General features: G+C 72.5%; 59 protein-coding genes and 1 pseudogene (1 of these 60 cut by a window edge). 38 read left to right on the top strand and 22 right to left on the bottom strand.

What is annotated here, in order from left to right:
- The 6 genes from ASG94_RS20855 to ASG94_RS20830 form a co-directional block, all read left to right on the top strand.
- Positions 1-20: the final stretch of an SGNH/GDSL hydrolase family protein gene (locus ASG94_RS20855; RefSeq protein ID WP_056928417.1), read on the top strand. Its footprint begins 769 nt before the window's first position; 20 of the gene's 789 nt are visible here — the last part of the coding sequence; the start codon falls outside the window, past its left edge; its stop codon occupies positions 18-20.
- Between the two features lie 119 nt (positions 21-139).
- Entirely contained in the window at positions 140-616 is a 477-nt protein-coding gene (locus ASG94_RS20850; protein WP_056928416.1) for a GtrA family protein, read from the top strand.
- A gap of 54 nt (positions 617-670) precedes the next feature.
- Positions 671-1660: a Bug family tripartite tricarboxylate transporter substrate binding protein gene (locus tag ASG94_RS20845; protein WP_056928441.1), complete on the top strand. Its 990-nt coding sequence runs from the start codon at positions 671-673 to the stop codon at positions 1658-1660.
- Entirely contained in the window at positions 1660-2172 is a 513-nt protein-coding gene (locus ASG94_RS20840) for a tripartite tricarboxylate transporter TctB family protein (RefSeq protein WP_056928415.1), read from the top strand. Before ASG94_RS20845 ends, ASG94_RS20840 begins: the two co-directional genes overlap by 1 nt.
- A 1-nt stretch (position 2173) precedes the next feature.
- Positions 2174-3691: a tripartite tricarboxylate transporter permease gene (locus ASG94_RS20835; RefSeq protein ID WP_056928414.1), complete on the top strand. Its 1518-nt coding sequence runs from the start codon at positions 2174-2176 to the stop codon at positions 3689-3691.
- Complete coding sequence (locus ASG94_RS20830) at positions 3691-4080, top strand: universal stress protein (protein ID WP_056928413.1); 390 nt, start codon at positions 3691-3693, stop codon at positions 4078-4080. Before ASG94_RS20835 ends, ASG94_RS20830 begins: the two co-directional genes overlap by 1 nt.
- Here ASG94_RS20830 and ASG94_RS20825 read toward each other — a convergent pair.
- A complete protein-coding gene (locus tag ASG94_RS20825) occupies positions 4067-4681 on the bottom strand; it encodes a Maf family protein (protein WP_056928412.1) in 615 nt (204 codons plus the stop codon). The genes ASG94_RS20830 and ASG94_RS20825 overlap by 14 nt on opposite strands.
- 144 nt (positions 4682-4825) lie before the next feature.
- Here ASG94_RS20825 and ASG94_RS20820 point away from each other — a divergent pair, with 144 nt between their 5' ends.
- Both ASG94_RS20820 and ASG94_RS20815 read left to right on the top strand, forming a co-directional pair.
- The gene (locus ASG94_RS20820; protein WP_056928411.1) at positions 4826-5005 is read left to right on the top strand and encodes a hypothetical protein; all 180 of its coding nucleotides are present in this window, start codon (positions 4826-4828) and stop codon (positions 5003-5005) included.
- Positions 5002-5808, top strand: coding sequence for a hypothetical protein (locus tag ASG94_RS20815; RefSeq protein WP_156411742.1), 807 nt, complete (start codon positions 5002-5004; stop codon positions 5806-5808). The genes ASG94_RS20820 and ASG94_RS20815 overlap by 4 nt, the downstream gene beginning before the upstream one ends.
- A 32-nt stretch (positions 5809-5840) precedes the next feature.
- Here ASG94_RS20815 and ASG94_RS20810 read toward each other — a convergent pair whose 3' ends face one another.
- The 3 genes from ASG94_RS20810 to ASG94_RS20800 are packed head-to-tail and all read right to left on the bottom strand — an operon-like array spanning position 5841 to position 9435.
- The gene (locus ASG94_RS20810) at positions 5841-7529 is read right to left on the bottom strand and encodes a DUF885 domain-containing protein (RefSeq protein ID WP_200958223.1); all 1689 of its coding nucleotides are present in this window, start codon (positions 7527-7529) and stop codon (positions 5841-5843) included.
- 26 nt (positions 7530-7555) lie between these two features.
- Complete coding sequence (locus tag ASG94_RS20805) at positions 7556-7792, bottom strand: acyl-CoA carboxylase subunit epsilon (RefSeq protein ID WP_162260850.1); 237 nt, start codon at positions 7790-7792, stop codon at positions 7556-7558.
- A 23-nt stretch (positions 7793-7815) separates the two neighbouring features.
- Positions 7816-9435 carry an acyl-CoA carboxylase subunit beta gene (locus ASG94_RS20800; RefSeq protein WP_082624420.1) on the bottom strand — a complete coding sequence of 540 codons (1620 nt, stop codon included), beginning with the start codon at positions 9433-9435 and terminating at the stop codon, positions 7816-7818.
- Between the two features lie 54 nt (positions 9436-9489).
- Between ASG94_RS20800 and ASG94_RS20795 the strand changes: the two genes are divergently transcribed.
- The 8 genes from ASG94_RS20795 (at position 9490) to ASG94_RS20760 (ending at position 16121) form a co-directional block, all read left to right on the top strand.
- Positions 9490-10287 (top strand): biotin--[acetyl-CoA-carboxylase] ligase, encoded by a 798-nt coding sequence (locus ASG94_RS20795; RefSeq protein ID WP_056928408.1) that lies wholly within the window; start codon positions 9490-9492, stop codon positions 10285-10287.
- Between the two features lie 12 nt (positions 10288-10299).
- Positions 10300-10815, top strand: a complete 516-nt coding sequence (locus ASG94_RS20790) for a PH domain-containing protein (RefSeq protein ID WP_056928407.1) — start codon at positions 10300-10302, stop codon at positions 10813-10815.
- Complete coding sequence (locus tag ASG94_RS20785) at positions 10805-11821, top strand: adenylate/guanylate cyclase domain-containing protein (RefSeq protein ID WP_235537356.1); 1017 nt, start codon at positions 10805-10807, stop codon at positions 11819-11821. Before ASG94_RS20790 ends, ASG94_RS20785 begins: the two co-directional genes overlap by 11 nt.
- A 105-nt stretch (positions 11822-11926) precedes the next feature.
- A complete protein-coding gene (locus ASG94_RS20780; RefSeq protein ID WP_056928405.1) occupies positions 11927-12238 on the top strand; it encodes a winged helix-turn-helix domain-containing protein in 312 nt (103 codons plus the stop codon).
- Between the two features lie 35 nt (positions 12239-12273).
- Positions 12274-13431 (top strand): 5-(carboxyamino)imidazole ribonucleotide synthase, encoded by a 1158-nt coding sequence (locus tag ASG94_RS20775; RefSeq protein ID WP_082624419.1) that lies wholly within the window; start codon positions 12274-12276, stop codon positions 13429-13431.
- Positions 13432-13442: 11 nt separating this feature from the next.
- Positions 13443-13958 (top strand): 5-(carboxyamino)imidazole ribonucleotide mutase, encoded by a 516-nt coding sequence (gene purE, locus ASG94_RS20770; protein ID WP_056928404.1) that lies wholly within the window; start codon positions 13443-13445, stop codon positions 13956-13958.
- Complete coding sequence (locus ASG94_RS20765) at positions 13955-15127, top strand: heparan-alpha-glucosaminide N-acetyltransferase domain-containing protein (protein WP_327152788.1); 1173 nt, start codon at positions 13955-13957, stop codon at positions 15125-15127. Before purE ends, ASG94_RS20765 begins: the two co-directional genes overlap by 4 nt.
- A gap of 10 nt (positions 15128-15137) precedes the next feature.
- Positions 15138-16121, top strand: coding sequence for a Gfo/Idh/MocA family protein (locus ASG94_RS20760; RefSeq protein ID WP_056928437.1), 984 nt, complete (start codon positions 15138-15140; stop codon positions 16119-16121).
- Here the strand turns inward: ASG94_RS20760 and arfB are convergent.
- The 4 genes from arfB to ASG94_RS20740 form a co-directional block, all read right to left on the bottom strand.
- A complete protein-coding gene (gene arfB / locus ASG94_RS20755) occupies positions 16118-16546 on the bottom strand; it encodes an alternative ribosome rescue aminoacyl-tRNA hydrolase ArfB (RefSeq protein ID WP_056928402.1) in 429 nt (142 codons plus the stop codon). The genes ASG94_RS20760 and arfB overlap by 4 nt on opposite strands.
- Positions 16543-16959 (bottom strand): CoA-binding protein, encoded by a 417-nt coding sequence (locus tag ASG94_RS20750; protein ID WP_056928401.1) that lies wholly within the window; start codon positions 16957-16959, stop codon positions 16543-16545. Before ASG94_RS20750 ends, arfB begins: the two co-directional genes overlap by 4 nt.
- A 30-nt stretch (positions 16960-16989) precedes the next feature.
- Positions 16990-17877 (bottom strand): SDR family oxidoreductase, encoded by an 888-nt coding sequence (locus tag ASG94_RS20745; protein WP_082624418.1) that lies wholly within the window; start codon positions 17875-17877, stop codon positions 16990-16992.
- Positions 17878-17977: 100 nt separating this feature from the next.
- The gene (locus ASG94_RS20740) at positions 17978-19363 is read right to left on the bottom strand and encodes a hypothetical protein (RefSeq protein ID WP_056928400.1); all 1386 of its coding nucleotides are present in this window, start codon (positions 19361-19363) and stop codon (positions 17978-17980) included.
- A gap of 143 nt (positions 19364-19506) precedes the next feature.
- Here ASG94_RS20740 and ASG94_RS22580 point away from each other — a divergent pair, with 143 nt between their 5' ends.
- The gene (locus ASG94_RS22580; protein ID WP_156411741.1) at positions 19507-20430 is read left to right on the top strand and encodes a DUF6801 domain-containing protein; all 924 of its coding nucleotides are present in this window, start codon (positions 19507-19509) and stop codon (positions 20428-20430) included.
- Positions 20431-20537: 107 nt separating this feature from the next.
- Positions 20538-21704, top strand: coding sequence for an acyl-CoA dehydrogenase family protein (locus tag ASG94_RS20730; RefSeq protein ID WP_056928398.1), 1167 nt, complete (start codon positions 20538-20540; stop codon positions 21702-21704).
- A gap of 32 nt (positions 21705-21736) precedes the next feature.
- Here the strand turns inward: ASG94_RS20730 and ASG94_RS20725 are convergent, their stop codons facing one another.
- Both ASG94_RS20725 and ASG94_RS20720 read right to left on the bottom strand, forming a co-directional pair.
- On the bottom strand, positions 21737-22792 hold the full coding sequence (locus tag ASG94_RS20725; RefSeq protein ID WP_056928397.1) for an AraC family transcriptional regulator: 1056 nt from the start codon (positions 22790-22792) through the stop codon (positions 21737-21739).
- Between the two features lie 227 nt (positions 22793-23019).
- A complete protein-coding gene (locus tag ASG94_RS20720) occupies positions 23020-23388 on the bottom strand; it encodes a three-helix bundle dimerization domain-containing protein (RefSeq protein ID WP_156411740.1) in 369 nt (122 codons plus the stop codon).
- Between the two features lie 259 nt (positions 23389-23647).
- Between ASG94_RS20720 and ASG94_RS20715 the strand changes: the two genes are divergently transcribed.
- A complete protein-coding gene (locus tag ASG94_RS20715; protein WP_056928395.1) occupies positions 23648-23845 on the top strand; it encodes a hypothetical protein in 198 nt (65 codons plus the stop codon).
- Positions 23846-23867: 22 nt separating this feature from the next.
- Positions 23868-24521, top strand: coding sequence for a hypothetical protein (locus ASG94_RS20710; RefSeq protein ID WP_156411739.1), 654 nt, complete (start codon positions 23868-23870; stop codon positions 24519-24521).
- Positions 24522-24546: 25 nt separating this feature from the next.
- Here the strand turns inward: ASG94_RS20710 and ASG94_RS20705 are convergent, their stop codons facing one another.
- Positions 24547-25365, bottom strand: coding sequence for a sigma-70 family RNA polymerase sigma factor (locus ASG94_RS20705; protein ID WP_156411738.1), 819 nt, complete (start codon positions 25363-25365; stop codon positions 24547-24549).
- 126 nt (positions 25366-25491) lie between these two features.
- On the opposite strand from ASG94_RS20705, the gene ASG94_RS20700 reads away from it, so the two are divergent.
- Together ASG94_RS20700 and ASG94_RS20695 are read left to right on the top strand one after the other, a co-directional pair.
- Positions 25492-26160 carry a helix-turn-helix transcriptional regulator gene (locus ASG94_RS20700; RefSeq protein WP_200958221.1) on the top strand — a complete coding sequence of 223 codons (669 nt, stop codon included), beginning with the start codon at positions 25492-25494 and terminating at the stop codon, positions 26158-26160.
- Positions 26161-26332: 172 nt separating this feature from the next.
- A complete protein-coding gene (locus tag ASG94_RS20695) occupies positions 26333-26839 on the top strand; it encodes a hypothetical protein (RefSeq protein WP_156411737.1) in 507 nt (168 codons plus the stop codon).
- Between the two features lie 6 nt (positions 26840-26845).
- Here the strand turns inward: ASG94_RS20695 and ASG94_RS20690 are convergent, their stop codons facing one another.
- The 6 genes from ASG94_RS20690 to ASG94_RS20665 form a co-directional block, all read right to left on the bottom strand.
- The gene (locus ASG94_RS20690; protein WP_056928390.1) at positions 26846-27532 is read right to left on the bottom strand and encodes a GAF and ANTAR domain-containing protein; all 687 of its coding nucleotides are present in this window, start codon (positions 27530-27532) and stop codon (positions 26846-26848) included.
- Between the two features lie 32 nt (positions 27533-27564).
- On the bottom strand, positions 27565-27975 hold the full coding sequence (locus ASG94_RS20685) for a DUF1707 SHOCT-like domain-containing protein (RefSeq protein ID WP_056928389.1): 411 nt from the start codon (positions 27973-27975) through the stop codon (positions 27565-27567).
- Positions 27975-28628, bottom strand: coding sequence for a PadR family transcriptional regulator (locus ASG94_RS20680; protein WP_082624416.1), 654 nt, complete (start codon positions 28626-28628; stop codon positions 27975-27977). The genes ASG94_RS20685 and ASG94_RS20680 overlap by 1 nt, the downstream gene beginning before the upstream one ends.
- Positions 28629-28754: 126 nt before the next feature.
- On the bottom strand, positions 28755-29717 hold the full coding sequence (locus ASG94_RS20675; RefSeq protein WP_056928388.1) for a TIGR03557 family F420-dependent LLM class oxidoreductase: 963 nt from the start codon (positions 29715-29717) through the stop codon (positions 28755-28757).
- A gap of 80 nt (positions 29718-29797) precedes the next feature.
- Positions 29798-30667 (bottom strand): crotonase/enoyl-CoA hydratase family protein, encoded by an 870-nt coding sequence (locus tag ASG94_RS20670; RefSeq protein WP_056928387.1) that lies wholly within the window; start codon positions 30665-30667, stop codon positions 29798-29800.
- Entirely contained in the window at positions 30664-31899 is a 1236-nt protein-coding gene (locus tag ASG94_RS20665) for an LCP family protein (protein WP_056928386.1), read from the bottom strand. Before ASG94_RS20665 ends, ASG94_RS20670 begins: the two co-directional genes overlap by 4 nt.
- Before the next feature lie 23 nt (positions 31900-31922).
- Here ASG94_RS20665 and ASG94_RS20660 point away from each other — a divergent pair, with 23 nt between their 5' ends.
- From ASG94_RS20660 to ASG94_RS20615, 10 genes are all read left to right on the top strand, one after another.
- Entirely contained in the window at positions 31923-32429 is a 507-nt protein-coding gene (locus ASG94_RS20660) for an acyl-CoA thioesterase (RefSeq protein ID WP_056928385.1), read from the top strand.
- On the top strand, positions 32426-32974 hold the full coding sequence (locus ASG94_RS20655) for a DUF402 domain-containing protein (RefSeq protein WP_056928384.1): 549 nt from the start codon (positions 32426-32428) through the stop codon (positions 32972-32974). Before ASG94_RS20660 ends, ASG94_RS20655 begins: the two co-directional genes overlap by 4 nt.
- Positions 32975-33164: 190 nt before the next feature.
- Complete coding sequence (locus ASG94_RS20650; RefSeq protein WP_082624415.1) at positions 33165-34736, top strand: LCP family protein; 1572 nt, start codon at positions 33165-33167, stop codon at positions 34734-34736.
- Between the two features lie 37 nt (positions 34737-34773).
- Positions 34774-35703: a glycosyltransferase family 2 protein gene (locus ASG94_RS20645; RefSeq protein ID WP_056928433.1), complete on the top strand. Its 930-nt coding sequence runs from the start codon at positions 34774-34776 to the stop codon at positions 35701-35703.
- Entirely contained in the window at positions 35700-36605 is a 906-nt protein-coding gene (locus ASG94_RS20640) for a glycosyltransferase family 2 protein (RefSeq protein ID WP_056928383.1), read from the top strand. The genes ASG94_RS20645 and ASG94_RS20640 overlap by 4 nt, the downstream gene beginning before the upstream one ends.
- Positions 36606-36653: 48 nt before the next feature.
- Positions 36654-37844 (top strand): UDP-galactopyranose mutase, encoded by a 1191-nt coding sequence (gene glf, locus ASG94_RS20635; RefSeq protein WP_056928382.1) that lies wholly within the window; start codon positions 36654-36656, stop codon positions 37842-37844.
- Positions 37841-39922: a glycosyltransferase gene (locus ASG94_RS20630; RefSeq protein WP_056928381.1), complete on the top strand. Its 2082-nt coding sequence runs from the start codon at positions 37841-37843 to the stop codon at positions 39920-39922. Before glf ends, ASG94_RS20630 begins: the two co-directional genes overlap by 4 nt.
- Positions 39919-40839 (top strand): ABC transporter permease, encoded by a 921-nt coding sequence (locus tag ASG94_RS20625; protein ID WP_056928380.1) that lies wholly within the window; start codon positions 39919-39921, stop codon positions 40837-40839. The genes ASG94_RS20630 and ASG94_RS20625 overlap by 4 nt, the downstream gene beginning before the upstream one ends.
- Complete coding sequence (locus ASG94_RS20620) at positions 40839-41618, top strand: ABC transporter ATP-binding protein (protein WP_056928379.1); 780 nt, start codon at positions 40839-40841, stop codon at positions 41616-41618. Before ASG94_RS20625 ends, ASG94_RS20620 begins: the two co-directional genes overlap by 1 nt.
- Positions 41619-42151: 533 nt before the next feature.
- Entirely contained in the window at positions 42152-44881 is a 2730-nt protein-coding gene (locus ASG94_RS20615) for an FG-GAP-like repeat-containing protein (RefSeq protein ID WP_056928378.1), read from the top strand.
- 25 nt (positions 44882-44906) lie between these two features.
- On the opposite strand, the gene ASG94_RS20610 is transcribed toward ASG94_RS20615, so the two are convergent.
- Positions 44907-45638: a TIGR03089 family protein gene (locus ASG94_RS20610; protein WP_056928377.1), complete on the bottom strand. Its 732-nt coding sequence runs from the start codon at positions 45636-45638 to the stop codon at positions 44907-44909.
- A gap of 38 nt (positions 45639-45676) precedes the next feature.
- On the opposite strand from ASG94_RS20610, the gene ASG94_RS20605 reads away from it, so the two are divergent.
- Complete coding sequence (locus ASG94_RS20605) at positions 45677-46777, top strand: mannose-1-phosphate guanylyltransferase (protein ID WP_056928376.1); 1101 nt, start codon at positions 45677-45679, stop codon at positions 46775-46777.
- 14 nt (positions 46778-46791) lie between these two features.
- Here ASG94_RS20605 and ASG94_RS20600 read toward each other — a convergent pair whose 3' ends face one another.
- From ASG94_RS20600 to cofD, 3 genes are all read right to left on the bottom strand, one after another.
- Positions 46792-47529: a DUF3105 domain-containing protein gene (locus tag ASG94_RS20600; protein ID WP_056928375.1), complete on the bottom strand. Its 738-nt coding sequence runs from the start codon at positions 47527-47529 to the stop codon at positions 46792-46794.
- Positions 47530-47611: 82 nt separating this feature from the next.
- Entirely contained in the window at positions 47612-48595 is a 984-nt protein-coding gene (gene cofE, locus ASG94_RS20595; protein ID WP_082624414.1) for a coenzyme F420-0:L-glutamate ligase, read from the bottom strand.
- On the bottom strand, positions 48592-49596 hold the full coding sequence (gene cofD, locus ASG94_RS20590; protein WP_056928374.1) for a 2-phospho-L-lactate transferase: 1005 nt from the start codon (positions 49594-49596) through the stop codon (positions 48592-48594). Before cofD ends, cofE begins: the two co-directional genes overlap by 4 nt.
- A 199-nt stretch (positions 49597-49795) precedes the next feature.
- Here cofD and ASG94_RS20585 point away from each other — a divergent pair, with 199 nt between their 5' ends.
- The 3 genes from ASG94_RS20585 to ASG94_RS20575 all read left to right on the top strand — a co-directional run bounded on the left by ASG94_RS20585 (position 49796) and on the right by ASG94_RS20575 (position 54419).
- A complete protein-coding gene (locus ASG94_RS20585; protein ID WP_056928373.1) occupies positions 49796-50053 on the top strand; it encodes a WhiB family transcriptional regulator in 258 nt (85 codons plus the stop codon).
- A 105-nt stretch (positions 50054-50158) separates the two neighbouring features.
- A complete protein-coding gene (locus tag ASG94_RS20580) occupies positions 50159-53041 on the top strand; it encodes a glycosyltransferase family 2 protein (protein ID WP_056928372.1) in 2883 nt (960 codons plus the stop codon).
- Positions 53034-54419, top strand: a complete 1386-nt coding sequence (locus ASG94_RS20575; protein WP_056928371.1) for a DUF5719 family protein — start codon at positions 53034-53036, stop codon at positions 54417-54419. The genes ASG94_RS20580 and ASG94_RS20575 overlap by 8 nt, the downstream gene beginning before the upstream one ends.
- A gap of 18 nt (positions 54420-54437) precedes the next feature.
- Here the strand turns inward: ASG94_RS20575 and ASG94_RS20570 are convergent, their stop codons facing one another.
- Complete coding sequence (locus ASG94_RS20570) at positions 54438-54887, bottom strand: metallopeptidase family protein (protein ID WP_056928370.1); 450 nt, start codon at positions 54885-54887, stop codon at positions 54438-54440.
- A 49-nt stretch (positions 54888-54936) separates the two neighbouring features.
- On the opposite strand from ASG94_RS20570, the gene ASG94_RS20565 reads away from it, so the two are divergent.
- Complete coding sequence (locus ASG94_RS20565) at positions 54937-55308, top strand: DUF3499 domain-containing protein (RefSeq protein WP_056928369.1); 372 nt, start codon at positions 54937-54939, stop codon at positions 55306-55308.
- 287 nt (positions 55309-55595) lie between these two features.
- Positions 55596-55903 (top strand): annotated as a pseudogene (locus ASG94_RS20560) (hypothetical protein); the annotation flags it as partial.

The following is a 55903-nucleotide window of genomic DNA, read 5'->3' as shown; positions in this document are numbered from 1 at the left end:
ACCCCGCGCGCCTGCGCTGACACCTCGCGGCCAGGGGGCCGAGCACCGGCTCTCCGACGGCCGGTCGAGTGAGCAATGCCTCCCGTCACGGCGCGCCGAGGAGACCGGATCGGCGCGGTGCTCGGGCTAGCCTTTCACCGTGACGCCGAGGGGCCGCCGGCTGGCGGGGGAGATCTGGCGCTACCTGGCCGTCGGGCTGGTGGCGACCACCGTCTCGGTGATCCTGTTCAACCTGCTGGTCCACGGCTTCAACACCGAGGGCATGGCGCCCATGAACGACCAGCCGCAGCTCGGCTACGTCCTGGCCAACCTCGTCGGCACGGTGATCGCCTACCGGGGCACGCGCTCGTGGGCCTTCCGGCACCGCTCGACCCGTCACCTCGACGGCGGACGCACGGCCTTCGTGGCCATCAGCCTCGTCACCATGCTCATCCCGATGGCGTGCCTGTGGATCAGCCGCAACCCGCTCGGGCTCGACGACCCGGTCTCCGACAACCTCTCGGCCAACGTGATCGGGCTGGCCATGGCCAACGCCGCGCGCTTCGTGATGACCCGCCAGCTCGTCTTCGGGATCCGCGACGAGGTAGCCGAGGACGGCGTCGCCACCACGCTCTGAGACCGCCGGGGTCGTCCTCGACACGGCACCCGTCCCGGGTGCACGATGTGGCGCATGCGACGGCTGGGGCGACGTACGACGGCCATCCTGGCGAGCCTCGGGGTCGCGCTCTCGCTCGCCGGGTGCGGCGTCACCCGCGGCGACGACAGCCGCGACCTGCTGATGATCATCCCCAACAGTCCCGGCGGGGGCTACGACCAGACCGGCCGTGCCGCCGTGGGCGTCATGGAGGACGACGACATCACGGGCGGCAGCTTCACCGTGGAGAACGTCATCGGTGCCGGCGGCGCTGCCGCGATGACGCAGCTGATCGGCGAGGCCGGCGACGAGCACACCCTGATGACGGTGGGCCTCGGCGTCGTCGGCTCGACGTACTCGTTCGCCAGCGGCTACGGCCCGCTCGACGCGACGCCGGTCGCGCAGCTGATGAGCGAGCCCGAGGGCATCCTGGTGCCGGCCGACTCGCCGTACGAGACCGTCGACGACTTCGTCGACGCGTGGAAGGCGGACCCTTCCTCGCTGGCCATCGGCGGCGGCTCGTCGCCCGGCGGCCCCGACCACCTCTTCCCGATGCAGCTGGCCGACGAGGTCGGCATCGACCCCCGCGACGTCAACTACGTGTCGTACGACGGTGGCGGGCCGCTCACCAGCGCCCTGCTCGGCAGCAAGATCGACGTCGGGTTCTCGGGGCCCGCCGAGTTCCTCGGCAGCGTCGAGGACGGCGAGCTGCGGATGCTGGCCGTCTCCGGGGAGGAGCGCTCCCCGCAGGAGGCGTTCGCCGACGTGCCCACGCTGACCGAGTCGGGCATCGACCTGGTCTTCCTCAACTGGCGAGGCCTGCTCGCCCCGCCGGACATCTCCGAGGAGCGTCGCGACGAGCTCATCGGCTACCTCGAGGCGATGCACGACACGCCGCAGTGGCAGGACACGCTGACCGAGAACGGCTGGACCGACGACTTCACGACCGGTGACGACTTCGAGGCCTTCCTGCAGGAGCAGGACACGCGGGTCTCCACCACCCTGACGGATCTGGGACTCCTCTGATGGCCGACACCGCAGCACCCCGCACCGAGCCGGTCGAGGTCGACCGCGCGCAGTACGGCCTCGCCGCCGTCCTCGCCCTGGTCGGTCTCTGGACGATCATCGACGCCCGCGGCCTCAACGTCGGCTTCGGCGACCCCATCGGTCCCCGCGTCTTCCCCTACGTCGTCGGCGCGTCGATGATCGTGCTCGCCGTCCTGCTCGCGGTGGCCACCGCCCGCGGCGACGTGGCGCAGGGCGAGGAGGGCGAGGACGTCGACCTCACCAGCCCGGCCGACTGGGTCACCGTCGGCAAGCTGGCCGGGATCCTGGTGCTCAACGTGCTGCTGGTCAACGTGCTCGGCTGGGCCGTGACCGGGGGGCTGCTCTTCGCGGGCTGTGCCTGGGCCCTCGGGTCGCGCACCCTGGTCCGCGACCTCGTCGTGGGCGTCGTGATGGCGGCCGCCACCTGGTACTTCTTCTACGTCGGCCTCGACGTGCCGCTGGCGCCCGGGATCCTGGACGGGGTGCTCTGAGATGGACACCCTCACCCTGCTCCTCGACGGCTTCGCCAGCGCGCTCACGCCGCAGAACCTCGCCTTCTGCGCGGTCGGCGTGCTCCTCGGCACGTTCGTCGGCGTGCTGCCCGGCATCGGCCCGGCCATGGCGGTGGCCCTGCTGCTGCCCCTCACCTTCGGCCTCGAGCCCACCCAATCGTTCATCCTCTTCGCCGGCATCTACTACGGGGGCATGTACGGCGGCTCGACGACCTCGATCCTGCTCAACACCCCCGGCGAGTCGGCTTCGGTGATGACGGCCATCGAGGGCAACAAGATGGCCAAGAAGGGCCGTGCCGCCCAGGCGCTGGCCACCGCGGCGATCGGGTCCTTCATCGCCGGCACCATCGGCACCCTGCTCGTCGCGTTCTTCACCCCGGGCCTGGCGCGGGTCGCGGTCAACATCGGGGCGCCGTCGTTCTTCGCGATCATGCTGTTCTCCCTCGTGCTCGTCACCGCGGTGCTGGGCTCGTCCAAGCTGCGTGGCTTCATCGGGCTGGCGATCGGCCTCACCATCGGGCTCGTCGGCCTCGACCTCTCGACCGGCCAGGCACGGCTGACCGGTGGGGTCCTCCAGCTCGCCGACGGCATCGACATCGTCGTCGTCGCGGTCGGCATCTTCGCCATCGGCGAGGCCATGTGGATCGCCGCGCACCTGCGTCGCGCCCCGCTCGACGTGATCCCGGTCGGGAGGCCGTTCATGAGCCGTGAGGACTGGTCGCGCTCCTGGAGGCCGTGGCTGCGCGGCACCGCCCTCGGCTTCCCGTTCGGTGCGCTGCCCGCCGGTGGCGCGGAGACGCCGACGTTCATGTCCTACGTCCTGGAGCGCAAGCTCTCGCGCAGGTCCGACGAGTTCGGCCACGGGGCCATCGAGGGCGTCGCCGGGCCGGAGGCGGCCAACAACGCCAGCGCCGCCGGGATGTTCGTGCCGCTGCTGGCTCTGGGCCTGCCGGTGACCGCGACGGCGGCCGTGCTGCTCGCGGCCATGCGCACGTACGGCATCGTGCCCGGGCCCACGCTGATGGCCGACCAGCCCGACCTGGTGTGGACGCTGCTCGCCAGCCTGCTCATCGGCAACACCCTGCTGCTGGCGATCAACCTGCCGCTGGCGCCCCTGTGGGCCAAGCTGCTGCGCATCCCGCGACCCCAGCTCTACGCGGGCATCCTGTTCTTCGCCTCGCTGGGTGCCTACGCGGTCAACCAGAGCGCCTTCGACGTCGCCCTGCTGCTGGTCTTCGGCGCCGTCGGGTTCGCCGTACGCCGCTTCGGCATCCCGCTCCTGCCCCTGATCCTCGGCGTCATCATCGGCCCGCTCATGGAGACCAAGATGCGCGAGGCGCTCGACCTGTCCAACGGCGCGATCAGCGGGCTGTTCAACGAGCCGCTGGCGATCTTCGTCTACCTGCTCATCCTGCTGGCCCTCGTCGTGCCCACGGTCCTGTCCCGGGTCCGTGGTCCGGTGCCCCACCCCGTGTCCAACGAGTCGGAGGTCTCCTGATGGCTGTCGTGATCGGCTTCATCCCGGACGAGTACGGCGAGGCCGCGCTCGCCTACGGCCTCGGCGAGGCGCAGCGGCGCCACACCGGCGTCGTCATCGTCAACAGCACCAAGGGCGACGCCCTGGTCGACCGTCGCTACCTCGGCGAGGACGACAAGGTGACCCTCGAGGAGCAGCTGGCCGCCAGTGGGGTCGAGCACGAGCTGCGCCAGACGACCGGCAAGGACATCGCCGACGAGATCCTCGCGGTCGCCAAGGAGGTCATCGCCGACGTGATCGTGATCGGCATCCGGCACCGCACCCCGGTCGGCAAGGTGATCATGGGCAGTGTCGCCCAGCGCGTCATCATCGACGCCACCTGCCCGGTCATCGCGGTCAAGCCGGGCTGACGCCGGCCTCGTCCCACAGCGCGGTCCAGGTGTGGCCGAGCTCGACGACGAGCTCGCGCAGCAGCGGGAGGCTGACCCCCACGACGTTGTGGTGGTCGCCCTCGATCCCGCTGACGAACGCGCCGCCGAGGCCGTCGACGGTGAAGGCGCCGGCCACCTCCAGCGGCTCGCCGGTGGCGACGTACGCCGTGATCTCGTCGTCGCTGACGTCGGCGAAGTGCACCGTCGTGCTCGCCGTCGCCGCGGCCACGCGACCCGAGGAGACCTCGCGCAGGCAGTGACCGGTGTGCAGCACGCCGCTGCGCCCCCGCATCATCTGCCACCGCTGGACCGCCACCTCCGCGGACCCGGGCTTGCCCAGTGCCTCGCCGTCGAGCTCGAGCACCGAGTCGCAGCCCAGCACCAGCGCGCCGGTCGGGACGTCCTCGCGCGTCGCCACCGCAGCGCACTTGAGCTCGGCCAGCCGGAGCGCCAGCTCGGCCGGCGGCAGCCCGTCGAGCTGTGACTCGTCGACCCCGCTGACGATCACGCGGGGTTCGACGCCCGCGGAGCGCAGGGTGGCGAGCCGGGCGGGGGAGGCGGAGGCGAGGACGAGCTGCATGGTCCCGACCCTAGGACGTCGACCCACCCCGCCCGAGCGTGGGCGGTCGCAGTCCTCGGACGACTGCGACCGCCCACGACCGCGTCTCTCCACAGGCCACGACTCCCAGGTGTGGGTTGCACGCGGACGGAGCAGCATCCGCTCGTGCCCCGCCGCCGTGACTGCCTCCTCGACCGTGCGGCGCTGCGCCGGCTGATGGAGCGCCAGTCGGGGGTCGTCTCCCGCCGCCAGGTCCTCGAGGCCGGCGGGGACGACGTCGACATCCGGGGCATGCTGCGGGCCCGCGTGCACGAGGGCGTGTACGTCGACCACACGGCCCGTTGACCCGCTCACAGCGGACCTGGGCCGCCGTGCTCCTGCACTGGCCGGCGGCTGCGCACCGGCAGACGGCACTCGACCTGCACGGAGTCCGCCGCGACCGCCGTCCGCGCGGACCGGACGACCCCGTGTGGGTGATGATCGACGCGGCGAGGCGGTCCCCGGCGCCGGTGCCCGGCGTCCGGGTCGAGCGCGTGCGCGGCGCGTCCTCCTGGCTGACCTCGCACCGGTGGCCCCCGCGGGTCACGGTGGAGCTGGCGTTGCTCAAGGTCGCCTCGCAGCGAGACCTCGCGGGCGCCGTCGCCGTGCTGGCCGATGCCTGCCAGCAGGGTCGGACCGATGTCACGAAGCTGCTCCACGCCCTCGAGCGGCTCGGCACCCTGAAGGGCCGGGCCGCGCTGGTGGACGTGCTGCAGGACGTGGCCGAGGGTGCCCGGTCGGTGCTGGAGCACCGTTACCTGCGCGACGTCGAGCGCGCCCACGGGCTCCCCGCGGGGCGGCGACAGGTCCGCGACGCGCGCCAGGGTCGCGCGGTCGTCCGCGACGTGACGTACGAGGCGGAGGGCCTCGTCGTCGAGCTCGACGGGCGGTTCGGGCACCGGGACTCCGAGGACAGGTGGGCCGACCTCGACCGGGACCTCGACGCCGCGGTCCACGCGCTCGTGACGATCCGGCTCGGGTGGTCGCAGGTGCTGTCCCCGTGCCGTGTCGTCGGCGCGTTGGCGGCCATCCTCGGGGCACGGGGCTGGGCAGGAACCCCTCGCCGATGTCGCCCCGGCTGCCCGGTCGGAGGTCGTGGGCGGTCGTAGTCCTCTGGTGGCTGCGACCGCCCACGCTCACCTCACAGCCGCGCGAGCGCCGCCCGGAGCGGGTCGAGGCCCAGCGAGCCGAGGTCGAGGGCCGCGCGGTGGAAGGCCTTGAGGTCGAAGTCGTCGCCCTGCCGCGCGCGCACGTCGTCTCGGGCCTGGAGCCAGATGCGCTCGCCGACCTTGTACGACGGTGCCTGTCCCGGCCAGCCGAGGTAGCGGTTGATCTCGAAGTCGAGGACCTCCGACTCCATCTGGCAGTGCTGGCCGAGGAACTCGCGGCCCAGCTCGGGGGTCCACGTCTCACCGGGGTGGAAGCCGAACGGGTTGTCCTCGGGGATCTCCAGCTCGAGGTGCATGCCGATGTCGACGATCACCCGCGCGGCCCGGAAGGACTGCCCGTCGAGCATGCCGAGGCGGTCGGCCGGGTCGGCCAGGTGGCCGAGGTCGTCCATCAGCCGCTCGGCGTACAGGGCCCAGCCCTCGCCGTGCCCGCTGACCCAGCACATGAGCCGCTGCCAGCGGTTGAGGCTCTCGCTGCGGTACGCCGTCTGGGCGACCTGGAGGTGGTGGCCGGGGACGCCCTCGTGGAAGACGGTCGTCACCTCGCGCCACGGGTAGAAGTCCTCGATGCCGTCCGGCACCGACCACCACATGCGCCCGGGGCGCTCGAAGTCCTCCGACGGGCCCGTGTAGTAGATGCCGCCGTCGTTGGTCGGGGCGAGCATGCACTCGATGCGGCGGATCGGCTCGGGGATGTCGAAGTGGACGTCGGCCATGTCGGCGAGCGTGCGGTCGGCGAGCTCCTGCATCCAGTCGCGGAAGGCCTCGCGACCGTGCACGACGCGGGCGGGGTCGGCGTCGAGGTGCGCCACCGCCTCGGCGACCGTGGCGCCGGGCAGGATGCGGTCGGCGGTGGCGGCCATGTCGTCGGCCAGCCGCTTGAGCTCCTGCCAGCCCCAGGCGTAGGTCTCCTCCAGGTCGACCGTTGCTCCGAGGAAGTAGCGGCTGGTCAGCGCGTAGTGCTCGCGGCCCACCGCCTCCTTGTCACGGCCCTGCGGCTCGAGCTCGTCGGACAGGAAGAGCCCGAAGTCGGCGAACGCGCGGGTGGCCGCCCGGGCGTGCTCGCGCATCCGCTCGGCGAGGTCGCCGGCGGGGGCACAGCGCTCGACGAGGCCGGCGAAGAAGTCCCCGCTCTCGCCCGTCTCGCCCGTCCAGCCGCGGATCTGCTCGACGACCTTCGCGTACTGCGCCGATGCCGACACCCGCCCGTGCGACGCCTCGTCGGCCAGGGTGACGCGGTAGCCCTGCACCGCGGCGGGGATCGCCGCGAGGCGGGCGTCGATCGCCTCGAGGGCGGCGTCGCCCTCGGTGGGCATGAGGTCGAAGACCTGGCGCATCCCGTGGACGGCGCTGTCGATGACCGACACCATGCACCGCGCGATGCCGGCGTCCTCCATCTCGAGCTCGAGGCGGTGGCGCTCGAGGAAGGAGTCGCGGGCCGCGGCCTCGCGGTCGTCGACGGGCGTCGCGGCCTCCACGGCCGAGACCGCGCGGCGTACGAGGTCGACGCGGGCGTCGTAGCCGGCCGGCGAGTAGTCGGGCAGGCGGTCGTCGTGCCCGGCGACGCCGTAGTACGTCGCGGCGATGGGGTCGAGGGCGCAGAAGTCCTCGACGAACGCCTCGCAGAGGGCGTCGATGGTCCGGGAAGAGGTGTCGGTCACGGAGGCGACCCTACGACCTGCCGCCCCTAGCGGGGTGCCGCGCTCGAGCGCCAGCCGCCGGGACCGCTGGGGTGGGTGCGGCGGACGCCACGGTGCGGCGCCGACCACTCCGGCGTACGTCGCCTCGGCGCCTCGTCGCCCGCGGTCCCGAGGGAGGCGAACACGGCCACCAGGGCCGCGACCTCCTCGGGGGTGGCGTCGGGGTTGACCACGCGTAGCAGCGGCGCGGCAGCCGTCCCGGGCCCGCTGTCGCTGTCGCTCACAGCGCCGGATCGTTCGCTGCCGCTCACAGCGGGATGTTCCCGTGCTTCTTGGGCGGCAGGGTCTCGCGCTTGGAGCGCAGCAGCCGCAGCGAGCGGACGATCTCCGAGCGGGTCTCGTGGGGGGAGATGACGGCGTCGATGTAGCCGCGCTCGGCCGCGATGTAGGGGTTGGCCAGGGTGTCGTCGTACTCCTGGACCAGCTCGGCGCGGCGCTCCTCGACGTTGCCGGCCTTCTCGGCCTCCGCGATCTCCTTGCGGTAGAGGATGTTGACCGCGCCCTGGGCGCCCATCACCGCGATCTGGCCGGTGGGCCACGAGACGTTGATGTCGGCGCCGAGGTGCTTGGAGCCCATCACGTCGTAGGCGCCGCCGTAGGCCTTGCGCGTGATGACCGTGATCAGCGGCACAGTCGCCTCGGCGTAGGCGTAGATCAGCTTGGCGCCGCGGCGGATGATGCCGTTGAACTCCTGGTCGGTCCCGGGCAGGAAGCCGGGCACGTCGACGAACGTCAGCACCGGGATGTTGAAGGCGTCGCACGTGCGCACGAAGCGGGCGGCCTTCTCGGAGGCGTCGATGTCGAGGGTGCCGGCGAACTGCATCGGCTGGTTGGCCACGACGCCGACCGGGCGACCCTCGACGCGGCCGTAGCCGACGATGATGTTGGGCGCGAAGAGCGGCTGGACCTCGAGGAACTCCTGGTCGTCCAGCACGGTCTCGATGACCGTGTGCATGTCGTACGGCTGGTTGGCGCCGTCCGGGATCAGCGTGTCGAGCGCCCGGTCCAGGTCGCCCAGCTCGAGGTCGGCCTGCTCGTCGTAGACGACCGGCTCGTCGAGGTTGTTCTGGGGGAGGTAGGACAGCAGCGCCTTGACGTACTCGATGGCGTCCTCCTCGTCGGAGGCCATGTAGTGGGCGTTGCCCGACTTGGTGTTGTGCGTCCGCGCGCCGCCGAGCTCCTCCATCGTGACGTCCTCGCCGGTGACGGTCTTGATGACGTCGGGCCCGGTGATGAACATCGCGGAGGTCTTGTCGACCATGATCGTGAAGTCGGTGACCGCGGGGGAGTAGACGTGGCCGCCGGCGCAGTTGCCCATGATCATCGAGATCTGCGGGATGACGCCCGAGGCGTGCACGTTGCGGCGGAAGATCTCGCCGTACAGGCCGAGCGAGACGACGCCCTCCTGGATGCGGGCGCCGGCGCCCTCGTTGATGCCGATGATCGGGCAGCCGGTCTTGATGGCGAGGTCCATCACCTTGGTGATCTTCTCGCCGTAGACCTCGCCCAGCGAGCCGCCGAAGACGGTGAAGTCCTGGGAGAACACGCAGACCTGGCGGCCGTCGACGGTGCCGTAGCCAGTGACGACGCCGTCGCCGTACGGACGGCGGTCCTGCAGGCCGAACGCGGTCGAGCGGTGTCGCGCGAGCTCGTCGAGCTCCACGAAGGAGCCCTCGTCGAAGAGGAGCTCGATGCGCTCGCGGGCGGTCTTGCGCCCCTTCGCGTGCTGCTTCTCCACGGCCTTGGCCGAGCCGGCGTGGACCGCCTCGTCGAGGCGCCGCTCGAGATCGGCGAGCTTGCCTGCCGTCGTGTGGATGTCGATGTCGCTGTCCCCAGCAGGGACGTCCGTGCCCTCGCCGGGCTGCACCTGTGCACTCACGTCGTGTGGCCTCCTGTTGTCTGCGTCCGACAATGTAGTGCCATGACCTCCGCCCCGGCACCGCGCCCAGCACTCGACCCCGACCGCATCGCGGCGCCCGACGGCTGGCGCGTCGAGGTCACCGAGGCCACCCCCTCCACCAACGCCGTGGTGGCCGAGCGTGCCCGTGCGGGGGAGGAGGAGGGCCTCGTCGTGGTCACCGAGCACCAGACCGCGGGCCGGGGGCGCCTCGACCGGGTGTGGGAGACCCCGGCGCGCACCTCGCTGACCTTCTCGGTGCTGCTGCGCCCCGACGTGCCCGCCCAGGACTGGACGTGGCTGCCGCTGCTGACGGGGTACGCCGTCCAGGCCGCCGTCGCCGACCGGATCCCCGAGATCGCCCTCAAGTGGCCCAACGACGTGCTGGTCGAGGAGCGCAAGCTGGCCGGCATCCTCGTCGAGCGGATCGAGACACCGACCGGTCCCGCGGCGGTGGTCGGGGTGGGCATCAACGTCTCCCAGACGCTCGACGAGCTCCCCGTCGCGCTGGCCACCTCCATCGAGCTGGAGACCTCGGAGCGGGTCGACCGCACCGGACTGCTCGGCCAGGTGCTGGGCTCCCTGCACGGCCTCCAGGGCCTGCTCGGCGACACCGCCTCGCTCCGCGCGGCCTACACCGACGTCTGCTCCACCCTGGGCCGCGAGGTCGACGTCCACCTCCCGGGCGGCCCGGACGGCGTGGAGGTACGCCGCGGCGAGGCGCTCGCCGTGGACGACCGGGGCGCGCTGGTGGTGAGCACCGGCGAGGGGACCTTCACCGTCGGGGCGGGCGATGTCGTTCACGTGCGCCCGCGCCAGTGACATGATCGGGACGTGGCCTTCCCGACCAAGCTCCTCAACGACGGCGAGCGCGTCGTCGTGTCCACGCGGACGCACCCCAAGGCGCTCGTCCTCCCGGTGGTCGTGCTCGTGCTCCTGGCCGCGGCGGTGACCTGGCTCGGCACCGTCAGCGACTCGACCGGCCTCGGCCTGGCCGCAGGCCTCGTGGCCGCGGCGATCGCCGTGTGGTTCGTGCTGCGGCCCTTCCTGGACTGGCTCACCACGACGTACACCTTCACCAACCGTCGCTTCATCAAGCGCTCCGGCCTGATCGCCAAGGAGGGCCGCACGATCCCGCTCAACCGGATCAGCGGCGTCGACTTCGAGATCGGCGTCGTCGACCGGCTCTTCGGCTGCGGCACCCTCATCGTCTCCGACGCCAGCACCAACGGCCGGGTGCTGCTCTCCGACATCCCGCGCGTCGAGCAGGTCCAGCTGCGGGTGGCCGAGGAGCTGCACACCCTCTCCACGGGCGGCCCGGCCGCCGAGCGCGTCGACGATGGCACCTGAGCGCCGACGCCGCGGGCAGCAGGGGCCGGACGCGACGGCCCCGGCCCCCGAGCGCCTGGACATGGCGATCCTGGGCGAGCAGCCCACGCTGACCGCCCTCGAGGTCGCCTCCGAGACCGGGGTGACGGTGGACCAGACGCGACGCCTGTGGCGCGCGCTCGGCTTCCCCGACCAGCTGGGCGAGCGGGCCTTCACCCGGGCCGACGCCGAGGCGGTCCGCGACGTCGTCGGGATCGTCGACAGCGGCTCGGTCGACTTCGACATGGCGGTCAACATGACCCGTGGCGTCGGCCAGACCATGGCGCGCCTCGCGGACTGGGAGGTCGCGACCCTGTCCAACCGGGTGGAGGAGCTCGAGGCCGGACCGGACGCCCTGGGCTCCCGCGTGGGCTCGGCCCTGCGGCTGATCGAGGACGTCAGCCCCCACTTCGAGAGGACGCTGGTCTACGCGTGGCGCCGCCACCTCGCCGCGGCGGTCGCGCGGATGGAGGCGATGGGCGCCAACGACGAGGACCTGCACACCGTCGACGTGACGGTCGGCTTCGCCGACCTGGTGTCCTTCACGGCGCTGTCCAACGAGATGGACCGCGACAAGATCGGCGACCTCGTGGAGAAGTTCGAGGGCCGCTGCCACGACGTCGTCACCAACCACGGCGGCCGGATCATCAAGAGCCTCGGCGACTCGGTGCTCTTCGTGATCGCCGACGCCGAGTCGGCCATCGAGGTGGCCGAGGGGATCATCAACGTGATCGGGCGCGACCCCAAGCTCCCCGACGTCCGCGTGGGCCTCGCCTCGGGGCCGGTGGTGCCGCGACTGGGCGACGTGTTCGGCCCGCCGGTCAACATGGCCGCGCGGCTGACGGCCGTGGCGCGGCGCAACCGCCTCATCATCGACCAGCGCACGGCCGACCAGCTGCCGGTCGAGGAGTTCGAGAGCCGCCGGCTGCCCGCGCGACCCGTGCACGGCTTCGGGCTCGTGGAGCCGGTCGCCGTACGCCGCCGCTGACCCGCGGCCCCCCTTTCCCACGACACGTCCAACCGGACCAGACCATTCGTCCACGTTTGGGTAAAACCGCCCGCACGGGCACCCGGCACCACGCAACCTTGGCCCGTGCTCAAGGTCCAGGACGTCCGTCTCGACCCGCACGAGCGGAAGGTGTGGAGGGGTGACCGGGAGATCCGGCTGTCCCGCAAGGAGTTCGACCTCCTCCACGCGCTGATGGCTCGGGCGGGTCTGGTGGTGACCCGCGCCGAGCTCATGGAGGACGTGTGGGACACGACCTTCTGGACCTCGTCCAAGACCATCGACGTCCACCTCGGGTGGCTGCGCCGCAAGCTGGACGACGACCCGCGCAAGCCGCGGCTCATCACCACCCTGCGGGGCCACGGGCTGCGCTTCGAGACGAGTGCCGAGACGACCTGAGCGACGCTCAGGACGGCTGCCCTAGGGTTTCCTGCGTGACCGACCGTGCACCCACCCTCGCCGTGATCGGCGGAGGGCAGCTGGCCCGGATGATGGCGCAGCCGGCGATCGCCCTGGGCCTGCCGCTGCGGCTGCTCGCCGAGGCCGAGGGCGTCTCCGCCGCCCAGGTGATCCCCGACCACGAGGTCGGCGACTACACCGACCTCGACACCCTGCGCCGTGTGACCACGGGCTGCCCCGTGGTCACCTTCGACCACGAGCACGTGCCGACCGCGCACCTGCACGCGCTCGAGGAGTCCGGCGTCGCCGTACGTCCCGGACCCGGGGCGCTGGTCCACGCCCAGGACAAGGGCGTCATGCGCGCCCGGCTCGCCGAGCTGGGCATCCCGTGCCCCCGCAACGCGCTGGTCGCCACCCCGGCCGACGTGGAGGCGTTCGGGTTCCCGTGCGTCCTCAAGACCACGCGGGGCGGGTACGACGGCAAGGGGGTGTGGGTGGTCCGCGAGCCGGCCGATGCCGACGCGGCCTTCGCCGCGGCCGCCGCGGCCGGGGTCGAGGTGCTCGCCGAGGAGCTCGTCGACTTCCGTCGCGAGCTCTCCGCCCTGGTGGCCCGCTCGCCCAGCGGCCAGGCCGCGTCCTACCCCGTCGTCGCCTCCACCCAGCTCGACGGCATCTGCTTCGAGGTCGTCGCCCCCGCCCCGGACCTGTCGCCGGCCCTGGCCGGACAGGCGCAGGAGATCGCGCTGCGCGTCGCGGGGGCGCTCGACGTGACGGGCATCCTCGCCGTCGAGCTCTTCGAGACGACCGACGGCCGCATCCTCGTCAACGAGCTGGCGATGCGGCCGCACAACACCGGCCACTGGACGCAGGACGGCGCGGTCACGTCGCAGTTCGAGAACCACCTGCGCGCCGTCATGGACCTCCCGCTCGGCTCACCCGCCCCGCGGGCGCGCTGGACCGTGATGGTCAACATCCTGGGCGGGCCCGCCGACACCGGACGGCTGTACGACGGCTTCCCGCACGCGATGGCCCGTGACCCGCACCTGCGGGTGCACCTCTACGGCAAGGACCTGCGACCCGGCCGCAAGGTCGGCCACGTCAACGCCTACGGCGACGACCTCGACGACTGCTTGGAGCGCGCGCGGCACGCCGCCGCGTGGTTCCGCGGCGACCTCGGCAACCACAGTGAGTGAAGGTGAGTGACATGACGGCACGCGTCGGCATCGTGATGGGGTCGGACTCCGACTGGCCCGTGATGGAGGCGGCGGCCCAGGCCCTCGCCGAGTTCGACGTCGAGGTGGAGGCCGACGTCGTCAGCGCCCACCGGATGCCGGACGAGATGCTGGCCTACGGTCGCGAGGCCGCCGGGCGCGGCATCGAGGTGATCATCGCCGGCGCCGGCGGCGCGGCCCACCTGCCCGGGATGCTCGCCGCGGTGACGCCGCTGCCGGTGATCGGCGTGCCCGTGCCGCTGAAGGCGCTCGACGGCATGGACTCGCTGCTGTCGATCGTGCAGATGCCGGCCGGGGTGCCGGTCGCCACCGTCGCCATCGGCGGGGCCCGCAACGCCGGGCTGCTCGCCGTACGCATCCTGGCCAGCGGCGACGCCGCGCTCCAGCAGCGGATGGTGGACTTCCAGGCCGAGCTGCGACAGGTGGCCACCGACAAGGGCGCCGTCGTCCGCAGCGCCGCGGGCGGCGCCCGGAGGCTCGGCTTCTGACCGACCTGCCGGCGCCGGGACGCCTCGTCGCCATCGACGTGGCGCGCTGCCTGGCGCTGCTCGGGATGGTCGCCACGCACGTCCTCGTCGCCCGCGACCCCGACGGGTCGCTGTCGTTCGGGCAGGCGCTCGCCGGCGGTCGCGCGTCCGCGCTCTTCGCCGTCCTGGCCGGGGTCAGCATCGCCCTGATGACCGGGCGGCGCCTCCCGGTCACCGGCAGCGCCCGGGGCCGCGCGTCGGCGGGACTCGCCGTCCGGGCCGTGCTGGTGGCCGCCGTCGGCCTGGTGCTCGGCGAGGTCGGCTCGGGCATCGCGGTGATCCTCACCTACTACGGCGTGGTCTTCGTGCTGGCCCTGCCCTTCCTCGGGCTGTCGGCGCGCTCGCTGGCCCTGCTCGCGGCCGGGTGGCTGGTGGTCGCCCCGGTCGTCTCCCACCTCGTGCGACCGTCGCTGCCCGAGCGGCAGTACGCCAGCCCGACCTGGGGCCAGCTCGTCGCCGACCCCGGCGGACTGCTGGCCGAGCTGACGTTCACCGGCTACTACCCGGCCGTGCCGTGGCTGGCCTACGTGCTCGCCGGGATGGCGGTCGGTCGCCTCGACCTCACGTCGCGGCGTACGGCGGGACTCCTGGTCGCCGGGGGAGCGGCGGCCGCCCTGCTGGCGACCGCGGCCTCACGGGTCCTGACGGCCGGTACAGAGGTGCAGCGGGCCCTGCTCGTGGAGCCGCCGGCGCAGGACGTCGACGGCGCCGCCCTGCTCGACCGGATCGCGGCCGGGCTGCCCGGCACCACGCCGACCGGGGGTTCGTGGCAGTGGCTCCTGGTGGTGGCGCCGCACACGGCCACCCCGTTCGACCTCCTCCAGACGACCGGCTCGGCCCTCCTGGTCATCGGTGCCGCGCTGCTGGCCCTGTCCGTCGCGGGGGCCGTCACGGGGCGGGCGGTGGCCCTCTTCTTCGGGGCCGGCGCGATGACGCTCACCCTCTACTCGGTGCACGTCGTGGCGCGGTCGCAGGGCTTCCTGCCCGACACCCTGCGCGACAGCTACCTGTTCCACGTGCTGCTCCTGCTGGGCATCGGGTCCGTCTTCGCGGCCACGCGCTCCCGCGGTCCGCTCGAGGGGCTGGTCGGCGCCGCCTCCCGTGCCGCTGCCGGCCGGTCCGGCCCCTAGGCTGAGCGCCATGACGACTCGGTGGGGCATCGCAGGGACCGGCGCCATGGCGGAGGTCTTCCTGCGCGACTTCGAGCACGTGCCGGACGCCGAGGCGGTGGCGATCGGGTCCCGCTCCCGGGAGCGCGCCGCCGGGCTCGCGTCGTCGTACGGCATCGCGGGTGCCCACACCTACGGCGAGCTGGTGGGCGCCGACATCGACGTCCTCTACATCGCGACCCCGCACCCGCAGCACCACGCCCTGGCGCTCGCCGCGATCGAGGCCGGCGTGCCCGTGCTGGTCGAGAAGGCCTTCACCGCCACCCTGGCCGGGGCACGCGAGGTGGTGGCCGCGGCCCGCGAGCGCGGTGTCTTCTGCATGGAGGCGATGTGGACCCGGCTCCAGCCGGCGGTCGTGGAAGCCCGCCGGCTCGTCGAGGCGGGCGAGATCGGTGAGGTGGTGGCCGTCCAGGCCGACCTGGGCGCGCACCGCGACTACGACCCCGCCTCGCGGCTCTTCGATCCCGCCCTCGGCGGCGGCGCCACCCTCGACCTCGGCGTCTACGTCATCTCCTTCGCCCAGGACTTCCTCGGCACCCCGGACCGCGTCGTCGCCTCCGGCACCCGCTACCCCAACGGCACCGACGCGTCGGTGACGATGCACCTGGCGTACGACGACGGGCGCGGCGCGTCGCTGGCCTGCGGGCTCACCACCGAGAGCCCCGGTCGGGCCGTCATCTGGGGGACCGGCGGCTCGATCGAGCTGCCGCCCCGCTTCCACCACCCCACCTCGCTGGTCGTGCGACGCAACGGGCAGGAGGCCGAGACCCGCGAGCTGCCGGCCCGCGGGCGCGGCTACAGCCACGAGATCGACGAGGTGGGCCGGTGCCTGGCCGCCGGACTGACCGAGTCGCCGGTGGTGCCCCTCGACGACACCCTCGGCGTGCAGTGGGTGATGGAGGAGACGCTGTCCCAGCTCGGCATCACCACGACCGAGGCGACCGTCGAGCTCTAGTCGCCGACCCGGCCGCGCAGCGCCTTGGTCTGCCCGCGCTCCTTCTTGGCGCGCAACCGGCGCTCCTTGGACCCGCGGGTGGGCCGGGTGGCCCGCCGGGGCGGGGGCGGCGGGGCGAGGGCCTCGCGCAGCAGGGCGGCCAGCCGCTCCCGGGCCGCGACCCGGTTGCGGTGCTGCGAGCGGTGCTCGGAGGCGGCGATGACGACCTTGCCGTCGGGCCAGCGACGCAGCGCCCGGGAGCGCTGGGAGTCGGTGAGCGTCGAGGCCGAGCGGACGTCGTACTCCAGCTCGACGCGGCTGTCGGAGGTGTTGACCGACTGGCCGCCCGGGCCGGGGGAGCGGGAGAACCGCTCGACGAGGTCGGCGTCCGGCACCACCAGCCCCGACGGGAGGCCGGGGCCGGACGGGACGAGCAGGTCCTTCACGCGCTCCGCTTGCGCCACTCGATGGCGGGACAGGTGTCCATGACCATGGCGACCCCGGCCGCGGTGGTCCGGTCGAACGCCGCCTCGTCGACGACGCCGAGCTGGAACCACACGCCCCGGGCGCCTATGGCCACGGCCTGGTCCGCGAACTCGCCCGCTGCCTCGGAGCGCCGGAACACGTCGACCACGTCGACCGGGAACGGGATGTCCGCGAGCGTGGCGTAGCCCTGCTCGCCCAGGACGGTCGGGGCGTCCGGGTGGACCGGCACGATCCGCTTGCCGCGTTCCTGGAGGAGCCTGGCGATCGAGTACGCCGTGCGCCCGGTGTCGCCGGACAGGCCGACCACGGCCCAGGTCTCGAGGTCGTCGAGCATGCGGTCGACGGTCGCGGGGTCCTGCCACGAGGTGGTCACGGCCCCGACGCTACCCGCCGACGCCCCCGATCAGCCGCCGACGTCGGACTCCGTGTAGCGGGGCCCGGTCGAGCGGCCCAGTCGTCGTACGTCCGTGTCCGTGCGGGCGATGAGTCGTGCTCGGTCCCTCGCGGACATCCGGTCCCCGAGCCGGGAGTTGAGGATCATGCGCAGCCGGGACAGGGACGAGAGCCAGCCGGGCACGAACACCTGACGCTTGCGCGCCTCGATGCCCTCGACGAAGGCCTTGGCGCAGTCCTCGGCAGACGTGACCGCGCGCAGCGGTGCCGGCAGGGCAGCCAGCATCTCGTCGAAGCTGCTCATGTCCTCCCTGGCCTCGCGCAGGAGCGGCGTGTCTATCCACGACATGTGGGCGCTGCCGACGTCCACCCCGAGATGGGCGACCTCCATCCGCAGCGCGTTGGCGAAGTGCTCGACCCCGGCCTTGCTCGCGTCGTACGCCGCCATGCCCGGTGTGGCCGCCAGGGCGGCGAGGGAGGAGACGACCAGCACGTAGCCCCGGCGCTCGATGATCGTCGGCAGTGCCGCACGCACGGTGTGGAAGACACCGAGTACATTGGTGTCGAGGACCCGTCGGAACGCGTCAGGATCGACCGTGAGCACGGTGCCGTAGCTCGCCACGCCCGCGTTGGCGACGACGACGTCGATGCCGCCGAAGGCCTCCACTGCCCGGGCGACCGCCGCCTGCGTCGCACCGAGGTCGCGCACGTCGCACGCGACCGCCTCCACCCGGGTACCCGTTGCGGTCAGCCGGGCCGCCAGGTCGTCGAGCGCGGCCTGGTCGATGTCGGTCAGCAGCAGGTCGGCACCGCGACGCGCCAGCAGCGTGGCGGTCGCCTCTCCGATGCCACGTGCTGCGCCGGTGACCATGACCACTCGTCCGTCGAAGATGTCCACGGTGACTCCCGGTGTGTGCGGCTGGTCCCACCACGCTAGGGCGGCGACGCCGGGTCGCCCAGAGGCCTTCGGCCCGTCCTGGGGCCGTGCCCGGTAGCGCTCAGTCCTCGGTCCCGAGCGTGTTCCGGGCGTTGGCGACGACGGCCTCCATGGCCGTCTTGAGGGTGTAGCTGTCGAGCGTCTCCAGCTCGGGGAACGGCTCGGGCTTCCCGCCCCGGCGCTTCTTCGCCTGCTTCGCCTGGAGCTCGAGGACGTAGCGGTCCCAGATCACGTAGAAGTACATGCCGCCGCCGGTGCTGGCGAGCACGTAGGAGCCGTCGACGTCGAACATCCCGCCGGGGCGCAGCGCCCCCCGGATCGTGCGGACCTCGTCCGGGGTCGGCCGGGGATCGGAGAACGCCAGCTGGGACAGGTAGGAGTCCAGCACCCGCCTCGGCTGGTCGCCCGGCGCGACGTACTGGACCAGCAGCTCGGCGGTGCGCCGGTTCTCGTCGTCCTCGCGCAGGCAGCTGTTCTGGACCGAGCGGCCGGCGAAGGAGTCCAGGGAGAGGTAGGAGTCCGGATCGGCGGGGGTCGAGTCGGAGGTGAGCTCCTCCAGCTCGACCCCCGGGAAGAGGGCGTCCACCGCCTCGCCGTCGAGGAGTGCGCAGGGGTCGAGGAAGGTGGGCCAGTCCTGGGCCTGCGAGAACTGTCCCGTGGAGCCGGCGGCGGGCTCGGCGTCCTCGCCGCGGAGCTCCTCGGCACGGTCGAGGGCGGTGGTCAGCACGCGCTCGGCCAGCTCTGCGTCGCGCTCGGTCAGGTCGTCGGTGAGCCCGTAGTCGCGCCCCCGGGTGAAGCGCACGAGCAGGTTGCCGGTCGTCGCGAGGTAGGCGCTCCCGCCCTGCTGCCACAGGATGCGCTCGTCGATGCCCCGCAGCCGCACGCCGCCGAGGCTCTGCTGGGCGTCCCGGATGATGTCGACCGTGGCCTGCTCGAGGGCGTCGAAGACACCGTTGTTGTCGCGCAGGTCCTTCGGCAGCCTCCCGTCGCCGTACTTCTTGAACTGGCGCCACTCCGCGGCGGCGGCCGCCTCGGTGGGGTACTGCTCCACCTTGAGCTTGGCGAACGTCTTGGCGCGGTCCCCGATCGAGTAGTCGCAGCTGGTGGTGACCACGGCGCCACCGACGGTGTCCTTGCGCTCGGCCAGCTCCTTGGCGGTCGTGGAGGCGGCCCGCCCGCGCTCGGTGACCTCGGCCCCACGGGTGAGGGGGAGCAGCCGCGTGGCCTCGGTCGTGGGCAGGAGGGCGCAGGGCGGCACGTAGACCTGGTCGCCGATCATGACCGCCGGGGCCGCCGCCGGTTCGTCGGTGGCCCCCTCCTCCGTGCTCGTGGCGGAGGACGGCGCCGCCGGGGCGGCGTCCCCCTTCTCCGCCTCCCCGTCCGAGCAGCCGGCCAGGACCGTGAGTACGGCGAGCAGGGCGAGGGCGGTGATCGGCGTACGACGCATGGCCCCGGAGTGCCCGGTGGAGCGGAACCCCAAACCCCGGTGGGGTTACCGATCAGTACGACAAGGGTCTACCAGCACCGTGAATGTGGTGGCGGATGTGGTTGGGTGTGACCGCACACACATCCACGGAGGGACATCCACTCATGCTCCACACCCCAGTCCGGCGCCTCGGCGCCGCAGTTGCCGCGGGCGCCCTGAGCGCCGGCGCTCTCGTCGCCATGACGGCCCCGGCCGCCCAGGCCGCCACCGCGGCCACCACCTACACCTGCACCTTCCCGAGCCTGGGCGTCCGGGACATCCCGGTGGGCATCACCGCCACCCTGCCCGGTGCCGCCAACGCGGGCCTCGACGCCCCGGCCATCCCGGTGCTGCTGAGCGTGACCCTGCCGGCCGACGTCGTCGAGGCCGCGAAGTTCTTCTACAAGGCGACGTCCATCGGCGGCTTCTCCAACGACATGGTCGCCACGCTGGACAACCTGTCCTCCTCGGACACCGCCGACCTCGCGCTGCAGAACGTCCGGTTCCCGCAGACGCCCGTGCCCGCCACGGCGAACCAGCCGCTCACCCTCAACACGCCCAACCCGCTGACCACTCCCGGCGTGGAGCCCGCCACGACCGTCCCGGTCAACCTCCCGGGCGCCGGCACCTACGACGTCGTGGTGCCCTCGGCGTTCACGTTCACCGCTACGCAGCAGGGCGACGTTGCCATGCTCAAGGATGTCCCGTGCGTCTACAAGCCGGGTACGCCCTCGAGCCTCGGGTCGGTCATCCTGGCCGAGAACGAGTCCACGACCAAGGCGAAGCCCGCGAAGAACCCCACCAAGCTCGGCAAGAAGACCAAGCTCAAGGTCACCGTGCAGGCCGACAACGAGGTCCCCACCGGCAAGGTGAAGGTCATGAAGGGCCAGAAGAAGCTCGGCAAGGGTTCGCTCAACGCCCAGGGCAAGGTCACCATCACCCTCAAGAAGGCGCTGCCCAAGGGCAAGACCGTGGTGAAGGTGCTCTACCTCGGCGACGACTTCACCGAGAAGTCGAAGGACAAGAAGGTCGTCATCAAGGTCCGCTGACCCCGGTCCCGTCTCCTCGACCGCCCGGTCGGTGCCCCGCGCACCGGCCGGGCGTTCGTCGTCCGACCGCTGCGCACAGGCTCGTTACCCGCTAGTAGGATTCGTGCATGAGCGACATGTACACCCTCTCCGAGGAGCACCGGGCCATCCGCGAGGCCGTCCGCGACCTGTGCGACGCGAAGGTCGCGCCGTATGCCGCTGCGGTCGACGAGGAGGCGCGCTACCCGCAGGAGGCGGCCGACGCGCTGCTGGCCGCGGACTTCCACGCCCCGCACGTGCCCGAGGAGTACGGCGGCGCAGGTGCGGACGCGCTGGCGACCGTGCTGGTCATCGAGGAGGTCGCACGGGCGTGCGTGTCCTCGAGCCTGATCCCTGCGGTCAACAAGCTCGGCTCGCTGCCGGTGCAGATCGCGGGCTCCGAGGAGCTCAAGCAGAAGTACCTCGGCGCCCTGGCCCGCGGTGAGGGCGGGTTCTCCTACTGCCTCTCCGAGCCCGACGCCGGCTCGGACGCCGGGGGCATGAAGACCCGCGCGGTGCGCGACGGCGACGAGTGGGTCCTCGACGGGGTGAAGCGGTGGATCACCAACGCCGGCGAGTCGGAGTTCTACACCGTCATGGCTGTCACCGACGCCGAGAAGAAGACGCGCGGCGGCATCTCCGCCTTCGTGGTGGAGAAGTCGGACGAGGGCGTCTCCTTCGGCGCCCCCGAGAAGAAGCTCGGCATCAAGGGCAGCCCGACCCGCGAGGTCTACCTCGACAAGGTCCGCATCCCCGCGGACCGGATGATCGGCGCCGAGGGCACCGGCTTCGCCACCGCGATGCAGACCCTCGACCACACCCGCGTCACCATCGCCGCCCAGGCCGTCGGCGTCGCGCAGGGTGCGCTCGACTACGCGCTGGAGTACGCCAAGGAGCGCCGACAGTTCGGGAAGTCGATCTCCGACTTCCAGGGCCTGCAGTTCATGCTCGCCGACATGGGCATGAAGGTCGAGGCGGCCCGACAGATGACGTACGCCGCCGCCGGCCGCTCCGAGCGGGGCGACGCGGACCTGACGTTCTTCGGGGCCGCGGCCAAGTGCTTCGCCTCCGACGTCGCGATGCAGGTGACCGTCGACGCCGTGCAGGTGCTGGGCGGCTACGGCTTCACCCGCGACTACCCGGTCGAGCGGATGATGCGCGACGCGAAGATCACCCAGATCTACGAGGGCACCAACCAGGTCCAGCGGATCGTGATGGCGCGTCAGCTCCTCAACGGGGTGCAGTCCGAGCTCTGATCCGGGTGTCGTGCGGAGCTGCGGCGCGGGGATCAGGCGGTGCTGCCTGTCGCCCTCGCCGGTGCCGCCTCGAGCCGGTCGCGCCACTGTGTGGGCGAGCAGCCGTACCGACGGGTGAACCACCGCGACATGGCGCTCGGGGCGGCGAAGCCCAGCGCCTCGGACACCTGCGTCACGGTGTAGTGGGGGTCACGCAGCCTCTCCTCGGCCAGGGCCGCGCGGACCTCGTCGAGCACCGTGGAGAAAGTCGTCCCTTCGCGCTCCAGCTGGCGGTGAAGGGTGCGCCGGTCCATGCCGAGGTCGCGAGCCACCAGCTCGGCGGAGCACCGACCGGACGGCAACCTGGTCCGGATCAGCGTGTGCACCGCGCCCGTGATGCCGGCGTCCTGCGAGTCCAGGCGCAGGAGGTCGAGGAACCGTCGCGCGTACGCGCGACGCTGGGGGTCGGCCTGCAGCTCCAGGTCAAGGTCGTCGCGGCGGAGGACGACGGCGGCTCGAGCCGCGTCGAACACGATGACGGTGTCGAGGACGCTGTGGTGGGTCCGCACATCGCAGGGGGGGTCGTGGGGGAGCTGAACCTGGAAGGGGCGCCAGCCCGGGGCACACAGCTCCCGGAGGATCCGGAGGTACGCGGCGACCGCCAGCTCCAGCGCCTGACGTGCGGACCCGGGATCGACGTCGTCGCCGAGGGACAGCGTCACCTCGATCGTCGTCAACACGTCCGCGTGGACGGTCGAGAACGAGAGCGCCTGGTTGTAGCTGGCGGCGTTTCGATGAAGCAGTTGCACGGCACTGGCAACGTCGGGCTCCTCGTGCAGGAGGAGGCTCAGCGGCCCCAGCGTGGACAGACGCCGTCTCTTCGACAGCAGGAGGCCGAAGTCGTCGCGACCTGACGAACGCGCGGACGACCCGAGCACCCGTGCCATGGCGTCCACCGGGGACCAGGCATCTGGCTCCAGCGCATCGACGCGCAGGCCCTGCGCGTTCAGGAGGCGCGCAGCGTCGAGGTCGAGCCCGCGGGCCAGCGCGACGTACCCGCGCAGCGCGGCACGCCGACCGAGCAGTGGTGTGGCCCGTGACCGTGGCATGTCCCCAGAGGGTAAGGCACCCGTCCCGGGTGGTGCTGTGTGGAACGTCGCCGGTGCGTACTGTCCTTCGTGAGGTCACGGCGAGTACGAGCGCGCTCACCTGCCGTCGTGCCCCGGGGACGCTCCCCTGTGGCGTCCCACCCCCCCTGGATTCCTCGCCGCGCCCTGTATCCCCCGTGCCGGGGTGCGGCGAGGATGACCACTGGGACCATGTAGGGGAGGCCGGCTCAGGCCTGGTCTGCCTGAGGCGCAGGCATCGACAGGACGGTCAGGCGGTCCCGGGCCAGGCGTTCGACGAGGATCGGTACGAAGGCTCGGACCCGGCTCCCGTCGAACTCGCGACGGACCTCGCTGATCACGCCCTCGACGGTCGTCGCGGGCACCGAGTCGAACCGCTCCCTGAGCCGTGCGCTCACCAGCGCCATGCTCCGGGTCAGGTCGGCCTCACCGGGGCCTGCGGCGATCGGCTCCTCGATCGGCTCTGCGGTCGGTTCCGCCCGGACGGTCCGGTTCAGGTGTACGTCCGTGGTCACCATGCGTTCCGGCCCCCTTCTGGTTCCGCGGTCCTCGGGTGGACACACGACGAGCCCTGACACCTGTGGCCCTACCCCGAGGATCCGTCGAGCCCACTGGCGTCGCATCCCCCTCCCAAAAGGTCACCCGGGTGACCCGAACAGCGGGCGGGCGGAGGGCGATGTCCCGGGGAGCTCCCTGTGCCAGCATGCGGGGCGACGAGCGAGCGTCCGTCCGGGCGGGGCCCGACGGCTGAGGGGGTTCCATGTCCACCACGACGAGACGACGCGTCGGCGTCGCGCGAACCGTCGGCGTCGCAGCGTCCCTCCTGCTGGTGACCTCGTGCAGCGAGGGCTCGGGCGACCGACCGACTCCGACCCCGACCGGCTCGGCATCCGCCCAGCCGTCCCGGACCGCGACGCTGCCGAGCCCGACCCGGACCCCCACCGTCCCGAGCCCGACCCGGACCCCCACCGTCCCGAGCCCGACCCGGACCCCCAGCGCACCGGCGACCCCCAGCGATTCCGCTACCCCGAGTGATTCCGTGACGCCCAGTGAGTCCGTGACGCCCAGTGAGTCCGAGACGCCCAGCGAGTCCGAGACGCCCAGCGAGAGCGAGACGCCCAGCAATTCCGTGACGCCCAGCGCCTCCGAGCCCTCGGCCTCGGAGACCTCCGTCCTGCCCACGCCTTCCGGGAGCGCCACCTCGGAGCCCGCGCCCTCGTCGTCCGCGATGGTCGAGGCCGAGACGACCGACGTCGAGGCCGAGGCGGACGAGGGTGGGGCCGGGTGGTGGTGGCTTCTCGCGGGGCTGGTGCTCGCGCTGGTGGCCGGGGTACTCCTGTGGAGCCGGGCCCGTCGCCGCGGCGCCGGGCGCGCCGAGCTCACCGCCGCGGAGGGCGAGGTGTCGTGGCTCGCTCGCGAGCTGCTGCCGGACCTGCGGGACACCGGCTCACGCGAGCAGGTCGCAGGAGGCTGGGCCGTGTCGTCGGACCGCGTCGTGGCCCTCGAGGACCGACTCACGCGGCTCGAGGCCACCGCCAAGGACGAGCAAGTCCGGGGCCGGGCCAGAGAGCTGCGGGACGCGGTGCGGGTCGCACGGACCGCAATGGCCGACCTGCTCCATCACGGGGCGGGGGACGTGAGGGTCGAGATCGACGACCTGGTGGCGGCGCTCGAGGCGGGGCTCGACCGACCCGTCCGGGCAGCCCCCTGATCGGACGGGTCCGGGAGACCTGCGCTCAGACGGCGGGCGACAGGCCCGAGGAGTCCTCGTCGCCGGCGCCCAGCTCGGCACCCAGCTGTCGGTTGATCCCGGTCATCAGCCGCGACACCTGGGTCTGCGTCACGCCGATCTCCGCGCCGATCTCGCCCTGGGTGGCGCCGTGGAGGTAGCGCAGCTCGACGATGCGCTGCTCGCGGGTGCCGAGGCGTCGTACCAGCGGGGCGACGACCGTGCGGGCCTCCACCTGCGCGAAGCCCGCCTCGTGGAGCACGAGGGAGTCGGCGAGCGGTCGTTCGGAGTCGTCGTGCACGGCGTCCAGGGAGTCGACCGAGTAGCCGGCGTGTGCCGACACGGCCTCCTCCACCCGCGCGGTCGGGACGCCGAGCCGGGCTGCGATGTCGCTGGGTCGAGGGGACCGCCCGAGCTCCTGGGTCAGCTCGGCCCCGACGCTGGCGACCCGGGCCTGCAGCTCCTGGATCGAGCGGGGCGGGCGCACGACCCAGCCGGCGTCGCGGAACCAGCGCCGCAGCTCACCGCGGATGCACGGCACGACGTAGCCGAGGAAGTCGGTGGCCAGGGCGGGGTCGAAGCGGCGCACCGCCTTCACCAGGGCCAGGCAGGCCACCTGTCGCAGGTCGTCGGGATCGATGCCGCGACGCTCGTAGCGTCGGGCCTCCTGGGTGGCCACCACCAGGTTGAGGCGGATGATCTCGTCCTCCAGCTCGAGGCGTACCTCGGCCGGGTCGTCGAGTCGGGCCAGCAGCTCGTCGGTGAGGGCCATCCGGCGGGCGCGGGACACGCCGCGGTGCCCCCGGGGCGGGGAGGTGGGTGACACGTCGTTCCTTCGTGCAGGTCGAACGTGGCACGTTGCTCGACCACGACTCCCGAGCCAACCAGTGCTGTCCGTCCGCCACTACCTCCCTTCGGGCATGCGATCGCACGAGTTGGGTACGGCGCGCTCATGACCGTGATGACACGACGACGCCGCCCTGTGCGCGTCACCCTGGCCCACGAGTGCGAGCTCGTGACCGTCGGTTTCGCCGGCCTCCTGGCGCCGTACGCCCACCGCGTGCAGGTGCTGCCGTCCCCGGGCGGCGTCCCGGCCCGGGACGTCGACCTCACCCTCCACGACACGCTCGCCGGGGTCCGGGACCTGCCGCTGGCCGCGGTCCAGTCGGTCGCGCACGACGGCCGCCTCGTCACCTGGACCTGGAACGCGCGCCCCGAGCTGGTGGAGCTGGCGCTCGGCAACGGGGTGAGCGGGGTGCTGTCGAAGGCCCTGCCGGCGGCGCGCCTCGTCGCGGCGCTCGAGTCGATCCACCACGGACGCCCCGTGGTCGACCTGGGCGCCGACCAGCCCCCGGTCACGTCCCCGCACTCGACCCCGACGTCGCCGCTGGAGACGCTCACCCCTCGCGAGGCGCAGGTGATCGCGATGATCACGGCGGGCTTCGACAACCAGACCATCGCGGACCGAGCCTCGATCAGCATCAACTCGCTCAAGTCCTACATCCGCTCCGCCTACCGCAAGATGGGCGTGGCGTCGCGCTCGCAGGCGGTGCTGTGGGGGGTACGCCACGGCTACCTCGGGTCGATCACCCGTGACGAGGACCCCGGGATGACCGCCTGACCGGTGCTGGACGGGGAGTGGCCGGTCGTCCCGGGGCTGCGTGAGCCCGGACCGACCGGCCACGACCGGCCATCGGCCGGCCAGGGGTACGACGATGCGTCCCCGTCTGGTGGGTCCGTACCCGGTCGGCGCGAACGCATGCCTCGAGGCGTGGCCGGGTACGGCGATGGGCATGAGCGCACCACTCCACGAGCCCGACGCCGTCGTACCGGTCACCACCGGCGAGGAGCTGGCCCACCGGCTGGCGGCCCAGCACGAGGAGCTGCGCGAGGAGTGGTGCCGGGTGCCACGTCTTCATGCCGGAGCCCGGGAGGACGTCTTCCTCCACGCCCGCCGGCGCCTCGCCGTCCACGTGGCGCTCGAGCACGCGGTCCTCGGCCCCCGGCTCGACTCGGTGCGCGAGGCCGAGGCCGAGCTGGACCGCGAGGTGGTCGCCGCCGAGGGCGAGGAGCCGGAGTCGCTCGGCTTCGACGCGGCGTGCGCGCGGGTCGCGGTCTCGTTCCTGCGGCACAGCGCCACCGTGGACGAGCACGTGCTCGCCGGTGTGCTGCCGGACGACGAGCGTCAGGCGGTGGCAGCGGCACTGGCGCTCTGGGACGGCGCGGGCGACGCCTACCTCGGCAACACCTGGTCCGAGATGCGCGAGACTGCCGTCGCGCAGATCACTCGAGCCGGCTGAGGATCCTCACACCTCGGGAAGCACCCGGTTGTCGATGAGCTCCTGGGCCACCAGGTGGAGCTTGCGGTTGTGGTGCTGGGAGTAGCGGCGCAGCACCTCGAAGGCACGGGCGGCGTCGAGGTCGAAGCGCTCCATGAGGATGCCCTGTGCCTGCCCGACGAGGTTGCGCGCGTCGACCGCCTTGCGCAGGTGCTCGTCGCCGCGGGCGTGCTGCACCGCGACGGCGGCGTGCCGGGCCAGCATGTGTGCGACGTCGGCGTCCGCCTCGTCGAAGGCGTCCGGCGCCGGGTCGTAGAGGTTGAGGCTGCCGATCACCTGCTGGGTGGTGTAGAGCCGCGAGCCCAGCATGCTGCGCACCCCGGCCTGCTCGACCGCCTCGCACCAGCGTGGCCAGCGCGTCTCGTGGCGCACGTCGCGGACGAGGACCTCGTGCCGGTCGGCGATGAGCTCGAGGTCGGGCCCCTCGCCGGCCTCGAGCTGGATGGCGTCCAGCCCCTCCACTACCGGATCGGTCGCCGCGACGGTCTCGACCCGGGAGCCGCCGTGCACCAGGATGACGCCGGCGTGGCGGCAGCCGAAGGTGGTGACGGCGAACTCCAGGATCCGGTCGACCGTCTCGTCGAGGCCGTCCACGTCGTGGAGGTCGAGGGCGAGCCGGGCGAAGGCCTCGGCGTCGGGCGCGCGGTCGGGCATCGGGGCTCCAGGGGAGGCTCTCGGGTGACGGCTCAGGGTCGAGCCCTCGTGCCGTGATTGTGGCACCCGTGGCGAGCGTTGTGACCGTGTCCCCAGCCGCGTGACTTGAGCAGCACCACGACGCCGATGAGCCACACCCACCACGGCACGTGGAGCGCGACGGCCAGGAGGAGCGCCGCCACCAGGAACATGGCGAGCGGCGCGCGCCAGGGCGTCGTACGACGCACGGGTGCCGGGGGACGCGGCGGGGCGACCGCCCGGGGCAGGTCCCAGAAGACCACGTCGAGGTCGGCACGGGTGCGGGCCGACCAGATCGCGTCGAGGCGCTCGGCGTGCTCCTTGGTGTCGATGCGCCCGGCCGCGTAGTGGTCGTTGAGGATCGAGGTCGCCGCCTCGCGCTCCCGGTCCCCGATCCGGGACCCGGCCGCGCGCGGGTCGGCCATCACAGGTCCTCGTCGGGCTCGGGCTCCGGCTCCGCGCCGTCCGCCAGGATCCCGTAGAGGGAGCGGCGGGTGTCGACGAGGACGCCGATGGCGGCCTTGCGCTGGGTGTCGGAGCCCTGGGTGACCAGCTGCCACACGGCGCTCATGACCTGCCCGATCTCGGACTTGAGGTCACCCGAGGTGCCGGTCGAGGCACGTTGCTGGGCCCGCTCGAACGGCGCCCAGACCGCGTCGAGCTCGGCGGCGCGCTCGGCGACGTACGTCTCGCCCTGGGCGGTGAGCCGCAGGGTCTTGCGACCCCGTTCGTCGTCGGTCTCCACGAGGCCCTCGTCGGCGAGCTGCTGGATCGTGGGGTAGACGGATCCGGGGCTGGGCCGCCACGAGCCGTTGCTGCGATCGGCGATCTGCTGGATGACCTGGTAGCCGTTGATCGGCTCTCCCCGGCCCGCGGCGTCGGCCAGGGCGGAGAGGATGGCCAGGCGGACGTCGCCGCGACGGGCGCGCGGGCCGCCCGAGGGCGGTTGCGGGCTGCCGGTCTGGCCCCAGCCGAGGAGGCCCTGCACCCACGGCGGGGGGCCGCCGGGGCCACGGGGCGGGCCGCCCCAGCCGTGCTGGTCGAAGCGGAGCTCCCACGGATTCCTGCGGTGTCCCATGTGCGTGTCCTCCCGGTGACGTCGCCGACCGGCTCGACCTGTCGACGTATTGCGATATATCGCGAGCGTACGCCGACGCTCGGGAGCACACAAGGACTTTCGCGAGACCCTCGCGGGCCGGGAGGCTCAGGCGTCGCGCAGGGCCGGCAGCAGCTCGCCGCGGGCCCAGTCGAGGAAGTCCTCCTGGCGCTCGTCGCCGATCTGCACCAGCGCCAGGTCGGTGAAGCCGGCCTCGCGCCACTCGGCCGCGGCCGCCACCACGGCGTCCACGTCGGGGCCGCACGGGATGGACTCGGCCACGTCCTCGGGTCGCACGAACTGGGTCGCCCCGGCGAAGCCGGAGGGCACGGGGAGGTCCGCGTTGACCGCCCAGCCACCGCCGAACCAGCGGAACTGCTCGTGGGCGCGGGCTACCGCCCGGTCCCGGTCGGGGTCCCACGAGATCGGCATCTGGCCGATCCTGCGCTCGCCCCGCGCGCCGGACCCCGCCCACTGCGAGACCAGGTCGGCGGACGGCTCCACCGCGACCATGTGGTCGACCAGCGGCGCCAGGCGCGCGATGCCGGCCGGGCCGGAGACCGCCGCGGCGATGGGGACCCGGGTCTCGGGCAGGTCCCAGACCTTGGCGGAGGACACGGTGAAGTGCTGCCCGTCGTAGTCGACGTAGCCGCCGTCGAAGAGCTGGTTGATGATCTCGAGCGCCTCGACCAGCATGGCCTGGCGCACGTGCACGGTCGGCCAGCCCCGGCCCACGACGTGCTCGTTGAGGTTCTCGCCCGAGCCGACGCCGAGGGTGAAGCGCCCGCCGGAGAGCTGCTGGACGGTCGCGGCCTTCTGGGCCACCACCGCGGGGTGGTAGCGCACGGTCGGACAGGTCACGTAGGTCATCAGCTCGATCCGGTCGGTCACCTGCGTCACCGCGCCCAGCATCGCCCAGGCGTAACCGGCGTGCCCCTGCTCGTCGAGCCACGGGAAGTAGTGGTCGCTCATCACCTCGAAGTCGAAGCCCGCCCGCTCGGCGAGGCCGGCGTGCCGGACCAGGTCGCGGGGGGCGGACTGCTCGGTCATGAGCGTGTAGCCGATCTGCATGGGAGGTCCTCTCGAGGCGACGTACGGACGTCCTCGATGATGCCCACCGTGATCGGACGCGAGTACAGCCCTGAGGGGGGCTAGAAGATCCGCGGCAGCTCCGAGGCGCGCCCGGTGAAGTCCGGGTCGCGCTTCTCCCGGAACGCGGCCACGCCCTCCTTGCCGTCGCCCACCGACGTGTGCCACATCGCGAGCGAGTCGGCGCGGTGCATCTCCAGTGGGGAGGCGGCCGAGGTGCCGGCGTACAGCAGCTGCTTGGCGAGCGCGAGCGCGACGGGGGAGCGGCCCACGACGAAGGAGCGGGCCAGGTCGAGGGCGGCCGGCAGCAGGTCGTCGGGCTCGTGGAGCGAGCGCAGCAGCCGCCCCTCCAGGGCGGCCTCGGCGCTGAGGACCTCGGCCGAGTAGACCCACTCCAGCGCCTGCTGGACCCCGACGATGCGGGGCAGGAAGTACGACGAGCAGGCCTCCGGCACGATGCCGAGGCGGCCGAAGACGAAGCCGATGCGCGCCCGGGTGGAGGCGAGCCGGATGTCCATGGCCAGCGTCATGGTGGCCCCGATGCCCACCGCCGCGCCGTTGATGGCGGCGATCACCGGCTTGGGACAGGCGTGGATCGCCAGCGCCACCTTGCCGCCGGTGTCGCGCACGCCGTCCTGGTACGGCGCCTGCGTGAGGCGGTCGCGCAGGTCGGCGGGGGTGGGGTGGGCGTCCTCGTCGAGGCCGAACACGTTGCCCTGCGCGGACAGGTCCATGCCCGCGCAGAACGCCCGGCCCGCGCCGGTCACCACGACGGCGCGGATCGCGTCGTCGGAGGCGGCGGCGGTGAAGAAGTGCTCGAGCTCGCGCGCCATCGTGACGGTGAACGCGTTGAGGGCGTCGGGGCGGTCGAGGGTGAGTGTGGTGACGCCGTCGGCGTCGGTCTCCACCGACAGGGTCTCGTAGGCGGTCACCGGCCCGGCATCCCGCTGGGGGTGCAGAGATCCGCAGGGATGCTCGACGTGTCGTCGTCGCGGATGAAGGAGAAGAACTGCTCCGAGCGTTCCGCGTCCCACGTGACCGCGAGGTCCTGGATGGGGACGCCGCAGGTGAGGCCCGAGTCGCCGTCGACCCGCGTCATCGCGAAGGCGAAGCGGCCGAGCGAGATGGGGCTGGTGCCCTCGCTCACCGAGAAGGACCCGGCGGATGCCATCGCCAGCCGGTAGTAGCGGACCGGGTTGATGAACGTCCACGGCGACAGCGCCTTGTCGCCGATGGCCGAGACGACCTCGCGCTGCGCCCGGGCCCGGTCGATGTCGCCGAGCTGGGAGTAGGTCTTGCGGGAGCGGGCGTAGCCGAGGGCCGTCTTGCCGTCGGCCTCCTGGCAGCCCTTCGGGATGTCGAGGTTGGCCTGGGGGTCCTTCATCGCGCTCTTGGGGCAGATCTCCACGCCGCCGACCGCGTCGACCATCCCGACGAAGCCGCCGAAGCCGATCTGGATGTAGTCGTCGATGCGGATGCCGGTCTCGTTCTCCAGGGTGCGGATGAGCAGCTGGGGCCCGCCGTACGCGAACGCCGCGTTGACCTTGGTCGTGCCGTGTCCGGGGATGTCGACGATCGAGTCGCGCGGGATGGACATGAGCAGGTTGGGGCCGTCGCCGGTGTGGAGCAGCATGATCGTGTCGGTGCGCTGGCCCACCGGGCCACCGGTGCCGAGCTCCTTGCGCTCCTCCTCGGTGAGGTCGTCGCGCGAGTCCGAGCCCACGATGAGATAGGTGTTGCCCCCCTGCTCGGCCGGTCGGCCCTTGTCGCTGGGCATCGCCTCGATCTTGTCCACCTTGCTCCAGGCCCAGAAGGGCACGGCGAGCATGAAGACCAGCCACAGCAGGACGAGGAGCTTGACGACGCCGAAGCGCAGGCGCGGTCGACGGCGGGGGCTCTTCGGCCGCGGCGCGGGAGCGACGGGCGCGGTGCCGGTGGGCCCTCCGGGCGGCCGGTTCCCGCCGGACGACGTCCGCGGCTGGGCGGGCATGACCCGGGTCTCGTCGGGACGCGGCCGCTCGCCGGACCGGCCCCGGGTGGGGACCATCCGGGTGGCGTCGTCGGAGCCCGCCGACGGGGAGCCCTTGCCGCCCTTGCCGTAGAGCCAGTCGTACTCGGGGGTCCCTTCCTCGGGACCGCCCTTCCCGGGGGGACGTTCAGCCATGGCCGAGACGCTACCGTGCGCCCATGAGTGATGCGCCCACCCCGCGACCGGTGTCCTACTCCCGGGTCTCGCTCGCCATGGCCGCCACCTCGGTGCACGCCAACATCCTCGGCAACGTGCACGGCGGGGAGATCATGAAGCTGGCCGACTCGACCGCGGGCGCGGTGGCCTTCCGGCACAGCGACGGCCCGGCGGTCACGGCCGCGATGGACGAGATGACCTTCCTGCGACCCGTCCACGTGGGGGACATCGTCAAGACCTACTCCCAGGTCAACTGGGCGGGGCGGTCCTCCATGGAGATCGGCGTGCGGGTCGAGACGCAGCCGTGGGGGAACGCCGCGGACGAGCCCGTGCACGTCGCGAGCGCCTACTTCGTCTTCGTCGCGATCGACGAGGACGGCGCCCCCCGCGCCGTGCCCGGCCTGGTCACCGAGACGCCGAGCGAGGTACGCCGCGAGCGCGAGGCCCAGATCCGCCGGGCCCACCGGCTGGCCCGCAAGCAGGAGATCAACCAGGGGCGCGAGGAGTGACGACGCCCTGGGTGCCCGGGGAGGTCGTCACCCGCCGGGAGGTCCTCCACGGACGGCTCTGGCTCGAGCACCCGGTGACGGTGGTCGAGGACGACGGCACCACGTTCGCGGTCCTGCTGGAGCCGGGGTCGCCGTTCACCTTCCACGGGCACCCCATCGGCCCGCACCCGTGGGGCGCGCACCTCGCGTGGGGCGGCACCACGGTGCTCCAGGTCCACCGCACGGGCGAGCGCTACAGCGTCTGGAAGTTCTTCGTCGGGGACGTCTTCCAGCACTGGTACGTCAACTTCGAGAGTCCCGTGGTGCGCGACGACGACGGGTTCGACACCGACGACCACGGCCTGGACCTCCTCGTGCACCCCGACGGGCGCCGGGAGTGGAAGGACGTGGAGCACCTCCACGAGCAGCGCGCGCAGGGTCGCATCGACCTGGCCACCGTCGGCGCCGTGCTCGAGGCGGCCGACGAGGTGGTGCGCCTGCTCGACGCCGACGACCGGTGGTGGGCGGAGTACGACGACTGGGTGCCGGAGCCCGCGCCGCGCTGAACTTCCACGCAGGTGAGCGGAGGTACGGGGTCCGGAGGGCGTCCGGGGCTGCACTTCCACGCAGGTGGGCGGACCTTCGTCGCCGGAGCATCTCCACCCATCGGGCCGTGGCGGCGCGTCGTACCGGGTTGTGACGGGTGGGACTGGTGATACTGGCTGGGCTGACTTCCCCCAGCAAGAGAGGCACCCCATGCCGCCCGACAGCCCCGGCGGGTCGCACCCCGACGCTCCGCCCCACCCGACGACCGCTCCCACGGTCTCCTCCGCCGACGGCCAGCGCTACAGCACCGCCGACCGGGCGCAACGCGTGCGGTTCCGACGCGCGGTCACGCTGATGGTGATGACCCTCGTCATCCCCGGCTCCGCCCAGCTCGTCGCCGGCAACCGGCGCCTGGGCAGGATCGCGATCCGCGTCTGGCTGGGCGTCATCGTCGTCACCCTGCTGAGCGTGCTCGTCGCGGCGTTCGCGCACTCCTTCGTCTTCTGGGCGGCCTCCAACACCCTGCTCCTGGGCGTGCTGCGCCTGGGCCTGATGGCACTGGCCGTCGGGTGGGCCCTGCTCTTCATGGACTCCTGGCGCCTGGGCCAGCCCCTCGGGCTGCAGCGCCAGCAGCGCCTGGCCGTGGTCGGCATGAACGGCCTGCTCTCGCTCACCGTCGCCGGCACGCTGCTCTTCGGCGCGCACATGGTCGGCGTGCAGCGCTCGTTCATGCTCACGATGTTCGGCGACGGCGAGGTCGTCGGGGCCCACGACGGACGCTTCAACGTGCTGCTGCTCGGCGGCGACTCCGGCGCTGGTCGCTGGGGCCTGCGCCCCGACTCGCTGACGGTCGCCAGCATCGACGCCCGCACTGGCAAGACGGTGCTCGTCGGGCTGCCCCGCAACATGGCGAACTTCCCCTTCGACGAGGGCTCGCCGATGGCCGAGCAGTTCCCGCACGGCTTCGACTGCGACGGGTGCTACCTCAACGGTGTCAGCACCTGGGCCGGGGACCACACCGAGCTCTTCAAGGGCTCGAAGAACCCGGGGGTCGACGCGACGATCTCCGCGGTCGAGGGCATCACCGACCTGCAGATCAACTACTACGCGATGGTCAACCTCGCCGGCTTCCGCAGCCTCGTCGATGCCGTCGGCGGCGTGGAGCTGACCGTGCGCGACCGCATCCCGGTGGGCCTGCCCAGCGACTCGTTCTTCCGCTACATCGAGCCCGGCACCCGGACCCTCGACGGCATGGACACCCTGTGGTTCGCCCGTGCCCGGGAGGGATCGGACGACTACTCGCGGATGGCGCGCCAGAAGTGCGTCATGAACGCGATGCTCCAGCAGGTCAGCCCCGAGACGGCGCTGCGCAACTTCGAGAAGATCGCCAAGGCCTCCTCGGAGATGATCTCGACCAGCGTGCCGCGCGGCGAGGTGGGCACGTTCGTCGACCTCGCCCTCAAGGCCAAGAGCCAGAAGATCGCCACCCTGTCGCTGGTGCCGCCGCTCGTCACCACCGCCGACCCGGACATCGAGCTCATCCACGCCAAGGTGGCCGAGGCCATCGACCGCGCGGAGGGGCAGAGCCCGGCGCCGGCCCCGGTCGAGCCGGAGACCGACACGGCCGAGGCGGGCAGCGACGCGAGCACCGACGCCGGGACCGGCGCGCAGGCGCCCGCGACGACGCCGGCGGCACCGCCCTCGATGACCGGTGGGTCGTTCGGGACGCTCAAGGACGGGTACGCCGCGAACGACTCCGAGGACCTCGGGGCGGCCTGCTGATCAGGCCGTACGGCGTACGGCCCCTAGGGTGTACGCCGTGACTCCTCCCCGTGATGGCCGTGTCGTCGCGGTGGTCGTCACCTTCAACCGGCTGCCGCTGCTCCAGAGACTGGTGGCGCGCCTCGGCGAGGTGGCCGGCCTGAGCGAGGTGCTGGTGGTCGACAACGCGTCCCTCGACGGCACCGGCAAGTGGCTCGCCGGGCAGCCGACCACGGGGGAGGTGCCCCTGCTTGCCCGCACCCTCGAGCACAACCGGGGCGGGGCCGGCGGCTTCCACGACGGGCTCGCGTGGGCCATCGACCGCGGCGCCGACCTCGTGTGGCTCATGGACGACGACGGCCTGCCCGACGCCGACTGCCTCACGACCCTGCTCGCCCACGACGACTACTACGACTTCTGGGGGCCGCTGGTCGTGGACGAGGACGACCCCGAGCGCCTCGTCTTCCCCATCCGGCTGCCGGGCGGTGCCCGCGTCGTGGGCGACATGGCCCAGGTGCGTGCCGCCGCCCGTGAGGGGGTGCTGGCCGACATCGTCATCCCCTTCAACGGCGTGCTGGTCACCAAGGAGCTCGTGGACCGGATCGGCCTGCCCCGCGAGGAGTTCTTCATCTGGGGCGACGACGTCGAGTTCCTCTGGCGCGCCAAGGAGGCCGGGGCGCGCGTGGCCACCGTGGTCGACGCCCGGGTCCTGCACCCCAGCGTGGGGGAGCTCGGGACGCCGATGATGTGGGGCCGCACGACGTACAACCACAGCCCGAGCGACCTCAAGCACTACTGCATGGCCCGCAACAACCTGGTCAACCTGCGCGACTACCGCGGGCCGCTGCACGCGCTGGCCTTCGTGGTGAAGACCGTGTGGTTCTACACCTTCACCCGGCCCAGCTGGGCCCGGCTGCGGCTCAGCGCCGGGGCGATGCGCGCCGGGCTCGCGGGGGAGTACGACGGGCACGAGAGGTTCCTGCGATGACCGAGACCGTCGCCGTCGTCGTGGTGACCCACAACCGCGCCGACCTGCTGGTGGGCATGCTGGACGGGCTCGCGGCGCAGACGCACCGCCCGGACGCGATCATCGTCATCGACAACGTCAGCACCGACCACACCCGCGCCGTCCTCGACGCGCGCGACGACCTGCCGCTGCACGTGACGACCACCGAGGCCAACCTCGGCGGCGCCGGGGGCTTCCACCTCGGCGTGCGGGAGGCGTACGACGGCGGCTTCGACCGCGTGTGGCTGATGGACGACGACGTGGTGCCGGCCCCCGACTGCCTCGCCACGCTCATGGCGGTCGACGAGGACTGCCTGATCGCGGTGCGCGAGGACCTCTCCGGCGCGCTGGTCGAGAAGGCGGCGCTCCACTTCGACCTGCGCAACCCGCTGGCGGTGCGCCCGAAGAGGTCGGCCGTGGACACGGCGTACGCCGATCGCGCGTCGATGCCGCCGCTCGTGGAGGTGCAGAACGTCGCCTTCGAGGGCTTCATGGTCCGGCGCAGCGTGACCGCTGAGATCGGCTTCCCCGACCCGGAGTTCTTCATCTTCTACGACGACGCCGAGTACGCCGTGCGGGCCCGACTCGCCGGACGGCGCATCTGGGCGGTGCGCGACGCGGTCCTCGTGCGCCAGCTCGACTTCAACCAGCAGCACGACCTCTCCGGCTGGAAGGGCTTCTACATGTACCGCAACCTCTTCGTGGTGCACCTGCGCCACGGGGAGAACGCCCTCGTGCGGCTCAAGCCGTGGCTGATCACGGCCGCGGTGGTGCTCCTCAGCCCGCTGCGCGGCGGCCGGGCCGAGGCGCGCAACGTGATCCGTGCCATGGCGTCGGCGCGGGGTATGCGACGCCTGCCCGGCTCGGCCGCACCCCCTCGCTAGACTCGTGCAGCCCCCACGGGCGCTGCGTCCACACACAGGAGTTCTCCCTTGTCCCAGGGATCCATCGACCATCCCGACCTCGTCGTCGTCGGGTCCGGCTTCTTCGGCCTCACCGTCGCGGAGCGCTGTGCCTCCGAGCTCGGCCTGAAGGTCCTCGTCATCGAGCGCCGTCACCACCTCGGTGGCAACGCCTACAGCGAGATCGACGAGGAGACCGGGATCGAGGTGCACAAGTACGGCACCCACCTGTTCCACACCTCCAACACCCGGGTGTGGGAGTACGTCAACCGGTTCACCGACTTCACCAGCTACCAGCACCGGGTCTTCGGCAAGTACGAGGGGCAGGTCTACTCCCTGCCGATGAACCTCGGGCTGATCAACCAGTTCTTCGGCAAGGCCCACACGCCCGACGAGGCCAGGGCGCTCATCGCCGAGCAGTCCAGCGAGATCGCCACCGAGGACGCCACCAACCTCGAGGAGAAGGCGATCAGCCTGATCGGTCGCCCGCTCTACGAGGCGTTCATCAAGGGCTACACCGCCAAGCAGTGGCAGACCGACCCCACGGAGCTGAGCGCGGACATCATCACGCGCCTCCCGGTCCGCTACACCTTCGACAACCGCTACTTCAACGACACCTACGAGGGCCTCCCGGTCGACGGCTACACCGCCTGGCTGACCCGGATGGCCGACCACCCGAACATCGAGGTGCGCACCGACACCGACTGGTTCGACGTGCAGGACGAGTTCAAGGGCACGGTCCCGGTCGTCTACACCGGACCGGTCGACGAGTACTTCGACAACTGCGAGGGCCGCCTGTCGTGGCGCACCGTCGACCTCGAGCAGGAGACGGTCGACGTGGACGACTACCAGGGCACCGGCGTGGTCAACGCCAACGACCAGGACGTCCCGTGGACGCGGGTGCTGGAGTTCAAGCACCTCCACCCCGAGCGCACCTACCTGCCCGGCAAGTCGATCGTCGTGCACGAGTACTCGCGCTTCGCCGAGCCCGACGACGAGCCCTACTACCCGGTCAACACCGCCGAGGACCGGGCCAAGCTGCTCAAGTACCGCGACCTGGCCAAGAAGGAGCCGATGGTCCTCTTCGGCGGACGACTCGGCACCTACAAGTACCTCGACATGCACATGGCCATCGGGTCGGCGCTGTCGATGTTCGACAACAAGCTCAAGCCGCACTTCGTCGACGGAGAGGCGCTCACGAGCGGAGGAGTGGACGCATGACCAGCTCGACGACAGCCGCCACCGAGACCGGCCCCGCCACGGCGCGCCGCGTCCTGCAGCGCCAGATCCTGCCCATCGACGGCGACACCGACGTCTACCGCCTGTACGTCGACCCCGAGGCCGCCGTCCTCGACGCCGACAAGTACGAGGTCGGCTCCAACCGGGCGGCCCAGCAGCTCAACGCCGCCCAGATGCGCCAGTCGACCTCGACCGGCGTCTCGATCCACCCCGACCAGATCCTCGACCGCGAGGCACTGCGGCTGCCTGCCGAGGAGCGCATCTCCTTCGGCTCCTACTTCAACGCCTTCCCGGCCAGCTACTGGCGCCGCTACACGATCGTCGCCGAGGTCGACCTGACCCTGACGGTCGAGGGTCGTGGCGCGACGGTCACCGTCTACCGCTCGATGGCCAACGGCCGCTCGCAGCGCGTGGAGACCGTCACCACCGGGGACGAGGCCAGCTCGACCTTCGAGTTCGCCCTCACCCTCAAGCCGTTCGTGGACGGCGGCTGGTACTGGTACGACGTCGTGGCCGGCGACGAGGACGTCGTCGTCCGCTCGGCGCAGTGGTCCGCCGAGGTGCCCGCCGACCGGGCCGAGCACGGCACGGTCGACATCTGCATCACCACGATGAACCGCCCCGACTTCGTCGCCAAGCTCATCGGCCAGCTCGGCTCCACCCCCGAGCTGCGGCCCTACCTCGACGAGGTCCTCGTCATGGAGCAGGGCACCCAGAAGATGGTCGACTCGGAGTTCTTCCCCGACGCCGCCGCCTCCCTGGGCGACACCCTGCGCGTCATCGAGCAGGGCAACCTCGGCGGGTCGGGCGGCTACGCCCGCGGCCAGCTCGAGTCGGTCCGCAAGGGCACCGCGACGTACGCGATGATGATGGACGACGACGTCATCTGCGAGCCCGAGGGCGTCATCCGGGCCGTCACCTTCGGCGACCTGGCCCGCCGTCCCACGATCGTGGGCGGCCACATGTTCAGCATCTACGCCCGCACCCGGCTGCACAGCTTCGGCGAGATCATCACGCCGTGGCGCTTCTGGTGGCTCTCGGCCCCCGGCGTCTTCAGCGACTGGGACTTCGGCGCCCGCAACCTGCGCTCCTCGCGCTGGCTGCACAAGCGCATCGACGTGGACTTCAACGGCTGGTTCATGTGCCTCATCCCGCGCCGGGTGCTCGACGAGGTCGGCCTGAGCCTGCCGCTCTTCCTCAAGTGGGACGACTCGGAGTTCGGGCTGCGCGCCAAGGCGGCCGGCTACCCGACCGTCACCATGCCCGGGGCCGCCGTGTGGCACATCCCGTGGACCGACAAGAACGACGCCCTGGACTGGCAGGCCTACTTCCACCAGCGCAACCGCTTCGTCGCGGCGCTGCTCCACTCGCCGTACGAGCGGGGCGGCCGGATGGTGCGCGAGAGCCTCAACCACCAGGTCGCCCACGTCGTCTCGATGCAGTACTCCACGGTCGAGCTGCGGCTGATGGCCCTGGAGGACGTCCTCGAGGGCCCCTACGCGCTGCACGAGAAGCTGGCCACCCGCCTCGCGGAGGTCAACGCGTTCCGCAAGCAGTTCTCCGACGCCCAGCTGCAGGCCGACCCGGACGCGTTCGCCCCCGTACGCCGCCACAAGCCGCCGCGCAAGGGCAAGGACGACTCCGGCGTGCCCGGCCGGGCCTCCCTGCTGGTGCGGGCCGCGACCATGCCGCTGCGCCAGCTGCGCTCGATCCGGCCCACCTCGCGCCAGCACCCCGAGGCGGAGATCCCGGCCATGGACGCCAAGTGGTACCGCATCGCGCGCTACGACTCGGCCGTCGTCTCCATGCCCGACGGCAACTCGGCCGCGCTCTACCAGCGCGACCCCGAGAAGTTCCGCGACCTGATGAAGCGCACCGCCGAGATCCACGCCCGCTTCCAGCGCGAGTGGCCGCGGCTGGCCGCGGAGTACCGCGCCGCCCTCGGTGACATCACCTCGCCGGAGGCGTGGGAGAAGACCTTCGAGCCGTGGACCAGCCAGGACCCGACCACCGGCACGGACGCCCGCCTGCAGTCGGGCACGGGGTCGACGTCTGCATGAGCGACACCCTCACCTCCGGCACCCCGGCCTCGCGGCGACCCACCCGCGAGGAGCTCGAGGCCATGCCCCTCGCGCCGCCGGCGGCGACCGGCCTCGCCGAGGTCATGCGCCGTCGCTACCTGCTGCGGATGCTGGTGCGCAACACCATCCAGTCCCGCTACCAGGGAACCGTGCTCGGGTGGATGTGGAGCTACCTCCAGCCGGCGGTCCGCTTCTGCATGTTCTACTTCCTGTTCCAGGTGATGGTCGGGCGCGGCGGCGGCATGGAGAACTTCGCCGTGCACCTGTTCGCGGGCATGGTGGTGGTGCACTTCTTCACCGAGACCTTCAACGGCGGCACCCAGTCGCTGATCCAGAACCGGACGCTCATCACCAAGCTTCCGGTGCCGCGGGAGATGTTCCCGGTGTCGCGGATGCTCGTGTCCGCCTGGCACACGATCCCCATGCTGGTGATCCTGGTGTTCGTCATCGTGCTGCTCGGCTGGGCGCCGGACCCGGTGGGGATGGCGGCCATGCTGCTGGGCTTCTCGCTCACTGCCCTGTTGGGCCTCGCGCTGGGGCTGGTGTTCAGCGTGGCCAACGTCTTCATGCGCGACTTCGGCAAGGTCGCCCAGACGCTCACCCAGTTCGTCACCTTCAGCGTGCCGATGATGTACCCCTACACGCTCGTGCTGGCCAAGTTCGGCGAGCCGATCGCCTCGTACTACCTGTTCAACCCGATCGCCGTGGCGGTGCTGCTGTTCCAGCGCGCCTTCTGGACCGGGACGACCAGCGACCCGTCGTACACCGAGGCCCTGCACCTGCCGGACCACCTCTTCACCCGCGGGCTGATCATGACGCTGATCTCGCTGGTGCTCGTGGTGCTGGCCCAGCGCCTGTTCTCGCGGCTCGAGTCCAGGGTCCCGGAGCGCCTCTGATGACCACCATGATCCAGGTGGAGCACGCCACCAAGTCGTTCACGATGTCCTACCACCGCTCGCTGAAGCAGATCGCGCTCGCCAAGGCGCGTGGGCGCAAGACGCACGACGTCTTCAACGCCGTCGACGACGTGAGCTTCACCGTCCAGGAGGGCGAGTCGGTGGGCCTGATGGGCCTCAACGGCTCCGGCAAGTCCACCCTGCTCAAGCTCATCAGCGGCGTCATGCGTCCCGACTCGGGCTCGGTGCTCACCCGTGGCCGGATCGCCGGCCTGATCGCCACGGGCGCCGGCTTCGACACCCAGCTCTCGGGTCGCGACAACCTCTACCTCAACGCCGCCATCCTCGGGATGTCGCGGGCCGAGACCGACCGCAAGTTCGACGAGATCGTCGACTTCGCCGACCTCGGCAAGTTCCTCGACACCGAGGTGGCCTACTACAGCTCGGGCATGAAGGCCCGCCTCGGCTTCGCGGTGGCCATCAACGTCGACGCCGACATCTTCATCGCCGACGAGGCGCTGGCGGTGGGGGACCGGCCCTTCAAGCGCAAGTGCAAGAAGCGCATGGACGAGATCGTGAAGTCCGGCGTGACGATGTTCTACGTCTCCCACGCGCCCGGCTCGGTCCGCAACCTGTGCGATCGGGTCCTGGTCCTCGACAAGGGTCGGCTCGCCTTCGACGGCGACGTCGACGAGGGCATCGCGTTCCTGCACTACGACGACGAGGACGAGAACGACAAGAGCCGCGGGGCCGACGACGGGCTCGGCGCCGACATCTGAGCCACCCCGTCCGGTCGGTTCGGCGGGTTCCGCGTCGCAACTGGCGGCGTACGACGTGCTGGTCGGCGCCGGCAGTGTCGTCTCCCGCCAGTTGCGGTCGCGCCGGAGACGGCGCGGGCCACGCGTAGACACGCGGACAGAAGTCCCGGCCCGGTCCCCGTCCGAGCGTGCGGTCGCACCCTGTGGGCGACCAACGTCCGCGTGTCTACGAGCGCGGCTCGGCGGTCCAGGCGGGCCAGGCGGCAACTGGCGGCGTACGACGTCCTGGTCGGCGCCGGGCCTGTCGTCTCCCGCCAGTTGGCGGGTGCCCGGTCGTCTCCCGCCGCCTCGAGCCAGGTCCGGCGCGGGGGAGGCGGCCGGCGGGGGCGATTTCGCTGCGGCGCGCGGCGGAGAAGTTGACAATTGTGGAAGTCGTCGGCGTGTCGACTGGAAATTACACGATTGTAGTTACTCACGAAACCTAGCGGTTCTGTGTGACTGGTGTGAAAGTTGCGTCTCGTGTGACCTTCCCCGCGCACTGAGAGTTGTCGAACATGCGTCTTGTCCAGGCCCGTTTCATCACCGCCTGCCAGCAGCTGCTGGCCCTCGGTGTCGTCCTCGCCGTCCTCACCCCGGCCTCGGGGGTGATCTCCCTCGACATCGTCGGCCAGCACCCGGGTGCGGCCGGTGCCGGCGGCCCCGCCGTCATCTCCGGCGCGCTGCAGTCGGCCACCGTGCCGACCACCGTGGTCGAGCCGACCGTGACCGAGGTGCCCCTCACGACGCCCACCGGCAGCGCCCGCGCGCTCGCCGGGCGGACGGTCGTGGGCGGCTCGGTCACCAGCAGCCGGGTCACCAGCAAGCCGCAGGACGTGACGGGCTACGGCGCCGTCGGCGTCACCTGGGCCCACGGCGAGGACCTCGCCGACGACCAGATCTCCCTCCAGGTGCGCATCCGCGAGGGGGACACGTGGAGCGACTGGGCCGACCTGGAGTACCACGACGACCACGCCCCGGACGCCGGCAGCCCGGACGCGGCCACGTCGCGTCCCGGGACCGACCCGCTGATCATCGGTGACGTCGACGCCGTCCAGATCCAGGCCCGCGCCTCCGACACCCTGCCCGACGACCTGTCCATGGCCGTCGTCGAGCCGGGCCGCGCCGACGCGACCGAGACCGAGGCGCCCGCCGCGGGCGACACGTCGTACGACGACGACTTCGAGGAGCGCGGCGGCGAGACCGCCACGACCGGGACCACCGACGGGGACATCGAGCTCCAGGCGGCCCGCAAGGCGGCCCAGCCGACGATCTACAGCCGCGCCCAGTGGGGCGCCGACGAGTCGATCCGCAACAAGAGCTCGCTGCGCTACGGCTCCATCAGCGCCGGCTTCGTGCACCACACCGTCAACGCCAACGACTACACCGAGGCCCAGGTGCCGGGCATCATCCGCAGCATCTACGCCTACCACGTGAAGTCCCGCGGCTGGAGCGACATCGGCTACAACTTCCTCGTCGACCGGTTCGGCCGGATCTGGGAGGGCCGGTACGGCGGGATCGACAAGCCCGTCGTCGGCGCCCACACCCTCGGCTACAACGACTACGCGTTCGCCATGTCGGCCATCGGCAACTTCGACGTCGTCCAGCCGCCCGAGGTGATGCTGCAGGCCTACGGCTCGCTCTTCGCGTGGAAGCTCGGCCTGCACGGGGTCAACCCCGCCTCGATGTCCCAGCAGGTCGGCCGCAAGACCTTCGCGGCGATCAACGGGCACCGCGACGCCGGCTCCACGGCGTGCCCGGGCAAGTACCTCTACGCCAAGATCCCCACCATCCGGGCGCTCGCCGCCGCGGGCGGCACGCCGGCGCCCCCGCCGCCGCCGCCGGCCCCGACGACGGTGACCATCGGCGACCCCGCCCCGCAGTCCAACCTGGTCGGCGCGGCGTACCCGGACCTCGTCGTCCGGCGGGCCGCCGACGGACGTGGCTTCGTCGTCCCGACCGGCGGCCTCACCGCCTTCGCCAAGGCGACGACGGTGTCGACCAAGGGCTGGAAGGACAAGCAGGACGTGCTCGTCACCCCCGACGTCACCGGCGACGGTGTGATCGACCTGGTCTCCACCAGCAAGCAGGGCGTGCTCCGCATCCGGCCGGGCAAGGGCGACGGCAAGTTCAAGGCGACCTCCAAGGTCATCAAGGCGACGCGTGGCCACACGCTCATGACCGCGGTCGGCGACATCGACAAGGACGGTCGCAACGACCTCGTCGCCCGCCACAAGGGCCGGCTCGTCGCGCTCCTGGGGGCTCCCAAGGGTGGCTTCAGGCGCGTGGTGCTCGGCAAGGGCATGGGCAGCTACAGCCAGCTCATCGGTGCCGGCGACCAGAACGGCGACGGCAACGTCGACCTGCTGGGCCGCAGCGCTCGGGGGCTCACCCTGTTCAAGGGCAAGGGCGACGGTCGCTTCGGTGCCCGCAGCGCGGTCCCGGGCTCCTGGGGGATCTACAACCGCATCGCCAGCGGCGCCGACTTCAACGGCGACGGCCGCCTCGACCTCGTGGCCCGTCGCAGCAAGGGAGCGGTCTTCATCCTGCCCTCGCGCGGCGGCGGCTCCTTCGGCACGCCGGTCGGCCCGGCCACCAACGTCCGCTCGCTGCGCTCGATGACCGGCGCGGGCAACCTCGTCGGTGACGCCGCCCCGGACCTGGTCGGCGTCAAGGACAACAGCCTGGTGCTGATCGCCAACCGCGGCACCTTCGACCTCGGTGCCCCGATCGACACCGGTGTCTCCTTCACAGGCGTCGACACGATCCTCAACGTCGGCGACTGGGACCGTGACGGCTCCGGCGACGTGATCGCCCGCGGGTCCGACGGGACGCTGTCGCTCTACCGGGGCAACGGCCAGGGCCAGCTGAACCCGCCCGTCGCGCTCGGCAAGGGCTTCGGCGGCATCACGTTCTCCCCGGCCGGCGACGTGACCGGCGACGGCTTCCCCGACCTGCTCGGCACGGCGGGCAACGGCGCGCTGATGGTCTACGCGGGCTCCGGGACCGGGATCGCCGCCGGGAAGCAGGTGGCGGGCCGCCAGCGGACCCTCGCCGGCCTGCCGAACGACCTGTCGGGCTTCGACTGGGTGGTCGGCGTCAGCGACATCCGCGCCAAGGGGCGCGGCGACTACGTCGTGCGCCACCGCGGCACGGGCGACGTCTACCTCTACACGGGCACGACCGGCAAGGTCGCCGCCCCGCGCTACCTGGGCAGCGGGATGGAGGCCTTCGACCTGGCCGGCTAGCGACCCGGCCGGCTGTGTCGGCCGGTCAGTGCCCCGGCTCTCCGGCCCGGTGCGTGGCACGTTCAGCGGCGTACGTCGCGTCGAGCCGCGCCGGGTCCGGGTGCCGGACGAGGACCAGCGAGCCGCCGCGTACGAGCGGCTCGGTGAAGGTGGCGATCCCCGGTGGGGAAGCCGGATTCGCCACCGAGAAGAGACGGCCGCCGTCGGTGAGGAGACTCCCGGCGGCGGCCGACTCCATGAGGGCCGCCTGGCTCCGGTCGCCGTACGCCGCGCCGGTGGCGGCGTCCTGGCCGGTCGGCGGGTCCCACGGCGCGAAGGCGTCGGGCTGGGACCAGATCTCCAGCCCCACGTCGTGCACGCCCGGCGGGACCGGGTCGGCGAACCGCACGCCGAGGGGCAGCAGGCTGCAGGCCAGCACGACGACCTCGTCAGCGCGCGCGGCCCACCCCTCCAGCGAGTCGGGGCCGCAGACGACCGCGTCCGGGTCGTCTGCGGAGGTGAGGACCAGCCCGACCGTCCAGGCGGCGCCCAGGAACACCGGTGAGAGCCAGTGGGTCGGCAGGTCGACGCGCAGCCGCATGCCGCGCTCGAGGTCGCCCTCCTCGACCAGCAGGCTCGCTGCCTTGGCCACCCAGTTGGCGTACGTGGTGACCGAGAGCTCGACCCGCTCGCCGGTGGCGTGGTCGTACCACGTGACCAGGGGGCGACCGGGGTCGTGGCGCAGCTGGACTCGCAGGACGGCGTCGAAGGTGGTCACGCCCCCACCCTAGGGAGAGGTGGCATAGCCTCCGCCCCATGACTGACCTGACGAGCCGGCCGTCGACCACCCCGCTCGACCACTTCTGGGCCGTGGTGCCGGCCGGCGGCGCAGGGACCCGGCTCTGGCCGCTCTCCCGGGCCGCCTCGCCCAAGTTCCTCCACGACCTGACCGGGTCGGGTCGCACCCTGCTGCAGGCCACCCACGACCGCCTGCTGCCCCTGGTGGGGGAGCGCTTCCTGGTGGTGACGGGTCGCGCGCACCGCGAGGCGGTGCTCGACCAGCTCGACGTACCGGACGACGCGGTGCTGGCCGAGCCCTCGGCGCGCGACTCGATGGCCGCCATCGGGCTCGCCGCCGCGCTGCTCGAGCGCCGGGACCCCAAGGCGGTCATGGGCTCCTTCGCGGCCGACCACGTCATCACCGATCCCGACGCCTTCCACGCCGTGGTCGGGCGCGCCGTCGAGGCGGCGCGGGCCGGCTGGCTGGTGACGATCGGCATCGAGCCGACGCACCCCGCGACCGGCTTCGGCTACATCAGTGCGGGCGAGGAGCTCGCCGGGGTGCCGGGCGCGCGCGTGGTGCGCGAGTTCGTCGAGAAGCCGGACGCCGAGGTAGCGGCGCAGTACGTCGAGCGCGGCTACCGCTGGAACGCCGGGATGTTCGTGGTGCGTCCGACCGTGCTCCTGGACCTGCTGGCGGAGGGTGACCCCGCCTTCGCGGCCGCGCTGCGGGCCATCGCGGCGGACCCGACCACGCTCGACGACGCCTGGGCGTCGCTGCCGCGGATCGCGGTGGACCACGCCGTGGCGGAGCCGGCCGCCGCCGCAGGACGGGTGGCGGTCGTCCCGGGCCGCTTCGGCTGGGACGACGTGGGCGACTTCGCGTCGCTGCGCTCGCTGCTGCCGACGCCGGACGGCGAGCTCGTCGTCCTGGGCGACCGCGACCGGGTCCGCTCCGTCGACAGCACCGGGCTCGTCGTGCCCGGTGGCGACCGGGTGGTGGCGGTGGTCGGCATCGACGACGTGGTGGTGGTGGACACCGGCGACGCCCTGCTCGTCACCACGCGGGCGCGGGCGCAGGACGTGAAATCGATCGTGGCCGCCCTCAAGGAGGACGGCCACGTCGGTCTGACCTGAGGGCGAGCGGCCCGTCAGAGGACGGTCGGCTCCGGGGAGTCCATGTAGGGGTACTTCTTCATGAACTCGTCGAGCGCCTCGCCGCTCGGGGCCGAGCAGTACTGGAACACGCCCACCTGCTCGCCGCCCTGGCCCGCGTCTGCGCCGCCGACCGACCAGTGCGTCATGGCCACGTGCTGGCCGGAGGGGAAGGGGTCGCCGTCCTCGGAGGTCCACGGCACGGCCTTGAACTTGTCGCGCAGGTTGGTGGTGCTGGACTTCTTGGAGGCGATGCCGCGCAGGTCGTCCATCATCTCGTCGCTGGCGGCGACCGTCTCGTCGTACCAGAGGATCGTGTAGCCGTGCTCGAGGTTGTGGACCAGCTCGCCGACGTCGGGGCGGTCGGAGGCCTTGTAGAGCTTGCGGCTGATGCTGTCCCAGACGTTGTAGTGCTGGCCGAAGGCCGGCGGCGAGTCCTCGTACTGCAGGGGGGTGCCCGGCTCGACGTGGTCCTGGTTGCCCGAGGCCTTCTTGGTGGTGATCTCACCGCAGTCGGACGCCGGGGCGCCGATGGCGTCGATCGACTCCGAGTCGTAGGAGCGCAGGTCCCACCAGTCCTTGATCGGCTGGTAGGCCGCCGCGCCGATGATGACCAGCGCGACGACGATGCACGCCCCGACGAGGGCGAAGCCGCGGCGCTTCTCGGCGCCGGCCTGCTTCTTGCGGATGGAGTCGATGACCGCCTGACGGTCGGTCCTGTCCTTCTTGGCCACGGTGCTGGGGTCTCTCGGGTCGGGGGGCAGGTCCCGGACCGGGGCACTGGGACAGTGCTCCGGCGGGTGTCGGGGGCAGAGTCTACGGAGTGACGGGTGACACGGTGGCCACCACGTCGGATCCGTCGGCGCGCCACTCGTCGAGGGTCCAGCCGTGGGCGAAGCAGACCGCGGCCACCGCGGTGCGGTCCGGCGCGTCGTGCAGCCCCATCCCGTACGACGAGGACCCGCCGTCCAGCGGCGTGAGGGAGGGCCGGCCCGTGGGGTGGACGCGCTCGAGCGCGCCGGCCAGCTCGTGTGCGGAAACCGGGTCGCCGAAGGGTCGTCGGTCCTCCGGGCGCCCGGCGAGCGCGCGGACGACGGCCTCGCGGGCGCCGTACCCGAACAGGTCCCCGCCCTCCGGGCGGACGAGGCGGACGGCCCCGGTGCCGTGGGCGCCGGCCTCGAGCACCAGGTCGGCGCGCCCGCGGACCACCGCGACGGGACGGCCCGCGAGCTTGCCCTGGGCCAGCTCGGCCGCTCCCGCGATCTCGTCGGCCACGGCGGGCAGGGTCACCGCGAGCGGGTTGCCGTAAAGGTCCTCGCGACCGCCGAAGTCCTCGGCCACCAGGAGGCCGGCGGCACCGATCGCGATGTCGGTCTGGCCCTCGCGCCACGCCCGACCGGCGGTGTCGGTGACGACGACGCCGACGTTGGCGCCGGTGAGCTCGAGCAGGGCGTCTCGCAGCGCCCGGGCGCTGGCGTCGGGGTCGAGCGGCAGCAGCGCGACCCGTCCCAGGGGGACGTTGGAGGCGTCGACGCCCGCCGCGGCCATGGTGAGCCCGAGCCGGTTGCGGACGATGAGGGTGGGCCCCCGGCTCGCGACGACGCGCACGGTCTCCTCCGCCAGCGCCTCGGCGCGGTCGCCGGCCCGGACCCGCCCCTCGGCCTTGCTGACGACCTTGCTGGTGACCACCACGATGTCGCCGTCCGCGAGCTCGGTCACGGCCGCGACGACGCGGGCGAGGTCGGTGTCCGCGGTGATCTCCGGGAGCCCGTCGGGCGCGGTGACCTCCAGCCGGCTCACCGGACGGACCGGGCCAGGCCGACGGCCGCCGCGGCCATGGCAGCGGTCGCGTCGTCGTCGCGCATCATCAGCGGCACGGCCTCGCAGGCGATGCCCGCGTCGCGGACTCCGGCGACGTGGTGCTCGTCGCGGGTGTCGACCAGCCAGGCGTCCAGCACGCCGCCGTCACGGCAGCTGCCGTAGTGGCGCGCGACCGCGCCGGCGGTGACCTCGACCCCGATCGCGGTCAGCACCTGGTGCGCCATGCCGCGCACGTGGGTGTCGCCGACGATGGGGGAGAGGCCGACGACCGGCGCCGCGGTGGCGGCGACCGCCTCGCGGATGCCGGGCACGCCGAGGACGGTGCCGACGCTGACGACCGGGTTGGACGGTGGCAGCACGAGCAGGTCGGTGTCCGCGATGGCCTCGAGCACGCCGGGTCCGGGGGTGGAGGCGTCCTGGCCGACCACGATCACCGCCTCGGCGGGCACCTCGGCGCGCAGCCGCACCCAGTACTCCTGGAAGTGCACGACCCTGCGTCCGCTCGGCTCGGCGGGGTCGGCGATCGCGATGTGGGTCTCGACACGGTCGTCGCTCATCGGCAGCAGACGGACCCCGGGCTGCCAGCGCCGGCACAGCGCCTCGGTGACGGCGGAGAGCGGGAAGCCCGCCTCCAGCATCTGGGTGCGGACCAGGTGGGTGGCGATGTCGCGGTCGCCGAGGCCGAACCACGTCGGCTCCACGCCGTACGCCGCGAGCTCCTCCTTGGTGCTCCACGTCTCGTCGCGTCGTCCCCACCCGCGCCCGGGGTCGATGCCGTCACCGAGGGTGTACATCACGGTGTCGAGGTCGGGGCACACCTTGAGCCCGTGGACCCACAGGTCGTCGGCGGTGTTGGCCACCACGGTGACCTCCGCGTCCGACGCCACCCCGGGGAGGGCGCCGGTGCGGATCCCGTGGAGGAGGCCACGCACGAACGTAGCCCCGCCCATGCCGCCGGAGAGCACCGTGATCTTCTGCATGCGGATACCTTGCCCTACCGCGGATCACCCGAACGGGGTGCCTCATGGCCCGTTCGGGCCATATCAGATCTGGGCTTGACTTCCGTGTACGACAGGCATGTAATTCCCACAGTGTTCTTCACTCCCCGGACGCGGCTCGGACGGGTGCCGGGGATTGGGGACGAGGAGCTCCATCACGAGGGTCGAAAGGGCGAAAGCCATGAGAGCAGAACTGTTTCTCCTTGAGCCGGAAGCCGACGAGCAGGGTTGGCAGGATCGCGCCCTGTGCGCGCAGACCGACCCGGAAGCCTTCTTCCCGGAGAAGGGTGGTTCCACCAGGGAGGCCAAGAAGGTCTGCCTGACCTGCGAGGTGCGGGACGACTGTCTCGAGTCCGCCTTGATGAACGACGAGCGCTTCGGGATCTGGGGCGGCCTCTCCGAGAGGGAGCGCCGCAAGCTCAAGAAGCGCGCAGTCTGATGCACGAGGCGCCCCGGGCCCGCTGATCCAGCGGGCCCGTCGCGCATTTCGGGGGACGTCCGGCGACGTTTTCGGGCCTCACCGACCCCTCGCTAGGGTGCTGCGGTGACCGTCACCGTGCTCCTCGTCAGCCATGACGGGGCGCGGTGGCTCCCGCAGGTCCTCGACGGCCTGGAGGCGCAGACGCGCCCCGTCGATCGCGCCATCGCCGTCGACACCGGCAGCCGCGACGGCAGCGCCGACCTGCTCCGCGGACTCCTCCAGGACGAGTCCGTGCTCGAGGTCCCGGGCTCCACCAGCTATCCCGCCGCCGTGGCCCACGCCCTCGAGCAGGTCCCCGAGGTGGCCGACGAGTGGGTGTGGCTGCTCCACGACGACAGCCTGCCGGCCCCCGACGCGCTCGAGCAGCTGCTGGTCGCCGCGCGGGAGCACCCGGAGGCGGCGGTCCTCGGGCCCAAGCTGCGTGAATGGCCCTCGCTCAAGCGCCTGCTGGAGGTGGGGCTCACCATCACCGGCACCGGCCACCGCGAGACCGGCCTCGAGCGCGGCGAGTACGACCAGGGCCAGCACGACGACGTACGCCGCGTGCTCGCGGTCAACACCGCCGGGATGCTCGTGCGCCGCAGCGTGCTGACCGAGCTCGGTGGTCTGGACCCCGCGCTGCCCATCTTCGGCAACGACATCGACTTCGGCTGGCGCGCCGCCGAGGCCGGCCACACCACCCTGGTGGTGCCCCCGGCGGTGGTCTTCCACGCCGAGGCGGCGCACCGCGGGGTGCGGCGTACCCCGCTCACCGGACGTCACACGCACTACCAGGAGCGGCGTGCCGCGCTGCTGACGCTGCTGGCCAACTCCTCGCCGCGCCGGCTGCCCTGGCAGGTCGTGCGCCTCTTCTTCGGCTCGCTGCTCCGCGTCCTGGGCTTCCTGGCGGTGCGCTCGGTGGGCGAGGCGCTCGACGAGCTCGCCGCCGTGCTGTCGCTGTACTCGCGGCCCGGCCAGGTGGTCGCGGCCCGGCGGACCCGTGCCGAGCGGCGGACGGGGGAGCCGCGCGACGTACGCCACCTGCTGGCGCCGCCCTGGCTGCCCTACCGCCACGGGCTCGACATGGTCACGGACCTCGCGGCGGCAGCCACCAACCAGGCGCAGGACGTGGCCGAGCGCCGGCGAGCCGCCCGGGCCGGACAGGCCGCCCCCGACCAGCGGGCCGGGCGCGACCGCGACCGCCGCGACGAGGACGACGAGGACGCCTACCTCCAGGACTCCGGGCTCGTGGCGCGCTTCTTCACCAGCCCGGTCGCCGTCGTGCTGGCGCTCTTCGCGGTCCTTGCCGTGGTCGGCGCCCGGACGGCGTTCGGCTCGATCACCGGTGGCGCGCTGTCGCCGGTGCCGGACGACGTGGCCCAGTGGTGGCAGCTGCACGTGCAGACCTGGCACCCGCTCGGGTCGGGGACCGACGTCCCGGCCCCGGCGTACGTGCTGCCGTTCGCCTTCGTCGGCAGCCTCGTCGGCGGACCCGGCGTCGTCGTGTCCGCCCTGATGCTGCTCGCGGTCCCCTTCGCGACCTGGGGGGCGTGGCGGCTGCTGACCGTCGTCGGCCACCTCGTCGACACCCGTGACCTGCCGCGCTGGCTGCACGTGTGGGGTGCGGTCACCTACGGCCTCGTCCCCGCGACCTCGGGCGCGTGGGGAGAGGGACGCTTCGGCACCGTGGCCGTCGCCGCGCTGCTGCCCTGGACCGCGCACGCCGCCCTGGGCTTCGCCGACCCCGACCGGGACCGGCGCTGGCGGGCGGCGTGGCGCACCGCGCTGCTCGTCGCCCTCGGTGCGGCCTTCGTGCCCGGGGTCTGGCTCTTCGCGCTGCTGGCCGCCGCGATCGTGCTCGGCGTCGCCGCCTTCATCTCCCCGCGGCTGCTGCGTGACCGGCACAGCTGGGGCCCGCCCGTCGCGGCGCTGGCCGCCGTGCCGGTGCTGCTGGCGCCGTGGATCGTCCCGCTGGTGACCACGGGGTCCGCCCAGGGCCTGCTGCTCGAGGCCGGCCGGCTCCCCGGCGACCGTGTCGACGTCGGGGGGCTGCTCACCGGCCGGCTCGGCGACCTCGGTGCACCGTGGTGGCTGGGGGCGCTCGTGGGGGTGCTCGCGCTGCTGGCTCTCGTGCCGCGCTCGACCCGGGTGCCCGTGCTCGCCTGCTGGCTGGTCGCGCTCGCGGCATCGGTCGTGGTCGCCGGGCTGGGTCTGGTCACCCTGCAGCTGCCGGCGATCCAGACCCGGCCGAGCCTGGGCCTGTTCGTCGTGATCCTCCAGGGCCTGGCCGTGGTGGCCACCGTGCTGGGTGCCGAGGCCTACCTCGCCCGGCTGCACGACGGGGGCCGGCACCCGCTGTGGCAGCGGGGACTCGCCGGCCTGCTGGCCGTCGTGGCGGCGGTCGTGCCCCTCGGCGGTCTCGTGTGGTGGCTGGTCAGCCCCGACGACGACCAGCTCACCCGCGCCGAGCCGTCGGTCGTCCCGGCGTACATGGAGCAGAGCTCCCTGCTCGGCGACGAGCACGGAGTGCTGGTCGTGCGGGGCTCGGTGGCCGAGGGCATCGACTACCGCATCCTGCGCGGGGACGGCGTGACCCTCGGCGAGGACGAGGTGCTCGCGCTCGCCGACGAGGACGTCGACCTCACCGACCAGGTGCGTGAGCTGGTCTCCGCGCCCACCGGCGAGGTGGTCGAGTCCCTCGCGCGGGTGGGAATCGAGTACGTCGTCCTCCCGTCGCCCGCCGACGGCACCGTCGCCGCCGGGCTCGACGCCACCGCGGGCCTCGACCAGGCCAGCGCGGAGGACCGCTCCACCCGCGCCTGGCGCATCGACCGGCCGCTGTCCGCGGAGGGGGTCGAGGGACGCACGACCTGGCCCAGGGTGCTGCTGCTCGTCCTCCAGGTCGTCGCCGTCCTGCTCGCCCTCGTCCTGGCCGCCCCCACCGTGAGGAAGGGCCGCGATGACTGAGCCCGCCCCGACCCCGCAGGCCGGTCGCCGGGCCGCGCTGCCCGGGCGCACCCGCCGCCTGGGTCCGCTGGACCTGCTCGCCGTGCTCATCCCGCTCGTCACGGTGGGGACGCTGCTCCTGGTCCGGCCCGTCTCCGACGACGCCACGAGCCGGCCCCCGGCCGAGGTGGCGCTCACGCGCACCACGCTCGTGTGTCCGGCCGCCCTCCCGGGCGCCGGCACGGTCGCCGTCGCGAGCGCCACCGGCGAGCGCGGCGAGGTCGAGATGCGGCAGCCGGCCGAGGACACCCTGACCCTCGACGGCACCGTGCGCGACGCCACCCGCAGGCCGGTGGTGCTCCAGGCCGAGGGGACCCTCGCCGCGGGTCTCGTCGCCGGCCGGTACGGCGACGGTGCCGCGACGTCCTGCGACCTGCCCAGCCCGGAGCAGTGGTTCACCGGCGTCGGCGCGTCCGCCGAGCACGCCTCGGTGCTCGAGGTCACCAATCCCGACCGGGGCCCGGCCGTCGCCGACGTCACCGTGCTCGGTCCGGACGGCCCGGTCGACGTCCCGGCCATGCGGGGCGTGACCGTCCCGGGTGGGCGCACCGTGCGCTTCGACCTCGCCCAGGTGGTGCCCGACCGGGCCGACCTCAGCCTGCGGGTGGTGGTGTCCCGCGGCCGCCTCGGGGTCCACGTGGTCGACCAGGTCGACGAGCTCGGCGCCGGCCCCAGCAGCAGCGACTGGCTGCCGCCGCAGGCCGCGCCGGCCACCACGTCGTACCTCGTGGGCCTGGGCGGCAAGCCCGGTGACCGGGTGCTGGCGGTCGCCAACCCGGGCGACGACGAGGTCCGGGTGGCGCTGCGCGTGGTGACCAAGGGCAGCGAGTTCACCCCGTCCGGTCTGGAGGAGCTGACCGTCCCGCCCGGCAGCACGAGCACCGTCGACCTCACCGGCGTCCTGCGCGGCAAGGCCGCCCGCGGCGCCATCGGGCTGCGGCTGGAGGCGTCGCAGCCCGTGACCGCCGCGTTGCGCACCCTCGCGTCCGGTGACCTGTCGCTCGCGGTCGGGGCCACTCCGTTCGAGGACCGCGCCGCCCTGACGCTGCCCTCTGGCCCCGCCCGCCTGGTGCTGGCCGGCGCCGAGGAGGCCGGCGTCGTGACCTACACCCTGCGCGACCGGCGAGGCCGCGAGGTCGCCCGCGAGCGCGTCGCGGTCGGGCCGGGTGTCTCGCCTCGCGTCAGGCTGACCTCCGGCGCCACCCAGCTGGACCTGGTCGTCGAGCGCACCACCGTGGTGGCGGCCGTCGAGGTCGGCCCGCCCGGCCTGGCCGTCCTGCCGCTGAGCCCGCTGCGCCTCCAGGGGCTCGTCGCCGACGTGCGCCCGGCGCTGCGCTAGCGGCTCGGCCGCGAGGCCTCAGTCGCCGGCGTGGGGGTCGCCGTACCGCGGGTCGACGTCCTCCGGTGGCAGGCCGAGCAGCTCGGCGACCTGCTCGACGACGAGGGTGAGGACCATCGCCTCGAGGTCGTCGCGCCCCTCGCACCGGTGCTCGATGGGGCGCCGGAACAGCACCAGCCGGGTCGGGTCGCCGCCCGTCCCGCGGACCAGCGAGGACAGCGGCACGGTGGCGTCGCCCCAGTCGTCGGGCAGCATGGGCGCGTCCTCCACGGCGTACTCGACCAGGCCGAGCCGCTCCTGCCACCGCGTGTCGATCTCGGTGACGATGCCGAGCACCAGGTCGTCGAAGCGCTCGCGCGCCGTGCGCAGCGCCGGCTCGCCGAGCCGGGTGGGCATGACACCGGGGCCGCGCATCCCGCGGCCACGCCGGTCACGGGTCACGCGCCGTCGGGGGAGCACCTCGTCCATGCCGCGAGCCTAATCAGGACTCGACCCGGCGGCGGGTAGCGTCTGGCGGGTGAGCCTCACCCGTCGCTGTTCCCGCACTGCCTGCGGTCGCACTGCGGTCAACACCCTCACCTACGTGTACGCCGACCAGACCGCCGTCCTCGGTCCGCTGGCCACGTACGCCGAGCCGCACGCCTACGACCTGTGCGACCTGCACAGCGAGCGTCTCTCCGCCCCGCGCGGCTGGGAGGTCCTGCGGCTCGCCCCGGACCCCTCCGCCCAGGGCCCCTCCTCCGACGACCTGCTCGCCCTCGCCGACGCGGTCCGCGAGGCGGCCCGCCCGATCGAGCGACCCGCCCCGCCGCGCCCCGTCGACCACGGGGGAGACGACCCCCGCAACGGCACCAAGCGCGGACACCTCCGCGTCCTCAGCAACGACTGAGCCGACCGGGCGCTTCCTGACACGTGGGACCTGCCGACCGGGCACTTCCTGGCGCGTGGGAGACGCCGAGCGGGCACTTTCTGCCGTCTGGATCGCGCCGACCGGGCATATCCTGGCACCTAGGACGTGCCGAGCGGGCGCTTTCGTGCACCCGGTACACCGACCGGCGGACGTCTCCTGCCCCGCTCTCGGGGTCGACAAGAACGGTTCGAAAGTCGTGTCCACATGCCGGTCGAAACGGCTGCTTCTGGGGTCTGGTTGTCGGTGGTCCCTGCTTGGCTTGACCCATGACATCGACCGCCGCACCTGCGCTGCCGGAGACCCCGGCTGCGTTGCTGCGGGCGGTGCGTGACCACAAGCAGGCGGCCGAGAAGCTCGACGTGGAGATGATGCGCCTCGGAGTGCATTGGGCCGACCTGCACCTGGCGGATCCGGAGTTCGCGGAGGCCTGCTTCACCTCCCCGAAGACCTTCGCGGGTGAGGGGTCGCCGGCGATCGACGAGTTCTGCGTGCCGGAGTTCGCGACCATGCTGGGTCGCACCAACGACAGTGCCGGGCACTTCCTGTCGCAGTGCGTCGAGCTGGCCTACCGCCT

The sequence above is a fragment of the Nocardioides sp. Soil805 genome, from assembly GCF_001429625.1.
Taxonomy (GTDB): Bacteria; Actinomycetota; Actinomycetes; order Propionibacteriales; family Nocardioidaceae; genus Nocardioides.
This window is presented reverse-complemented; position numbering and strand designations above follow the sequence as displayed.

Excerpts from the sequence above, each read along its gene's own strand:
- ASG94_RS20845 (WP_056928441.1), top strand. The coding sequence starts at position 671 with ATGCGACGGCTGGGGCGACGTACGACGGCCATCCTGGCGAGCCTCGGG.
- ASG94_RS20840 (WP_056928415.1), top strand. The coding sequence starts at position 1,660 with ATGGCCGACACCGCAGCACCCCGCACCGAGCCGGTCGAGGTCGACCGC.
- ASG94_RS20835 (WP_056928414.1), top strand. The coding sequence starts at position 2,174 with ATGGACACCCTCACCCTGCTCCTCGACGGCTTCGCCAGCGCGCTCACG.
- ASG94_RS20830 (WP_056928413.1), top strand. The coding sequence starts at position 3,691 with ATGGCTGTCGTGATCGGCTTCATCCCGGACGAGTACGGCGAGGCCGCG.
- ASG94_RS20825 (WP_056928412.1), bottom strand. The coding sequence starts at position 4,681 with ATGCAGCTCGTCCTCGCCTCCGCCTCCCCCGCCCGGCTCGCCACCCTG.
- ASG94_RS20795 (WP_056928408.1), top strand. The coding sequence starts at position 9,490 with ATGACCTCCGCCCCGGCACCGCGCCCAGCACTCGACCCCGACCGCATC.
- ASG94_RS20785 (WP_235537356.1), top strand. The coding sequence starts at position 10,805 with ATGGCACCTGAGCGCCGACGCCGCGGGCAGCAGGGGCCGGACGCGACG.
- purE (WP_056928404.1), top strand. The coding sequence starts at position 13,443 with ATGACGGCACGCGTCGGCATCGTGATGGGGTCGGACTCCGACTGGCCC.
- ASG94_RS20760 (WP_056928437.1), top strand. The coding sequence starts at position 15,138 with ATGACGACTCGGTGGGGCATCGCAGGGACCGGCGCCATGGCGGAGGTC.
- ASG94_RS20740 (WP_056928400.1), bottom strand. The coding sequence starts at position 19,363 with ATGCGTCGTACGCCGATCACCGCCCTCGCCCTGCTCGCCGTACTCACG.
- ASG94_RS22580 (WP_156411741.1), top strand. The coding sequence starts at position 19,507 with ATGCTCCACACCCCAGTCCGGCGCCTCGGCGCCGCAGTTGCCGCGGGC.
- ASG94_RS20730 (WP_056928398.1), top strand. The coding sequence starts at position 20,538 with ATGAGCGACATGTACACCCTCTCCGAGGAGCACCGGGCCATCCGCGAG.
- ASG94_RS20725 (WP_056928397.1), bottom strand. The coding sequence starts at position 22,792 with ATGCCACGGTCACGGGCCACACCACTGCTCGGTCGGCGTGCCGCGCTG.
- ASG94_RS20700 (WP_200958221.1), top strand. The coding sequence starts at position 25,492 with ATGACCGTGATGACACGACGACGCCGCCCTGTGCGCGTCACCCTGGCC.
- ASG94_RS20695 (WP_156411737.1), top strand. The coding sequence starts at position 26,333 with ATGAGCGCACCACTCCACGAGCCCGACGCCGTCGTACCGGTCACCACC.
- ASG94_RS20690 (WP_056928390.1), bottom strand. The coding sequence starts at position 27,532 with ATGCCCGACCGCGCGCCCGACGCCGAGGCCTTCGCCCGGCTCGCCCTC.
- ASG94_RS20685 (WP_056928389.1), bottom strand. The coding sequence starts at position 27,975 with ATGGCCGACCCGCGCGCGGCCGGGTCCCGGATCGGGGACCGGGAGCGC.
- ASG94_RS20680 (WP_082624416.1), bottom strand. The coding sequence starts at position 28,628 with ATGGGACACCGCAGGAATCCGTGGGAGCTCCGCTTCGACCAGCACGGC.
- ASG94_RS20675 (WP_056928388.1), bottom strand. The coding sequence starts at position 29,717 with ATGCAGATCGGCTACACGCTCATGACCGAGCAGTCCGCCCCCCGCGAC.
- ASG94_RS20665 (WP_056928386.1), bottom strand. The coding sequence starts at position 31,899 with ATGGCTGAACGTCCCCCCGGGAAGGGCGGTCCCGAGGAAGGGACCCCC.
- ASG94_RS20660 (WP_056928385.1), top strand. The coding sequence starts at position 31,923 with ATGAGTGATGCGCCCACCCCGCGACCGGTGTCCTACTCCCGGGTCTCG.
- ASG94_RS20650 (WP_082624415.1), top strand. The coding sequence starts at position 33,165 with ATGCCGCCCGACAGCCCCGGCGGGTCGCACCCCGACGCTCCGCCCCAC.
- ASG94_RS20640 (WP_056928383.1), top strand. The coding sequence starts at position 35,700 with ATGACCGAGACCGTCGCCGTCGTCGTGGTGACCCACAACCGCGCCGAC.
- ASG94_RS20630 (WP_056928381.1), top strand. The coding sequence starts at position 37,841 with ATGACCAGCTCGACGACAGCCGCCACCGAGACCGGCCCCGCCACGGCG.
- ASG94_RS20625 (WP_056928380.1), top strand. The coding sequence starts at position 39,919 with ATGAGCGACACCCTCACCTCCGGCACCCCGGCCTCGCGGCGACCCACC.
- ASG94_RS20620 (WP_056928379.1), top strand. The coding sequence starts at position 40,839 with ATGACCACCATGATCCAGGTGGAGCACGCCACCAAGTCGTTCACGATG.
- ASG94_RS20615 (WP_056928378.1), top strand. The coding sequence starts at position 42,152 with ATGCGTCTTGTCCAGGCCCGTTTCATCACCGCCTGCCAGCAGCTGCTG.
- ASG94_RS20605 (WP_056928376.1), top strand. The coding sequence starts at position 45,677 with ATGACTGACCTGACGAGCCGGCCGTCGACCACCCCGCTCGACCACTTC.
- cofD (WP_056928374.1), bottom strand. The coding sequence starts at position 49,596 with ATGCAGAAGATCACGGTGCTCTCCGGCGGCATGGGCGGGGCTACGTTC.
- ASG94_RS20585 (WP_056928373.1), top strand. The coding sequence starts at position 49,796 with ATGAGAGCAGAACTGTTTCTCCTTGAGCCGGAAGCCGACGAGCAGGGT.
- ASG94_RS20575 (WP_056928371.1), top strand. The coding sequence starts at position 53,034 with ATGACTGAGCCCGCCCCGACCCCGCAGGCCGGTCGCCGGGCCGCGCTG.
- ASG94_RS20570 (WP_056928370.1), bottom strand. The coding sequence starts at position 54,887 with ATGGACGAGGTGCTCCCCCGACGGCGCGTGACCCGTGACCGGCGTGGC.